We start from the raw sequence: 56,907 nt of genomic DNA, 5'->3' as shown, positions 1-56,907 counted from the left end.
GGCGATCAAGGAAGGACGAGGTCATGCCGGCCGCCTTGGCGTCGGCGACGTCCTCGGCATTGGCGGCGATGATGGCGTCGGCGCGGGCGCGGATCCGCCGCTCCATCGCCTCCAGCGCGCGGTTCTTCTGCTCGGCCGGCGCCAGCGACAGCACACGCGCCGCCGCACGGGCGCGCTTGGCGAGATCGTTCATCAGCTGGGGCAGATCGGCGCTGCCGTCGATAGCCTTGAGAGGCGCGGTCATGGGCGGTTCAACCTTGAATTAAGGCTCTCCAGTAGCACGGAAAGCGGCCATTTGCGAACGTCGGCGGCGGGGCTCTAGGCCGGCCCCACGCCCGCCGGGCCGATCACCAGATCGTCGCGATGGATCATCTCCGCTCGTCCCGACACGCCGAGAATGATTGCGACATCAGGCGAGGAGCGGCCCTTGATGCGCTCGGCGTCATCGGCGTCGTAGGCGATGAGGCCGCGGCCGATCTCGTGGGTGTCGGGCCCGCGCACCACCACCGCGTCGCCGCGGGCAAACTGTCCCTCGACCTTGATCACGCCGGCCGGCAGCAGGCTCTTGCCGGCGCGCAGGGCGTTGACCGCACCGGCGTCGATCGTCAGCGTGCCCTTCGGCTCCAGCGAGCCGGCGATCCAGCGTTTTCGCGAGGTGACCGGATTGGCCGGGGTCAGGAACCAGGTGCAGCGGCCGCCATTGGCGATCGCCGCCAGCGGATGCTCGATCTTGCCGGAGGCGATCAGCATGTGGGTGCCGCCGGTGGTCGCGATCTTCGCGGCCTCGATCTTGGTCTTCATGCCGCCGCGGGACAGTTCGGATGCCGCGCTGCCGGCCATCGCCTCGATGTCGGCGGTGATGCTCTCGACCACGGGGATCAGCCGGGCGTTGGGATCCTGCGCGGGCGGCGCGGTGTAGAGGCCGTCGATGTCCGACAGCAGCACCAGCAGGTCGGCGCTGGCCATGGTGGCGACGCGGGCGGCGAGACGGTCATTGTCCCCGTAGCGGATTTCGGCGGTGGCGACCGTATCGTTCTCGTTGATGACAGGCACCGCGCGCCATTCCAGCAGTTTGGCGATCGTCGAGCGCGCGTTGAGATAGCGGCGGCGCTCCTCGGTGTCCTGCAGGGTCACCAGGATCTGGCCGGCGCCGATGCCATGGGCGCCGAGCACCTCCGACCAGATCCGCGCCAGCGCGATCTGGCCGACCGCGGCCGCCGCCTGGCTCTCCTCCAGCTTCAATGGTCCCCGCGGCAGCTTCAGCCGGCTGCGGCCGAGCGCGATCGAGCCCGACGACACCACCAGCAGCTCGCAGCCGCGGCCATGCAGCCGGGCGATGTCGGCGGCCAGCGCCGTCAGCCAGGAGGCGCGGACTTCGCCGGCCTCGGAATCGACCAGCAGCGACGAGCCGACCTTGACGACGATGCGGCGGAAATTTTCGAGACGGGGTGCCATGGTGAATTCGGTCAAGTCAGCTGCCATGGGCGGACTCTCAAGATCGAGTGGAGCTGGCGCCACGAAAGGTGGTGCGCTCCCCTCCCTTTTGCGGGGAGGGGTCGGGGGTGGGGGTCCACACGGCAAGACCGCCGCCGGGGCACCCCCCTCCCCAACCCTCCCCCACAAGGGGGGAGGGAGTGCACCGATCTCTAGGCGATCGCTTGCAAACAACCTTGAGCGAATGCTGGTCGGCAGTCCTTCAGAGGTAAGATACGAATTTGGTGCTGCGACATATGCGCCGGGCTCAGTCCGCAGCGCAAGGTTCGGTTCGAGCCTCAGCCCTGCGGTGGCACCGGGGCCGCCCACGGCTCCTCGGTCGCAGCATTCTCGACCGCGTTCTTGGCCTTGTTGGAGACCGGCGACTCCCCAACGACGTCGGCGAGCTTGCGCAGGGCTTCCTTGACGCCTTCGCCCGTGGCGCCGGAGATCAGCAGCGGCGTCTTCTTGGCGGCGCGCTTCAGCCGGTCTCTCTGCTTCTTCAGCTCGTCCGGGTCGACCGCGTCGATCTTGTTCAGCGCGACGATCTCGATCTTGTCGGTCAGCTCGCCGCCATAGGCCTCGAGCTCGTGCCGCACGGTCTTGTAGGCCTTGCCGGCGTGCTCGCAGGTAGCATCGACCAGATGCAGCAGCACACGGCAGCGCTCGACATGGCCGAGGAAACGGTCGCCGAGGCCCGCGCCCTCATGCGCGCCCTCGATCAGGCCGGGAATGTCGGCCAGCACGAATTCGCGGCCGTCGGCGTTCACGACGCCGAGCTGCGGATGCAGGGTGGTGAACGGATAATCGGCGATCTTCGGCTTGGCGGCCGAGACCTTGGACAGGAAGGTCGACTTGCCGGCATTCGGCAGCCCGACCAGGCCGGCATCGGCGATCAGCTTCATGCGCAGCCAGATCCAGCGCTCCTCGCCGGGCTGGCCGGGATTGGCGTTGCGCGGCGCCCGGTTGGTCGGCGACTTGAAGTGCGCGTTGCCGAAGCCGCCATTGCCGCCCTCGGCCAGCACGAACCGTTCGCCGACCGCGGTAAAGTCGTGGATCAGCGTCTCGCGGTCCTCGTCGAAGATCTGGGTGCCGACGGGAACCTTGAGCACCACGGACTTGCCGCCGGCGCCATGGCGGTCCTTGCCCATGCCGTTCTCGCCCTTCTGGGCCTTGAAATGCTGCTGGTAGCGGTAGTCGATCAGGGTGTTGAGTCCATCGACAGCCTCGATGATCACGTCGCCGCCGCGGCCGCCATTGCCGCCGTTCGGCCCACCGAACTCGATGAACTTCTCGCGCCGGAACGCAACGCAACCGTTGCCGCCGTCGCCGGAGCGCACATAGACCTTGGCTTCATCGAGGAATTTCATGATGCGCCCTACGTAGGCGAGGCGGGTCCCCACGGCAACCGCGGAATGGGTTTAATTCGGCCCGAAGCCTTAATTTCGAGCGGTAAAGCCGCGCTGCGCACGACTTGGACAAGCGTTGCGCAGGGGTTGCGGCAGGGCTGCGTCACGCTTTCGGCGGAAGGGCTGGAGCCACCGCGGTCGGGCTGATAAGGCAGCCTCGTCATGAGCGTGCTGTCCCGAATCTCCACCGCCAACGATGAGCGCTCGGCGCGGCTCGCCGGCATCGGCCTGATGCTGCTGTCGATCGCGATGTTCTCGTTCGGCGATGCCTTGGGCAAGTTCCTGGTCTCGACCTATGCCGTCGGCCAGCTGCTGTGGCTGCGCGCCTGTGCGGCCCTACTCTTGCTCGCACCGTTCATCTGGCGCAACCGCGCCGCGTTCCTGCAGCTCGAGCGTCCCTGGCTGCAGCTGGTGCGCGTGATCCTGTCGACGTTGGAGGTGGCGGCGTTCTTCCTCGCCACCGTCTATCTGCCGCTCGCCGACGTCATCACCTACTATCTCGCGGGGCCGATCTTCGTCACCGCGCTGTCGGCGCTGGTGCTGCGCGAGCATGTCGGCTGGCGGCGCTGGACCGCGATCCTGATCGGCTTCTGCGGCGTGCTGATCGCGCTGCGGCCCTCGGCGCAGACCTTCAGCCTGCCGGCCTTGATCGCACTCGGCGGCAGTCTGTCGTTCGCGGTGCTGATGCTGATCACGCGTTCGCTGCGCGCGACGCCCGACATCGTGATGGCGTCGTCGCAGTTCGTCGGCACCTTCCTGCTCGGCGCCGCGATGTCCTCGTTCGGCTGGGTGACGCCGACACCCGGCAGCCTGGTGCTGTTCGCCGCCGCCGGTCTCATCTCGGTGACCGCTCTCTTCTGCGTCAACCGCTCGCTGAAGCTGGCCCCGGCTTCGGTCGTCGTGCCTTATCAGTACACGATGATCGTCTGGGCCGTGCTGTTCGGCTTCGTCGTGTTCGGCGATGTGCCCCATCCCGCGACCATCATCGGCGCCATCATCATCATCGGCGCGGGGCTGTACATCTACTTGCGCGAACGCAGCCTGGGGCAGGCACAGGGTGCGGTGAATCCCCCGGTGTAGCGGCGTTCACCGCCGTCGTCCCGGCCTCGAGCCGGGACCCAGACTCCGTGCGGCCTGTGGTGGAGAAGGCTGTGGCTCCAGCGTGATCCCACCACCGATTTCGGTGGCTATGGGTCCCGGCTCGAGGCCGGGACGACACGAGTGATGGAACGGTCGCCTCGGCTAAATCCGCCGCCCCGCATTGGCCCAGGCCTTCAGCGACGACCAGACCCCACGGGTCAGGCGGAAGGCGTCGATGGGCGCCGAGGAGCCGATCACCTCGAAGCGGTGCAGCTCGACGCCGGTCCATTGGAAGCCGCACTTTTCGAGGATGTTGCGCGAGGCTGGGTTGCTGACGCGGGCGTGCCCGATCAGCACATTGTCCTCGCTCGTCTCGAAGAAATGGTCGATCGCGGCGCGCGCGGCTTCGGTGCCGAAGCCGCGGCCCCGATGCGCAACGCCGAGCCAGTAGCCGAGCTCGGCGCGGCCTGTTGCTGGTCGATTGATCCCGACCATCCCGATCGGCGTGTCGAGGTGCTCGATCAGGAAGGCGGTCTCACCCGTCTGCTCCAGCCCGCGAACGAAGCGAGCGGCATCGACCTCCGAATAGGGATGCGGCAGGCGGCGGGTATTCTCGGCGATAACACGGTCGTCGGCGAGCCGGGCGATGGCTGTCACGTCCGCGAGCACCGGCGCCCGCAGCGTCAGCCGGGGGGTCTCGAGGACGCAAGGTCTCGCCTCGCGCAAGGTGGGGGTGGTGATGTCCTGCAGCATGTCGGGCTCCATCGACGCTTCGGGATCAGTTTCGGATCAGCGAAAATGAAAAGGGGAGGCCGGTTGTCCCGCCTCCCCTGGAGCCATCTGGCGCTCCGCCGGTTCATCAGGACCCGGCGGACGCGTATCGTTCCACCGTATTCTATTCAGCAGCCTCGGCGGCTACCGGACGCACCGAAATGAACGTGCGGTTGGCGCGGGCATGGAATTCGACGACGCCGTCGATTTTCGCGAAGATCGTGTGATCCGTGCCCATGCCGACGTTGAGGCCGGGATGCCAGGTGGTGCCGCGCTGACGCGCAATGATGTTGCCGGGAATCACGCGCTCGCCGCCGAACGCCTTGATGCCGAGGCGCTTGCCCTTGGAGTCGCGTCCGTTGCGGGATGAACCGCCTGCCTTTTTGTGAGCCATCGCTCGTCTCCGATCTCTTGCGATCACCTTTAGCGCGATTCCGCTAAGGGATCATTCACATTTGCAACCTGCGCGGACAAAAAATCCACGCGCGATGAGGTTCAAGCCGGTGCGGCGCGCGAGACGCGCGCCGGCACGCTTACTCCGCGGCGTCGGCCGCCGGGGCTTCCGCCTTGGCCTTCTTCGGGCGCGGGCCCTTGGTCGGCTTGGCGTTGTCGGTCAGGATCTCAGAGACGCGGATCAAGGTCAGCTCGTCACGGTAGCCGCGCTTGCGGCGGGAATTCTTGCGGCGGCGCTTCTTGAACGCGATGACCTTGGGGCCGCGCTTATGGTCCAGCACCTCGACGGCCACGGACGCGCCGGCCACCGCAGGGATGCCCAGCACCGGCGTATCGCCGCCGACCACCAGCACCTCGTTCAGCTGCACGATCGTCCCGGGCTCACCGTCGATCTTGCCAATCTCGAGCACATCATCCGGGGCGACGCGGTATTGCTTGCCGCCGGTTTTGATGACTGCGAACATCGTTCTCATCCTTCGTGTTCGATCCCGGCCTCAGAGCGCGATGGCCCCGGGTCGGCTTCTTGTTCAGTCGTTATGGTTCATGGAGTCCGGCCCGATCGGGGCCGGCAGTTACGCCCGAGGCTTTGACGCCTCCGAAAAGAGCGCAACGACAAACGGCGCAGGAACGCCCGCGCCGGTCGATCGGGCGCTTATAGCGGGGTGAGCCGGCGAGTCAAGGTGAATGGACGGTTGCCGGCCGGACGGATGCCCGGATCCCGCCGAGCCCCGGCCGCTATTCGCTCGACCCGTCGCACCGGACCCGCAACCAACTGTTCCCTCCGCCGTTGTTCGAGCCCAACGTACAACAGGGCAGGATCACATGGCCGACGACGTCATGACCACCACGGGCATCGCCCGCCACGGCGCCGCGCGGCTGCCGTCGGTCGAGATCGACAGCTTCAACATCGAGCTCAAGGACGAGGACGGCTTTCTCGGCGACCGTGCCTCCAAGGGCGCCTTCCGCAAGATCCTGGAGCGCTGGCGCAAGCCGTTGCGCAAGTCCGGCAAGGACCCGTTCGGCGACGAGGACAGCGAGACCATCAGCAAGAAGACTCTGGATGCGATCCTGGTCGGCGACGACACCGAGGCCTCGGCCGTGGTGCATTCGGCGATCGAGGAGTTCGCCCAGGAGCTTGCCCATGTCACCCGCCGCTTCCTGCGCACCAAGGCCTGGGCCAAGACCGAATGCATCGTGGTCGGCGGCGGTTTTCGCGATTCCCGGCTCGGCGAGCTGGCGATCGCGCGCACCGAGATCATCCTCAAGGACGAGGGCTTTGGCGTCGAGCTGGAGCCGATCCGCTATCATCCCGACGATGCCGGCCTGATCGGCGCACTGCATCTGGCGCCGTCGTGGATCTTCGAGGCCCATGACAGCATCCTCGCCGTCGACATCGGCGGCACCAACATCCGCTGCGGCGTCGTCGAGACCGCCTGGAAGGAGTCGCCGGATCTGTCGAAAGCGTCGGTGTGGAAGTCCGATCTCTGGCGCCATGCCGATGACGAGCCCACGCGGGAAGGTGCGGTCAAGCGGCTCGCCAAGATGCTGAAGGGGCTGATCGAGGAGGCTGACACCGAGGGCCTCAAGCTTGCGCCTTTCATCGGCATCGCCTGTCCCGGCGTCATCAACGAGGACGGCTCGATCGAAAAGGGCGCGCAGAACCTGCCGGGCAATTGGGAGAGCAGCAAGTTCAACCTGCCGGCCAGCCTGGTCGAGGCGATCCCGATGATCGGCGACCACGACACCGCGGTGCTGATGCACAATGACGGCGTCGTGCAGGGGCTCTCCGAGGTGCCGTTCATGCAGGAGTTCGAGCGCTGGGGCGTGCTGACCATCGGCACCGGCCTGGGCAATGCCCGCTTCACCAACCGCCGCAAGGAGAACGGCCGCAAGGACAAGGACGACAAGGCCAAGGAGGACAAGGCCGACGACAAGAAGGCGGCCAAGAAGAAGAAGGATTGAGCATTGACGCGGCCGCACCGTGTCTGCCAGGGCCTGACGGGAGGGCAATGTTGCGCTGCAGCAGGGGTGTCTCCCCGCGCCAGGACGTGCGGAAAACCGCCGTACAACCAGTCGGATGGGATGGAACCCGGTAACCTTGACTGGTTAGGTTAAGGAACGGTTCGCATTGCGATGCACGCGCAGATGGCCCAGGGTCGCCGGTGTCGCTCAGGCCGGCCGGATTGACCCCCGTCTCTTCCGTCGGTTTCCCCAAGATGTAGCGACACGGGACCGCCGGTATGTGTCAGCGTACGGCGGTCCCACCTTTGTCCCTGACCTCCCGTCGCCGGCCGCCGCGCCGACCGCAGGCACAAATCGCCGTCGGTATCACGCAGATCTATTTACAAGCCGACTAGACGGTTTATAAATCAACATCCCAAATGCGGTGGGATTTTGACGGCGCAATCTCGCGCCGGGTGGAGTGTGAGGACATGATGATCGGACGCGCGAGATACGGGATGGCCGCCATGGCGCTGGCGGCGCTGGGCTGCGGCGGGGCGGAGGCGGCGGACCTGGCGGCGACTTCCTACAGGGCGCCGGCCTATGCGGCCGCACCGGCGCCGTTCTCCTGGACCGGCTTCTATGCCGGCGCCAATGTCGGCGGCGCCTTCACCGGAAACGACTCCTTCACGAACGCCGCCGGCGGCAATGGCGGCAAGCTGTCCGGCGTGATCGGCGGCGTGCAGGCCGGCTACAACTACCAGATCTCGCCGATGTTCGTGGTCGGCATCGAGAACGATCTCGAATTCACCGGCCTCTCGCGCAAGGGCGATGTCGTCGATCCGGCCGTCAGCATGCCCTGGCTCACCTCCGGCCGCGCGCGCGCCGGCATCGCGGTGCTCGACCAGCGCCTGTGGCTGTATGGTACGGCGGGTCTTGCGGCGGGCGAGTTGAAGGACGGGCCGATCCACAAGATGAAGATGGGCTGGACCGCGGGCGCTGGCGCCGAATGGGCGTTCCAGCCGAAATGGTCGGCGAAGCTCGAATATCTCTACACAGATCTCAAGCACGACGACCTGCCGGACTGGCGGGCGGCCAAGATCCACTCCGTGCGGGTCGGCTTGAACTACCATTTCGACCTGTTCCGCTGACGGGCGCTGCGCAGACCATCGGGTTCGACGGCCCGCGTCAGTCTGGGGCCGCCGGAGCGCGGGGCGAGCGGTGCAGCCGTTCAGCCGCCGCGTGCGGTCCGCTTCCCCGAGCGGACCGCAATGGCGCGCCTGCGCGAGCCCCCGGAAAATTTCGACCGGCTGCCTTGTCACTCCCCGCATCGTGCCCTAGAACGGCGCCCGACCCGGGGGCTCGCCCCTGATTTGCGCCTGGAGAGGTGGCAGAGTGGTTGAATGCACCGCACTCGAAATGCGGCATAGGTGCAAGCCTATCGGGGGTTCGAATCCCTCCCTCTCCGCCAAACTGAAGAAAAACTCCTTTATATTCCAGTGCTTCAGGGTTCGGCCCTTCACGTGGCCCATACTTCAGCCCATACCCACGCGCGAAGTGCGAGGTTTAGGAATGCAGAGGAAGGCAGGCGGTTTTGGAAGCGTAGTCGGGTGGTTTCAGAACTTTGACGCTCAACGTTGGCATAGAATAGTTGCGGATCAAGACCTTGAGGAGCGGCCCGTCCAGGGCTGATCGACGGCGCCGAGGCATGGCCGCTGATAAAATGGGGGGTGAATGTTCAGCAAGCGTACATTCGGCGCTCGCAACTATGGGCCTAAGGGAGGTCTCCTCCCACGAGCCGCGAAGAAAAAAGCCACAAAAGCTAAGCAACTCAGTCCCGCAGCCAAGAAGGACCGGCGGGAGCGTCTAAGAAAGGCTCTCAGGAAAGAAAAGGAGGCGCGGGAAATGCGCTTCCTTCGGTGGAAGGCGAAAAAGAAGCAACCCTCACCGGCTTAGCGGCTCCCGGTCGTGGTGCTGGAAGCGTCGGTACGTCGGGCAATTATGAGAGATACGTTGTCTTTAGCGCCCGCGCTGAACGCCGCTGCAGCGAGACGACGTGCGCATCGAAGAGGGTCTTTGACCGTCCTCAACGTGTGGCTGATGGCCTGGTTGGAGACCATATCGCTGAGGCCGTCGCTGCATAGGAGCAGGGTCTCCCCGGGCGCAAGTGGCGAGTCGACGGAGATGTGGGGTTCGATCGCGACGGGAAACGAAGAGCCACCCAGCGCCTGAGTAAGGGCGTGGGATCGGGGGGCACCGAAGGCTTTGTTCTCACCTTCAAGCACGTCGTCATAGCTGAGTTGAACCAATTGGCCAGCGCTGAACAGATAACAGCCGCTATCCCCGACGTTGAAGGTGGTCAGTCGGTCGGCTGCTAGAATGGCTCCGACAAGGGTCGTGCCCATGCCAAGCGCTTCACGGTGTTCTCGCATGAGTTCAAAGAGCTGTTGATTGGCTTCCTCAATGACTTCGGCGCAGGAGGCAGGATCTGAAAGCCGATCCATTGCTGCAACCAGATAATCGAGGACGGCTCGACTGGCCATCGCGCCGTGCGCGTGGCCACCCATACCGTCCGCGATCATCAGGGGGCAGCAATCGTTCGGTGTCGTCAAGACGACCGGCGTGTTCATGTTGCCGGTCAGGATGCGGGTGCCGATGGCAATCGCGTCCTCATTCTCCGGGCGCACGCGACCGCGATGGGTAAAAGCGGCTATGGACAGGTGCGGCATGTCTACCCGCTCAGGTGCTATCGGAGGAAAAGGCCGCCCGGAATTGACATCAAGAATGAGACAATAAAGCAGGCGACCCACACGATCCCGTAGCTCGGAAACTGCCGCAGCCGTTTCGCACGTAGAAAGAGGTAGACGGGAGCAAGAAGAATACCAAAGAGCGTTAGCCATCTGTCGGCATAGCCCGCGCGCTTTAGTTGCCGTTCATCGAGAAGACAGAGCGCGGCGTTCAGTACCAATGGTACGCCCAAAGCGATGAACTGAGCGAAGGATTGATCGCTGAAGGGATTCTCCATCATTTCGACGTCGCGCCAGCCTGCGAGGAATGCATAGCCAATGGGAGCAATGGCCAGGGTCCAGACGAGACTGTTGTTCACATGCATCGGGGCAACGGGTGGAGGGGTGTCCTGAAGACATGCGCCTAGATCAGCGGTCCGTAGAGGCTGCCAATCGGCAAGGCCTTTGCGCCAAACAGGCGTGTCGCCGCTGATTTTCTCTGCTCGTAAGAGCTCCAATAGGTAGGCCCTAGTTAGAGGGCCCTTACGTTGGCCATTCTCGATAAAAAACCAATCACCGGTGCTTGTCCCGCTCGTTTCGTTCGTATTGCTCATTATTGCCCCCTCGTCTTGTTGGCTTCCAACGATTCCCGTTGAAAGGTTCATCCAAGGGGGGCCGATCTTTCGCTTCAGCCCGAAGCGAATGTCGAAATAGGGCGTCGTGTGCTCTCAAGCTGCTGACCGTGTTCATGCCCGCCAGCTCTCCGATGATCAGAAGGAATTCGGGCTGCGAGCCCTCGAAGCGGGTACAACCTATGCGGTTGTCAGATGAATAGACGGCGTGCAATCCTCAGATCTCTGATTCATGGGGCTAGGATTGCAGTGAAGGGCTTTTCAAAGGTCAAAACCGAACAGACGAAGAAACCATACGATCAGCGCACCGACCTCGAAAAGATCAATTCGCAGTGGCACAAGCTTTCTGGCTTCCACACCCGGGAGGAGTGGTCCGCTGCCGTCGTCCGCGCCGCCACCGCGGCCGAGATCGCGGCCAATTTCGCCTTGCGACAGGAGTTCGAAGTTCGTTTCAGGCTAAAGCCTGCAGTGGTCAATATCTTGCTCAAGAACGCCAATGGGCTGAACGGGAAGATGAACCAGCTCCTTATCCCTGTTCTCAAGACCGATGCGCCGAACTATGAGCTTTCCGTTCGCGAGCGGCGCACGCTCACCAAGGCCGAGCAGAAGCTTGCTGAACTGAAACGCCTGAACAAGATCGCCGGCGAGATAAACGACGATCGGAACGGCGTGGTCCACCAAGGCCAATTCCGTGGCGAGGAGCAGGCTCGGAAGACGATCGACAATGCTCGCAAATTTATCGAAGGCCTCGTGAGCCTATACGAGAAGAACTTTAAGCTGAAGGGTGAGAAGCGCGAGGAAGCGGACGAATGAAAGGCACCAAGATCTCCGCTCGGGACATGAAGGCTCGCTGGACTTGGGGCGAGCTCACCTCACCGCGGTTCGGAAAGAAGATTGCGGGACACGGCGGCGAAGCGGTGCGCCTCCAAAAATTGGCTGAGGGCGGCGCAAGATTTGAGGAGCTTCCTGACGCGGATAAGGACATCCTCGCTTCCATCGCCGAGAAGCGCCAGTCCGGCTTCTTACAGAATGTGACCGGCGTGAACGAGTTCGTTTGCGAGGAGTGGACGAGGGAAGACCTGCTCAAGACCGACGTAATCCCTGCGCTCAGTCCGAAAAAAGACCGCGTCATTCCGTACAGCGAGTTCATCACGAATCCATCGTTCACGGTCGGTGGCAAGCCGGAGTGGAGCGACCCACGGCACAGTGCCGATAGTTGGCCTAAGGACAAACCGTTCTCGCAGGACGAGCCTGCGCTTGCTGTGACGCGCGGGGGCAAGAAGATACTGCTAGATGGCTACGGGCGGAGCGTCATCTTCATGCGGCACGGAAAGGACACTGATCGCTTTCTCGTTTGGGTGCCCGCGCCATAAGCTCGGTGATGCCGGCAGGAGAATAGCTGTTGGCCTTGGTGTCATCGCAGTGGTGTTGGTTGACGGGACGCTATTCTCTAAGCTGGCAGGCCGACGCTTCAATGGAGTCGGGTTAGCGCCTACCAGCCCTGACGCATCCAGGCATCGAGATCACGCGAGGATAGGACCTGCTCCGTATATTCCCAGTCGAGTCCGTGATCGTCCATGTCCTGGTTGTAGCGTAGCTCCATTGGAGGCTTCGTCATCTCGACTCGCTGCGAGAAGTTAAGCACCGCAGAACGATCCTTCAGGATCGCCGCGATCCAATCGTCTTCAAAGGCGTCAGGGAGCTGGCCGAGAACCGAAAAGATATCACCGAATCGGTCAGATAGCGCGGTGTAGACATCATCCTCGACAGTGCCGGCATAGCGAAGGTTCAGGACGTGCACGTTGTCGCGGATTTGCCCGATCCGCTGCACGCGCCCCTTGCGCTGTTCGAGCCGCGATGGATTCCAAGGCATATCCACATTCACCTGGGCGCCAAGACGCTGGAGGTTTAAGCCTTCGCACGCGGCGTCGGTTGCGCAGACCAGCCGAATTTCTCCATCTTGAATGCGTTGTTTGATTTGCTCGCGTGTCGCCGTTCTGCGTTCTCCACCCCGCGCGACAAACGATGCCGCGCCGCCAGCATACAGCGCAACCGGCTCTTCAGGAAAAGCCTCACAGAGCGCTTCGAGCACCCACTCGGCAGTGGTCCGATACTGGCTGAATATGATCGCGCCGTTGTCTTCAAGCCATCGGCGCTCTTGAAGAAAATGCAAGATGACCTGGACTTTGGGATCCACATCAGACCCCGCGATCACAGCAGCGAGATTGCGCTCGACCTCACGCAGGTACTGGATTTCCTGGGAGTCAGGAGGTGCGCTCACGGCCGGCTCGCCCTCGTCACCAATCTCATCTTCTGACAGGAGCGATTCATCAATTCGACTAAGCAAGTGCCTAGCGGTCTCCAGCCCCGCTAGAGCGGACGAACCGATCCGCCTTAGCAGAATTGTCTTTAAGAACCCTGCGCCGGGACACCTTTGTGCGTAGAGCCGACTGAACGCCTCCGCCGCCTCGTAAGCTGCCCTGAAGGCGAGGCTCATCTCAAGCCCTTCGCCATTGAACAGCGTTGCCGGCAATCCATCACCGACTCGTGGGTGGACGATCACCCCAATGCGCTTTAGCAGGCCTTCAGCTTCCAACATAGGCCTGGTACGACGCACGACACGGCGGACAATCGGATTGTGCCGCTCGGCGAGGAGGCGGAAGTCACTCAAGAACTCCGTGCGAATATCGCCGCTTAGCGCGTCATAACGAGGGCCGAGCACCTCGCGCGAGGCTAGGCCCGCGTCGCTGCGGATATCGCGAAAGACCGGATGCTCGGCTGCAGGGGGTAACGGATTACGAAAGAGGCCCCAACGGTTCGTGTCGTTCATTGGCCAGGCGCGGTCGCCAGTGAGAAAGCCAATCGAATCTTCGCGCACCCATTCACCGCCATCGAAGGGCGTTCCGAGAACCTGGGGAGCTCCTTGCCCCAAGCCCATCAGCAAGTCCCAAAGTTCTACCGCATTGAGCTGGATCGGGGTCGCGGTGCCAAGAATTACGTTCGTCGCGTCACGCGCGATAGTCCGCAGGAACGTAAGTAGGTTGTTTGGCTTTGGCGCATCACGTCCATTCTGCCCCCGCGACGCGCGTGCCTTGTGTGCTTCGTCGAGGATGACAACGCCAAACCGTTTCCGCGCTAGGGCGCCGCGCTCGCCTTCGTCATCGCCGTTGACTATCAGACCGGTTGAAATAATACCGACACGCCACGGGCACTTCGCCGCAAAACTCGGATCGCCCTTCTGCGTCAATGGTCGCCGCTTGCCGTCGAGCCAGCACTTCTTTGTGGTCGACCAGACCGCAGCTGGCACACCGAGCTTATCTTCGAGTTCCTCTTGCCACTGCCAAATGAGCGTAGCTGGTGCGAGGATCAGCACGGGCTTGTCATCGAGGATCGAGAGCACCAGCGCGGCTGCCGCCATCGACAGGGTTTTGCCCAGGCCAACGTCGTCTGCGATCAAATAGCGCGCGCTGCCATGCAGACGCCAATCCTCGATGCAGGTCTGTACGAAGCGCTTCTGCCAGGGGCGCAATATCTGTCCGCCCTTATAAATCGGTCGTTCGGCCAGCACCGCTTCGACAGGTACGCTGCCGTCCACGGCGCGAGCGGCTTCGATCGAACGATACTCGATTCGGCTCGCCATTGCGGCGACGTGCTTCACCACCGCGTCAGGCAAGTCGACGCCCTGTCGCCAGAAGTGCTCGAATTCGTCGCGCACCCATTGAGCGGCGGCTGCGTCTTCATCGCCCCAGAGAATCTCGTAGGCATGGCGAAACCCGGAAGCGCTGTCGTTCACGCTTCCCACGAAAGAATAGACCCGCCCGTCACCGTGCTCGATCACTCCGGCTTTGCCATGAACGAAGACATTGTTTGCGTCGCGTGGTACGACGCGGACCTTCATGCGTCCGGAGGCGAGAAGGTCATGCAAGCGCCGGTAGCGCTCACGCGCAAGCAAGAGGTCGAGTCCATCCTCAGTCGATTGCCAGGATGAAACTAGCGTGCGCGCCAATGCCTCCTGCCCGTCGCGGGCAGCCTTGGCAACCTTCACGTCGTACGGATCAAGGTCGCCATTGCACACGACCCTGATCTCCGCGACAGTCTCAAGCGCTTCGCCGACTACTTCGAGCAGGGAGGAACGGAAGTATCCAGCTATGCGGAGGTAGCGAGAAGCGTCCGCGAGGCGCGCGGTCAGAACGGGCCCGAGCGCTTCACGCCGCGAAGAATAGCGATCGATCGCCATCCCTAGACCCTGTCGAGCTTCAACGCTTCGGAGAGCTCGTGCGCGGCAGAGCTCTCCTCTGGTCGAGTCCGACTGGTCTTGAGAGCGATATAACTGGCGAGTGCGATCAGCTTCTGACGGCGCTGCCAATAGTCGGCGGCATATTCGGTCTTGAGGATGGTGACGCCACGTTTGGGATCCAGTGTACCGCCCTCCATCGTCTTCCAAATTGCAAACAGCACTTGCCGAAGCTGGGAAGCTGCGAAGCCTTCGCTCGCGTCGGCGTGGTCCGCCAACATGCGGCCCTTGAGGTCCCCGGCGCCGGCTAGAGCGGCTGCGTTAGCGGTGGTGGAAGCCATCAGTTCAGCGTACCCGCTGAAAGCGAAGCTCCTGGCGAAGTTCTGGAAGTCGGCGACTTTGGCGGAGCCTTTCGCCTCCATGTCGAGCATCCGGACATAGTAACGCTCCGGCGTCCTCAGGTCGCGCCACATCTCATGTGGGAAACCGCCCGGGACGAGCAGGTTGTTGGCAACGCTTTCGGCGTAGCCGATGAGCTCGCGCAGCATCGTCGTCTCGCCCTTGCCGAGCTTGCGGTAGAGGTCGCGGTCGAGTGGTTGACGGTCGATAGTAGAGTAGGCCGTGACGACTCGGAGAGCAGCGGCGTAGGCAGCAAGCGTTAAGTCTCCATCGGTATAGAGCGTCTCTGCGTGGGCGCGTTCATGCCAGCTGTCGTCAAGCGCGGTGAGGCGAGCAAGCTGGTCGGCGACCGCCTCCTCGATCTCGGCTTCGATTTCCATGCGTCGAGCGTTTGCTTCGCCAAGGCGCTTTCGCAGCACGAGGCATACGGTGCCCTGGACATAGTTGCCCTCTTTCAATGCGCTTTCGGTCTCGGTGACGACGTTCCAGGCGGCGGTGACGGAAAGGCCGGCCGCCCAGAGGATGGCGCCCAGGTCGGCCCAAACGCCGGCATCCTGGTGAGTGAACATCACCACCTGCAGACCGTTGTCTGACATGTGGCGGGTCATGGCAGCGTAGGCGGCGACCATGTCGCGGCGAAAGTGCTCGTCCTTCCCCTTGATGGCGAGTTGCCGCCGCGAGTCCCAACTCCATTGATCGAAGGGCGCTGGCGGGTTCTTGCGCAGCCAAGCAATGAAAAATTCGGTGATCTCGTGATAATTTACGGCGTCGGCGTAAGGAGGGTCTGTTACATACAGATCTGAGGGCCACTTGGTCGCGGCGGCAGGAGCTGTCTCAACAATCCCAGTGCGCTCCAAGGGTTTAGACACCGGGTGAAAATCCTGCAAAGTTTCCAGAAACGTTCGCCCCGAACGCGAGGCGTAGTTGTAGAATGGATTGAGCGCTTGATTGTAAAATACATGATTTGAGAAGTCGCCCGCGCCCCCGGTTTGCTTTCCAGACCCGTCTTTTGCAGTTCGGATTCCGGAAGTAATCCATTGGCAAAGCTTGCTCCTATAATCGAGCAGCAGTGGTTCAACAGCATAGAGTTCCGGCGAAGTTGAATTGGCACGCAGCGTTGCGAGAACGTGAAGATCGCGAGCGTTGAATAGATGATGCCAATAGGTCCAGCCGCGGGTTCGGATTGGCTCGTCGGTCTTATCGCCCGGTTCAATCTCCATGTCCGGCACGAATCCCTGTTCCTGCCATCGTGAAATGTTCTCGCGTACAATGGCTTCAACCTGGCGCTCGCGGGCCAGGTCGTCATCCGTTACAGCCGAAAAAAAAGTATCCGGCCTGCTTTTGTCGATGCTTTCTCTAGCAATCCACTGAACGCAGTATAGTCGCTCCTGATAGATGTCGCCCGGTCGAGGCATAAAATCAAATTTTTCCCATAAGCGCAGGCGATTGAGAGTTTGACCATTTGCGTCGCGATAGTCGCCCCGGATTGTCTTGATCTCAACGCCCGACCGCTCCGGATTCATTGGATGCACAAGGCGCCCGTCACGTATCGTGCCAATCTCTGCTTCCGCCATCTCGGATGCTGAGACACCGGCGTGAATTTCAATTTCGTAGCGCTTCGCCGCATTGTCGGGAACGAGTTTCGCGATCACACGCCGGGACTTTGAGATGACCCAGCTCGGTGCCATGGGAACCATCCAGTCGGTGCGCGGACAGCGTGTCTCAAGGCAATAAAGGAAAGCTTTGGCTCGATTTCCCTCAGCATCTTGCTCGATGCCAAGCCTAGTAATTTCTGCGTTTACTGTCGCCACTACTTTGCGCTGCTCTTTTTCGATTTGAGAGCGTCGCTCCTGCGATGCGCCAATGATGTTGAAGCTGCCCCACGTGAGCAGGCAAGCAATAGGATTCAGGTCTGACGCGTAGGTTTCGCAGCCGAGTCGTGCGGCTTCAAATGGGATCGATCCGCCTCCGCAGAAAGTGTCGGTTATTTTCGGTCGCCGCCCGAAACGCGCCACGCCCAGTTCATCGATCAATTCGGACATGTTTCGCGCGTTAGTGCCGAGATGGCGATTCACCATTGGCCAGATCGGCTCTAGCAATTCCGCCTCGTCGCATTCTTCTGGCCGACGAACAGCCGTGAGTCGCTCCGCATACGGTAGCGTTGCAAAGGCCTCAGCTATCCGCGCGTCCCGCTGCTCTCTACGGAGATCCTCTCGCCAAACGCGCCGACGCCCGCGCTCCTCGGTGACGAGTTCGGCATAGGCTGGAAATAGCGAGGCGAATCTCTTCGGCCCTCCATCAAAACGCCGTGCGAAGGCGCCGTCATCCATCGCCATAAGCTTTAAAAAGATGTCGAGATCGGCTGCCGCGTCCTGACCGGCAGGCAGCAGAGACCCGAGCACGACCGCACGCACGAGGACGAGAGGCTTACGCCCTTTCCAATAGGATCCGAGAGCGGTGAGAGTCTGGCTCGCGCCAGCCTTTCGTTCCTTGTAAGCTTCAGCCGAAAGCCTACCGACTGGAAGTTGCCGCTCGATGAAGGCGGGTACATCCGCGAGGGAAAACGGCGCTAGGCCGGGCTTCGGCGAGGCAATAGCAGCAGCGACGTTCATGAAGACTCACTCGGCTGGAACGGGCGCGAACAGGAAGCCCGGCCCCTCGTTCTTCGGTTTCGACTTTTTCTTTGTCGGCACAAAGCCGTTATTGACCCGCGGTTCCAGCGTTCCCCGACCTGCGACTGCCCCAAGATGGAATGTATCGGTACGCGTGCCGAAGCACAGGGCCTGCCGCAGCGCGCCGCGCCAGCCCATGCCAATTTGATGGGCGAGGCCGGTAGACGCAGCCGTCATGGTGTAGAGCCACCACCGCTCTTCGGGTTTAAGCCCATGCCAGTTGCGAATGGCAACGGCAATCTCCTCAGGCTTTACATCTAACGCCTCGACAGCCCAGAGCAACACGAGCAGTTCCTTGCCAAATAGCCGCTGCACCGCGGTTTCGTCCGCGCCCCAGCGCCCGGCGGGTTTTCCTTCGACCTTCAGGCGTCGATTGAACTCGGTGCGCGCCTCCGGCGACACCACGTCCCACACCTCGCGCGCCGCCTCGCAACGCAGCACCGTCTCTGGTGCCCATTGCGGCTCGCGGTCGGTCGGGGGACGGCCGAACACCTCGAACACCTGCACTTTGGCCTCGCGTCCTTTGGTAAGGCGCACCAGATACCCGTGCTCCTGGTAGATATCAACGCAGTCGAAATTCGCAGCTGCAGTGGCCATGGAATCACTCCTGCTTCCATTCGACGCGGTCGAAATCAAGATCGAAAGCGTCGCAGAACGCCGTCAGATCGCGCCCTGACGGAAACACAATGCCGTCCAAGCGAAGCTTGACGGTCGGCGCAGGTGAGTTGAGCAGTGCGCTCAGCTCCTTGACCTTTTGGTCGAGCGCAGCCGCCGAAACTGCGACATCGCGCCCGAGCCGGAGTGTCAGGAAATCTCCTTCCGAGCGCGCGCCGCTAAGATCGAGAGAGCCGCCAAAAACCTTTGCGTCCGACATCTTTGCGAGCCGATCAAGTGCCGAGAACGCCGCTGCGGTTTCTTTGGGCTCGAAGCGCGAGGTCATGGTAGTAACGGCGTCCGGCTTCAACGCGGCCTTTGGTTGCGGAGAGCGGGGGCCACCGGGATCGTCCATACCAGAAGCAAGCGACGCGGTCTCTTCCTGGCTGAACTGGCCGCTGACCTCAGCGACGACACGAAATTGTTTCGCGCCCGGTGGCGCATCCATCTCGCCGTGCGGCACCTCGGGGCCAGTCTTCGGGTCGGACCCGTCGAAGGTCGCGCGAATGGTCGCCGCTCGCGGAATCGCGTTGAGTGATACTCGATAACCATTGGAAGTGCGTTTCACGTCCGGCTTGACACGGATCGGCGCGCGCCATTCGCAGGGCTCGCCTGTCTTGGCAACGCCCTTCGAATCGACGCCGAGGAACCATACTGCGGGCGCCGCCGTCTCGTACACGCGACCGTCGAGTTTCTGCGCTTTCGAAGGATCGGGCGGGCCGCTTTCAGAGACGTAAACGATATCGGCGTCCTCAGGCGCCACATTCACCTGAAAACGGCCCGTCACCATCGGGTCTTGCGCGAAGTCGTCCTGCCTGGCAGTGACTCGCGTGATGCGCTCCCACTTCTTCGCGACCAAGCCATCCTTCTCGCGCCAGAAGCCGCGCAGAACGGCTGCTCGTGTCAACTGTTCCAGGCCACCTTTCGGTAGCCAATACCACCCGGACCGGACGGCAGAGTTGCGCTTGAGTGAACCAGGTTGAACCGCGTCGGCATCAAACAAGATTTCTTCGGAATCGAGACGCAAAGTCTCAAACTCCGCGTCAAATTTGTCGCTAGAGATGAATTTGCCGCGCTTCGAAAGAGTGTCGATGATCTGCTGTTCGCCCGAATAGTCGTTGCGGTCGAATTCCATTCGAAAATTGTCAAACGAGCGCAGATAGCTCCCCTTGGCTCGATCACGCATCGGAAAGACAATGCTCTTGAACGTTTCACGAAGGGCGCTTGTGAAGGCCGCGGCCTCTCGCGCACGAACACCGTCAAGCTCGGCCATCTGCGGGGATCCCTGGCCGTGTTGCGCCTTAATCCGTTCCTCCACCTTGGCGATCGCCCGCTGGCGGCGAGCGCTGGTCCTGAGGGTCGCAATCGCATTGCGATCCGCCGTCAGCAGCAGGACCCGGTTCTGCAAATCCTGCCTGTTCCACCAGTCGATGAACTCCTGAGGAAGCTTGTCGGCCGGTTGCTCTAGGATGATCAAGGTCGGGCGCTCGTCATCCAACTTGATCTCGTCAAGGGCAGGCAGAATTGCAATGTTCTCGGAGTAAAGCGCACCGGTGCGAGGCTTGAATACCTCTTTGAGCTTATCACGAAGGGTCTGGTCGACCTGCTCGGCCGCGATGTTCCCGGCAATCTCGGTGATCTCGGCCGTTACGTTGGCGGTCTGGCCGAAGAAGACGCGGTTATCGACACCCTTGAAGAGATACCACGCCTGGCCTTCCAGGCGACTAAGGCTGCCTTTTATCTCGGACACGTCGAGCAGTGGATCGACGAGCGTCTCAATCAGCTCACCGTCGGTGAGGCCTCGCAACGGCGATTCTGCCGCCGAAAGGGACGACATCAGCAAGACCTTGGCCACCGCTGAAGCCGTTGGGTTGCCATCGGCCGCGTCAATCTTCTCAGCGAGCGCGTTACCCCGGTCGGCCACGTCCCGGGAGATGGCATTGGAGTAGCCTGGATTGATCTTCCGGATTTCCTCGATGCTCGCTTGGTCGTTGAAGTCGAGGTGTTGCAGCCCGATCAGGAATGCATTGCCGTTGCCGGCCAAGGCGCCTCGCACCGCGAGACGCATCAGGCGGATGAGCGCCCGAGTCTTCTGGTAGCCACGGTTCTCCGCGAAGCGTGCCACTATGTCTCGAATGGAGGGGTGGAAGGGATAGGTCTCGCGTATGCGCTCGATGAAGGTCTCGGGCGTCGTCGGAATCGTGTCAACTCGCTTTGCCTTCTGAAGCGCGGAGACATAGGCCTGTGCGACCTCATCGATCTTATCGGCCGAGGGCAAGGCGTCGAACAGCCGCTTGCGAACGATAGCGAAAACCTCGCCCGTGTTCTGTTGTACCGGGGTGATCGCCTGCGCGTTGCGATCGTAGTGTTTCGTCAGGCTTTCGATAAGCGTGCGCAATTGTCCGGAGCCATCGAGGTAAACGTCGTCCTTCAGGTTTGTGACGACGACACAGGCGCGAGGGCACCGCGGCAGCGCATTGAACAGGCGTTCCAGCGCTCCGATCGTGAGATCGCCGAGAGTGGTGTTTCCGACCGTCTCGCCTTGCGCCATCTGGAGGTAGCTTGGCAGCTCGTCGAGCAGAATCAGGACGGGCTCATCGCCCAGGGCTGAAACCCATTCGTCGACGCCTGGGGTCCTCGCTCCATTGCGCCAGAACGGCGCCATCACATCGCCGCGGCCAAGTTGCTCGGCGATATAGCCCCACAGCAGAGTGTTCGGATTCTGGTGGCCGTTGAAGATCACGACCTTCGCCGTGGCAAACTCGTTGCCAGTGGAAATCTTCGGAACCACCTCGCGGCGAAGCCCTGGATCGGCAGCTAGAAGGCCGAGTGCAATCAGGCTGTGCGTCTTGCCTCCGCCCATAGCCTGGGTCAGATAGAAGGCCCCATCTTCCGACTTGCCAGCCAGACGATCGAAGCTGCGCTTGACCAATACGTCAAGACCGGCCGTAAAATGGTTCCGTCTAAAGAACTCCCGTCCGTCGATCTTGCCGGCAGCGAGGTCCTCGATCTGAGCAACTTGCTCGACCAGGCTGTCGCTGGTGACTACTGCGTTTGGAACGCAAAGCTGTTTTACTGTTGCAATCGGCATGGCCCCGCCCACTGGATCGGGCCGACTGGCTTTTCGAACCGTCACCGAGTGATGCGCGGCAGCTGCCGAAAGGTCCGAAGCTCTTTTGCCCGAGATGTCCTCCCATAGCGTATTCGAGGAGGGTTGTCCGGGTAAACTTCCGACCAATTTGGACCGATCCGCATTGTTAACAGGAAGCCACATGGCCTCGGACCGCCCACCGGTGCCCAAAGTTGTTCCCAGCTGGTCGCGCGGCGTTATGGCTGCGGAAAAACCCATGCGGTTGGCTCATGAAGTCACGATCCGGCCTTCTGCCCGCGCTTTCTCGAAGTAGGCGGACAAAGGCTTGTCTCCGATGAAGTCGGCGTCGCGTTCGACTGTGAGGCCGAGCGGCCCCTTCGCGATTGCGCGGTTGAAGCAATGGGGTCGTCGGCAATCAACTCTTGCAGACACAGCTGGTAGACCCGCTCAAAGTCGCAGTAGCGGCGCCAGAGCGATTGAGCGAAGTCTAAGGCTCCCGCCGCGGCGATTGCTTCGATGACCGTCTCAAGCGTCAATGGCACGAAGGGGACTCGGTCAGCGCCTTGTTGATTAGGTTCGATGAGCTCACCTTGATAAACACGAAATGCGCCCCAGACCTGCGTATTGAGCTGGGGCGCGACGGCGAGGAAGACTGCGCGCGGCGTATTACCGTTATCCACGGCCAGCTGACTCAAAAGGTGCAGGCGCCAGAGTTGCTCGATCGCATCCGAGCGCAGCACGGCGCTGTCTGCGTCGCGATAGAGGAGAACCTGTCGCGATACTTCACTATACCTGTCCCTCATGCGGGCTGCGGGACCCATCGATTCACTCAGCTTGACTTCGATGAAGATGGTCGCGGGCTGGCCGTCCAATGTAGTGATTTGAACTGCAAGATCGGCCGCGGTTCGATCCGAAAGCCAAATGTCGCGCCCAGGCAAGTGGCTGCGCCGGCCGGGCGAGTGCTCGAACATGATGCGCTCCACTTTGTGTACGATGCCCGGCAGCAAGCTCCGGAAGACGGCGGTCGCAAGTTTCAGATCCAGTGCGAGAAGCCCGAATAAATTGAAAACGAGCGGTGCGGAACTGAGCGCGTGTCCGAAAAGCCGATCGGGCGCGATTAGCGCATCTTCCTCGCACATGAGATATTCGTGAAGAGCCAGGCGATGGATGTCGGCGCTGAGGAAGTTCTTGCCGGCGCGTGCGGCCTCGGCGCTGAGGATTGAGCCGAGAAAAGAACGAGTATCCGTCGTGCAGCGATCATCGGCTGCGGTTGGGATGCCCTGAGCCTTTAGCCAGAGAGCTTGCTTAAGCCTGGCGGCGGCTCTGAAGCGGGAGTCTAATGCGCAGTAAGCGCCGTGCCGTTTGAGCACGGCTTCCGGGACCAACGGCGTTCGGGGCAGCTGCTTGAATACTGAAGCAACCGTAAAGTCGCGCGCCATTCCGCTATCGCTCGAGTTGTTCGACGATGCGGTTTCCGGGGCGACTTCGAAGCGATCTGAGGGGGTGGCCATTCGAATGTCCTGCTGTGATCCGTGCAGGGGATTCGAGAACGGCAACGCGATGTTTAGCCTAACTTTTTGGAAGCGGAATGGAGCACGTTTAGAAACTAAGCGCATTGGTTCAAGAAAATATCTCGGCCTATCAATGGTTTACAGCCCGTCAGCGTTGGTCGCGCCGGACTGGCGGGCCTAGGCCAGCCGGTTCGCCCAGGGTGGTTGTGCGAATCGACAGCGGCCGTAGAAAGGCGCCTCGAAGCCTTCGAATGTGCCCGCAGGTGAACCAAGGCCGGTTCCGGGCGCGCTTGGGGAATGGAATGGCCGACAGCGATAATGAACTGCTGAAATATCTGAAATCCTTCAGGGACCGGAATGAGCTCGCGAGGACTTTGATCGCGGAGTCATTATGGGATCGCCCGGAGAAGGAACTGGAGGCTTTGACAGCCTGGGCCGCTACGGGTGAGGGGGAATTTTCAGCGCGATTGCGCGGGCTCGTTTCGCCCACGAAGCCGAAATCGTCGCGAACCGACGCAGCGCGAAAGCGCCAGTTCGACCGAATCCGAAAGCATCACCCTGCGTTGGAAAAGTATGGCGCTGTTGCACGAAACGTGGGGCGCGAACATTGGCTGGAGGAGGATCAGCCCGCCGATGACCAAGCTACCGAGCAGACCAAATTTACGCCAGAACAGCTGAAAGACATTCAAAGGTCGTTGGAGAAGCAGGCAGCAGAAGACCTCCGAAGAATTGAGAAAGCCTACACCGACTGGGACCGCTCTTTCATGAAGGGCTGGCGCGCGTACTTAGACGCGGGCGAGAATCCGAACCACTCCCCAGTACCACTCGATCCACTCGCAAACCCGTTTCGCCCGGCACCGCCACAGATGCAGCCGTCAATGTTGACGGCTCGTGACGCGATCAAGCTTTTCAATGGCATCTCTTTCGCGATGTGGAAGCATGGAAGAGTGATGAACACACACATCATCATCATTTGGTCCATGATCCCACGAGTGGATGAGCAGAAAGGAATGAAGGTATTGGGCCTTTACCTGAACGAGGCCCGGAAGTGGTTGGGTGTTGGGAGTGGCCCTCGCCGCAGAATCATTAGTGATGCGCGGCATGGCGAGGAGATGCACTATGTGTGGGTCCACGAAAACGCCGTTCAGCGCGGCTTTCACAGTCACATCTTGACCTATGTTCCGGATGAGCGCCGGGCGCAGTTCGAGGCGTGGTCGCGGGTTCGCCTAGAGAAGTTGTGCAGGGCCCATTTCCCTCGGAAGGCACTTCGCCTCGTTCGCAGCTACGCAAAATCCAATGAAGAAAAGGTACGCGGCGTCTGGCGCTGGTATCGATATTTGATGAAACAGCTCGATCCTACGGCGGGATTGCGCGTTGATGACAGCTCAGAAGGCGTCTCGGCCGTGGTATTGCGGGACATCCTGAAGCCTTGGCCGGCGCGGAAGAGCCCGCCAATACCTCGCATGAAGCTGACAGGCGTTTCGCACTCGATCGGCGAGGGTGCCCAGGATGCGGCGGGGTTTTTCTCGATGCTTGGTCAGGCGCGGTTTGATGAACTGTATAGCGGCCTTGAGTTTGAGGATCGTAGGTTGGCCGAGTTATTCGGAGGACTCCCCGAGTGGCGTAGTCAATTCCGAAAGTGGGACACAATAAACTATCACGGATTGTTCTGAGCCAACAAATGCAAATGCAGAAGGCTCCAACCCGGAGGGTTGGAGCCTAATGCAGATGCAGTGCAGGTCTCGTGTTAGCTAGGATAGATTTGAGGAATGAATTACACCCGTGTCAAGCACCTTGCAATTCCATTGAAGGCCTACCCCCGGAGCGTTGTGTGCGTTGATCCGGTCGGTCACCAGGGAAGATCGTCTGCGTCGTGGCGTTGCTCGCCTTCGCGTCCGCCAGGATTGACTCTCTCATCATCCAGGTCGATCTCGAAGATCGGGGGAGATGTGGGAGGCGGCGATGTCGGCCCCGGCGGTGTGCTTCCGCACGGTCTGCGACGCTTTGGGTAACGCTGCTCAAGCAGCGAAAGGAATGCCTCTGGCCCCCTTTCGGGATAGCTGCCCTCGCCGTCAATGGTGATGACCCCTCTCGTCGGATAGTAGTTCAGAGCGCGGTGCTTGATGTGAAACTGTGTGGGACGGTCGACGAAGCGGCCGCTTTCGCGCATTTTGTTGATGAGCTCTCGCGTGTCATCTTCATCATTGCGATAAAACAGTGGTCCGTCCTTGGACGGGATCTTGCGTTGCATAGCTGTTATCCGTGATTGGGGTTGGCGGACGGCTGCGCATTTGGCACGGGAAGCTGGGGCCGTGTGGCGAGCCAGTTCTCGGCGTCTGCGAGGCGGATGATGGTTCGGGTGCAGACTTTGACTGCGCGAAGGTGACCGTCGCGGATTTCCTTCCATGCGGTGGTGCGGCCAATACCGGCCCAGATCGCGAAGTCGTTGACCGACATCGCGCCTCTCGGCTTTTCAGGCTGATGGGACATGTATCTATTGCTCCATGTTTGTCCGGAAGTTCTCGACTTCCGAGTGGATATGGATGCGATACGGACGGGAGCGGAGCGCTGCGTACTGTCCTGGTGCGTCGAAGGCAGAGCGTTTTGCGCGCGAGCGATCAGGACTTGTAGGGGATGCCGGCGCAGAACGCAGCCCATGCTTCTGCGAGCTGCCGTCGCTTGTCGAATAGGTCGCCACGGCGATAAGCGGCTTCGACCTTATTGCTGATGGTATGTGCAAGCGCCATCTCAACGACTTCGTTCGGGAAGTCGGTTCGTTCCGCCGCCCAGTCGCGGAAGGTCGAGCGGAAGCCATGGGCAGTGATGTCGTCTCGTTTGAGACGACGCAGCAGCATCAGGAAGGCCATAGAGCTGAGCGGGCGTTCCTGCTTGCCTCCGGGAAACACGAAGTCGCTGGTGCGGATTTCCTGCATCTCGGCAAGAATGAGTTGGGCTCGCTTGGCGAGCGGGATGCGATGATCGCGGCTGGCTTTCATACGGGCGGCGGGCACGGTCCAGAGCTGCGCCTTTTCGTCATACTCGCTCCAGCGCATGCCCATCGTTTCATTGGTGCGGGTGGCGTTGAGGATGCAGAACTCAAACGCGCGGGCGACGACCGTTTCTTCCTGGCGCAAAATCTGGATGAAGTCGGGCGTCTCGTCGATCGGAAGGGCGGCATGATGGACTATGGCCCGGACTCGTGAACGTTTGGGTAGAAGATGATCCAGATGACCGCGCCACCGCGCCGGGTTATCACCCGTGCGGTACTTCATCGCCTTAGCCCAATCGAGAATGCGTTCGATCCGGCCACGAATGCGGGAGGCCGTTTCGGTCTTTTCTTTCCAGATCGGTTGCAGAACTCTCAGAACCAGATCGCCGTCGATGGCGGCAACTGGTTTGTCCTTGAAGGTCGAATAAACGTATGCCTCAAGCGTAGTCGTCCACAGCTCGGCGTGCTTGCCGTTCTTCCAGCCGTCCTTATGGGCGGCGATATAGCTCTCGGCGCATTTCTCGAAAGTGATGGCCTCGGCCGCTTCGATCACCTTGGCTTGCTGCTCCCTGTGGCGCTCTTCCAGCGGATCAAGGCCCTTGAGGCGCATGGCCCGGCAGACCTCTGCCTTCTCCCGTGCCTCGGCAAGCGAGACCGTATGAAACGGACCAAGGCCCATGTCCCGCAGCTTGCCGCCAGTGCGATACCGGAAAATCCAGCTCTTGGAATTGCCGTCACGGACCTTCAGGTAGAGACCAAGCCCATCGGCATACATCCCCGGTTTGAGATTCTGTTTGATCTTGAGCGCAGTGAGCACCCGTATCCGAGCCATTGCGAAGCTTCCGCGTCGTGTCCGAGCCCATATAGAGGGAGGGGTTCAGTCGACAGGCGGAGGTGTTTACAGGGGGCACCGATACAGCCCGTGCCGCTTCATCGGTCAGCACTGCGAACGCGGACGCGGCGACGACATAGATGAACCCCGCTCGCTACCCGCGTTTTCGTCTCATTGTTATAGATAACGGGTAAGCGTCATCGTATTTCCCCTCTGGGCCTTGAACGTAGCGGCAGATTTTCGCTATCTGTCGGCAGGAAGCGCACTTATCTGCGGGCCCGCAGACGTACTGCCGTGCGTATGTCCTGCATATCGACGCGGCCCGCGAGCAGTGTCTGGCGGAAGGTCTGGAAGATCGGCGCGCTGCGTTCTTCGTCTTCGATGGTCAGGATCAACGAAAACGGTATGCCCTCGGCCGGGAAGGTCGCTTCCGCCCGCACCACGCTTTCCACTTCAAGCCGCCATTCCGCCGAGTTGCCAACCCCGCCGGTGAAATCCGCCGCGTAGCGCTTGGTCGGCCACCATTTCAGGCCATAATCGATGAGGCTGCGCTCGGGGATGGTGAGCTTGCCGGTGCGCGGCAGGAACGCCTGGGAAATCTGGTCGTGATAGCTCGGCTTGCCGTCGCTTCGGTCAACCGGCTGGCGCTGCCGAAGATGGGCGCTGAGATTCACCCGCACGAACTCGGACCCGAAAGCCTGGTTGATCGGCGCATCGTAGACGAGAGTCATTCGGACGAGACCCCGGCAGGCGCGCGTGGCGGCATCCACCAGCGCAGCGGGCCACTGGAAATCAAACCTGAGGATTGCGGGTTTCTGCTCGCCGGCGGTGAGCCGGCTTTCGAATACCATGGTGATAGCATGATCTTCCGTTTCCAGCATGGCCGTCGCCGATGAAGGCCGGCCAAACCCGGCGAATTGGCGCGCAACATCCCGCAGGCGGGGCGAGGCGAGGGGGGAGGGAAGCGTCGCGTTATGGATGAGAAAGGCCCGCAACGTGCGGGGCGCTAGCCGCTCCCCAGTCGCGACATCAAGCACCGCGAGCGTCTTCGCGGCAAGCGGGGCCGCAAAGCTGGTGCCGCAGGTTTGCGCCTGATTGCCTTGCGGGTCGCACGAAACCAGATGCGTTGTGCCTGGCTGGGATGCGTCGCCGGTCCCGCCGAAATGAGCGACATCGGGTTTGACGCCGACGCGCAGGCCCGGCCCGCGACGGGTGTAGGTGGTCGGCGCATCCTCTATCTGATTGGAGCCCGGAGGGTTCAGGGCGCCCACCGCAATCGCGCGCACGCTCTCGCACGGCATGAAGATCGTGTCGGGATTGGTTCTTGCCGCTAACATCGCCTGCACCTGGTTCAATTTTGCAGGCCACGGGTTGCGCCATTCGGCGCCCGAGAGATTGCCGGCGGAGTTGACGATCAGAATGCCGAGCCGATCCTGAATATCGTCAAGCCGAGCCGCGTAAAGACTGTAGGTGTCGGCATCGACCGGCGCCACGACATTCAGCGACATGTTGAATATCCGAACACCATGGCTGTCCCGGGCCTCAGTAAGTGCCGCTTCCAACTCCTCCAGAAATGCCTCGAAGCCTCGCTGGCCATAAACGACGCCAAAAGGCGCTCGTGGCATCAGTGGCACATCGACGATGTCGCAGCCGTCGGATTCGACGGCCAATTGCGGCGAATTCGCCGCCTGAGCGCCGATCAGCACGCCAGCAACAAGCGTGCCGTGGCCCGGATCGCAGTCAGCCTCATCAAGGAAATCATGGCGGTCCAGCACCCAAGCCCTTAGCGGACCGTCGACGCCGGTGTCGATCACGCCGACGCGGGGATAGCGGCCATCGGAGACGCGCGAAATCGTAGGGAAGGGTGAAGGCCCGGCGGCCGCTTGGGCTTCGGTCGGCTGGATCAGGATCGGAAATCTGATCCGGCGGACTAGCGGATGGTCGGCCAGCCGCCGGAGGATATATTCGTGACGGTTCACATCGCGATCAAGGTGAGCCGGCGTGATCACGCGTTCGTCTTCGCCGCGCACAATCCGTCGGTCTTCGATCCGTGCCGGTTCGGACGCGTCGGTCAGAAGCATCTCAATCGCGGGCGTGCCGCCAGGGCTCGGCAGCAAGGTCGCAAGCAAGCCGCGCCCGCCCTCGCGGAATATCGCTTGCAGCGTCGCTAGCGAGCGCCGGAAACCCAAGGCATCGTGATCGCCGCCATCGATCAAGGGCTGCGTCTCGAACAGCTCGACGATGTAGCCGCTTGCCGCGCGCGGATCTGAAAGCGCCGCAACGGCGGCATCCGCCGCAAAGGATCGTTTCAGATTGGACGGAGCAAGCTCAATTGATTCAATGGCTCCGACCTCACAGCGATTGCGGGTGACGCAATGGTAAGGACGTCCGGTTTCTCTTGAGATACGCGTCTCGCCCTGGTCTTCCGCAAGAGCTATGTGACGCCGCAACCGCGCGAAATGGATCAGCGGCGCCCGGAAATACAGCTCACCCGGCGCGCCGGCCCCGACGCAGGGGAACTGATCGGCCAGGAAGACAGCGCGATTGGGCCGGTACGATTTTGCGATCGCTTCGATGCGCATCCGGACCCGCAGATAGCACAGCGGCCCGTACGGCCATCGGGCGACGTCGTTCTCGATCGTTTGCAGAGCGGCGAGAAGGCTATCGCGATGCTTTACGAAAGCCGCATCGCGTCCTTCGAAGAAGTCCTTGTCGTTGCCGCCGCGCTTCGGGTCAGGGGCCCGCAGAAACGCATCGTCGTTGAGTACGATCTGAACGGGGTTATTGGGCATTGGCTACGCCCTCCCTCGACGCTTCGCGCGCCACGTAATCCTGCGCGTAACGCGAAATCGTGCTTTGGCTGACGCCCAGCATTTTCGCGACGCTCGCCTGCCGGATCGGTAGACCGGAGTTGAGAAGCGCGCCGACAAAACCTGCTTCGTCGCCGACAAACAGAGACGCGGGCGAAGATCGGTTTTCATCGATCGCAAGCCTCGGCACCAGAGCCTTTGCCGCCGCCAAAATCGTCATCGCCGACACGTCCGAGCGGCTGAGCGCCAGCACCCGTTTCAAGGCATCGGCAAAATTCTTGAGAAACGACCCCGACCGCTCGCCGACAATAAAAACGAGCGTTCGCACAACGTCCTCGTCTGCGTCCAGCGGATGAAGGAACGCATTGAGCATGGTAAAGCGGGTGCGCTCGTCCGGCAGATCGATCCGAATATGATTTTCAAAACGCCGCCATACGGCGGGGTCAAGCAGCGCATCATGGTTCGTGATGGCGACCGTTAGCCCGGTTCCCGCCCGCGCGTCCAGGTTCTGAAGCAGCGTGTTGACGACGCGCTTGATTTCACCCACTTCGTGGGGGTCGTCGCGCATCTTGGCCAAAGCGTCGAATTCGTCGAGCACCAGCATACAGCGATAGCGATTGGCGAAAGTGAACAGATTCGCGATGTTGCGCGCCGTCGTGCCCAGGAACGAACTGACGAGGCCATCGATCCGGGCATTGATGATCGGCAAGCGCAGTTGCGCCGCCAGCCAGAATGCGGTCAGAGTCTTGCCGGTGCCGGGCGGGCCGTAGATCAGGCAGGACCGCGACGGTTCGACTCCCATCTCGCGCAGGGCCTTGACCTGCTTCCATTCGCCGAGCAGCGCGTCCAGCGCCAGCGTGAGCGTTTCGCTGTAGATCGGCGCGGGGCGTCCGGCGCCCGGATTAAGGATCACTTCGGCCAGCGGCACGCTGGTTTCGCGATCAGCCGGGGGATGGACATTGGCCGTAAGTTCGTCGCCCGTGACCAATAGGCGCGACACCTCCACTGCGCTCGGGCTGAGGCTATGCTCACTCGAAACGCCCGCAAGCAGCCGATCCACCGCCGTCGCGGCTTTCTCGTCACCGTCCGTCCTTAGCCGGTCGCGCAGGCGCTCGACCTGCTTACGGAAACGCGGATCGGTCCCTTCGAGGCCGATCCGGCAGAGGGTCTGTATGACGGAGAAGTGCTCCATGGGTCCTGACGAATCGCTTTTCAGAGTGAAATATGCACTAGTAAGATGGTTTATGCATCAGGTACACTAGTTTATGCAAGGACAAAAGACTTGCCTTCGGCTGGGGCGGCCGCGCGGGGGCGGAACTCCTGCTTTTCGCAAGGATTGGCGGGGCTTTACCCGATATCTGCCCGCTCGCCTCCAAGCGCGGCCCGGAACCTCCCCGCACCACAGCCACACGGATCGCGGCATATTGACCGCGTCAGGGGCTGCTCGTGGCCGTGGTGCCGGGACTGCGCGGAACCGCGGCTTCCGCCAAAAGGCCGCGCCGTTCGGAGCCGGGTCGGACACAGCAGTTCGATGATTGACGGTATGCGCGTTGTTTCCTCCATCGCCTTACGGCGCGCGCCAATCGCGGTTTTCTGCGGGACGCCGCTGCAATGAAGGAGGACGAAGCACGTATGCGCGAACGTGGCGCCCGACAGGGTCTATAGTGCCGACATGAAGCCCATCTCACCACTCCGCTGGGACGCCTTGGCCGGTTATGCCCGCGATCCGAAGACGCTGTTCATGGCCGAGGAGGTCGGCTGGTACGAACATGCGGGGGAGCGGGTCCTCGGGTTGCTGATCCGCGATTACGAAGACAATGATTTTGCCGGCGTCGTCTTTGGGCGAGACAAAAAGCTGCGCTTTCGCTGCGTCTCCATCAATGACTTTGATTCACGGCGACGCCATGCCGAGGTGGCGCTCCGTCGCGAGATGGAACGCGTTGCGGCCGAAGACGATGCCGAATATCACCAAGGCGACGAGACCGGCAAGCCGGTGGATTTTTTTACCGCAGTCGTGCCTGAAGCGCGCTTGAACCCGACCTTCGTTAGGCTGCGCGACGAGGAAGCGTACTCGGCCGCGCGCGGCATCATCGAGCCGATGATGCGCTGGTATGAAGATGTCGACGGCAATTTCGTGGAGCAGTTCCAGACCACCGGCTTCGATGCGAGGATCTGGGAGCTGTATCTGTTTGCCGCGTTCCGGGAGATGAATTACGGCATCGAGCGCGTGCATGCCGTACCCGATTTCGAATGCGTGAACCCGCTCGCGCGGTTTGCCGTCGAAGCGACAACTGTCAATCCTTCGCAAAGCGCAACGGGAGAGGCCCTGCGCGAACCGCCGCTCGATACGGCTGAAGCTATGAAGGCCTACCTCGACGGCTATATGCCGATCAAGTTCGGCAGTGCCCTCAAATCCAAGCTGGACAAGAAATATTGGGAAAAACCGCATCTAGCCGGCATGTCGCTGATGTTCGCCATTCAGGATTTTTCGGCGCCGCCCTCCATGATTTACACGCGGTCCGCGTTTGAGCATTACATCGCCGGCTATAAGCACGATTGGGATCGCGACGAGAACGGCCGGTTGAGAATCCATCCGCGAAAGATCGGTACGCACCGTTGGGGAGCCAAGGAGATTCCCTCAGGCTTTTTTAGTCAGCCTGGAACGGAAAATATTTCAGCGGTCGCGTTTTCGAACAGCGGCACGATCTCGAAATTCAACCGGATGGGATTGCTGGCGGGATTTGGATCGAAACGCCTCAGGCTTGTCCGTCAAGGCACGGCCGTCAATCATGACCCGAACGCCGCCGAGCCGTTAACGTTCAAGCATTTCGTTAACGACCCCGGCTATTCCGAGACATGGGTGGAAGGCCTCGACTTTTGGCACAACCCGAAGGCCCTGTATCCAATCGACCCGCGCGTGCTACCTGGCGCAGCCCATCACTTGCCTCACGAAAATGGGGAGATACAGCATCGGGTGCCCGACTGGCATCCGCTGGGATCGATTACTTTGCACTGGCTTGACCGGCCAGGCCAGCAAGCCGAAGCGAAGGCATGAGCCTCGTGCGGCGCTCGGCGGTGCCGGCCAGGGCTCTACTCGCGGCGCTCACCAAGTCCCGAAGATCCCGCAATTGGGATGGCGGTTGGGCGACGATCCCTCGCGGACGCTCGCGGCAGTCACATATTCCTGTTTGACCAGTGCATCGAGGGTGCCATTATAGTCTGATATGAATTGACGCGGCCTATCTGAGCCGCAGCTACTGGCTGGACCGCGTGAAGCGCGGTTAAGTGTCTCTTCTTTCGGAAAAGCTTATGATGGTCCGCCCGTCGCTCCCTTAAGGTGTGAAGCAATAGAATACAATTATAAGTTCGGATAGCCTAGCTGCGATCCGCGATATCCGGCCTGTCCAAGCGACCTTACCTTCCGTCGAACGCTTCCGCCCATACTCCGGACCATACTCGCGAGAGGAGTTGATGCGAATTGGGATGAATGCGCCCAACTTCCAACGAACAGCTTGTCCCTGAGCTGCAATGGCTTCTGATTTCGGCGAACCTGTGCGAATGAGGGCGGACAAACGGTTTTGGACTCCCTCTCCGCCAGCAAAACGTTCGCAGATGTCCGTTGCAGTCTTCCGGCTGGCGTTCGAGCGCCTATAACGCCAGAAGCTTCGGGACGGCGTGTCGGCGTCAACTCATCCGGATCCACGCGCCCTTGGCGGCCGATGATCTGACGGCTGCATCGATGAACTTCACGCCGGCCAGGCCGTCCTCGATGGTCGGGAAGAGCACGTCGCGATCCGGCTTCTCGCCGACCCTGGCCGCGCGGATGGCGTGGGCGGCCTCGGCGTAGATGGTGGCAAAGCCTTCGAGATAGCCCTCGGGGTGGCCGGAGGGCAGTCGGGTGACACGCGCGGCCGCGCCGAGCGTGCCCGCCCCGCCGCGGGTCAGAAGCTGCTTGGGGCGTCCATAGGGCGTGAACCAGAGCTGGTTCGGATTCTCCTGCGCCCATTCGAGGCCGCCCTTGCTGCCGGAGACGCGCAAGGTCAGGCCGTTCTCATGACCGACCGCCACCTGGCTCGCCCACAGCATGCCCCTCGCGCCGCCTTTCCATCTGAGGAGGATCTGGACGTCGTCGTCGAGACGACGCCCCGGGACGAAGGTCGACAGCTGCGCGAGCAGCTCATCGAGCTCGAGCCCGCTGACGAAGCAGGCGAGGTTGTAGGCGTGCGTCCCGATGTCGCCGATGCAGCCGCCCGGGCCGGAGCGGGCGGGGTCGGTGCGCCACGCCGCCTGCTTGTGATCGCTCTGCTCCAGCCGCTCGGTCAGCCAGTCCTGGAGATATTCGGCGTGCACCAGCCTGATGTCGCCGAGCTCGCCGCTCGCGACCATCGCCCGCGCCTGCCGCACCATCGGATAGCCGGTGTAGTTGTGCGTCACCACGAACACCTTGCCCGTCGATCGGACCAGGGCCACCAGCTCTTCGGCCTCGGCCAAGGTCGTCGTCAGCGGCTTGTCGCAGATCACATGGATGCCGGCCTGAAGGAAGGCTTTCGCGACCGGGGCGTGCACGTGGTTCGGCGTGACGATCGCGACCGCCTCGATGCCGTCAGTGCGCGCCGCTTCGGCCCTGGCCATCTCTTCGAACGAGCCATAGGCGCGATCGTCGGCAAGCCCGATCTCCTTGGCCGAGGCCTTGGCGCGGGTGGAATCGGATGCGAGCGCGCCGGCCACCAGCTCGAACTGGTCGTCGATGCGCGCGGCGATGCGGTGGACGGCGCCGATGAAGGCCCCTTGTCCGCCGCCGACCATTCCCAGCCGGATGCGCGCCTGTCGACCGGCTTCATGGCTTGCGTCGATGGCCATCTGTTCCTCCCTCAGGACAGGCCCAGCATCTTGCGGTTCGCCATGTCGTCGGTGCCGGAGCCGGCGAAATCATCAAAAGCCTTCTCTGTGACCTCGATGATATGGCTCCTGATGAACTCGGCGCCCTCGCGCGCACCCTGTTCGGGATGCTTGATGGCGCACTCCCATTCCAGCACGGCCCAGCTGCCATAGCCGTATTGCGTCAGCTTCGAGAAGATCGCGCCGAAATCGACCTGGCCGTCCCCGAGCGAGCGGAAGCGGCCGGCCCGATCGGCCCAGCTCTGGAATCCGCCATAGACGCCCTGGCGCCCGGTCGGATTGAACTCGGCGTCCTTGACGTGAAACGCCTTGATGCGCTCGTGATAGATATCGATGTAGGCGAGATAATCGAGCTGCTGCAGAACGAAGTGCGAGGGATCGTAGAGCAGGTTGGCGCGCTTGTGATTGCCCACCCGCTGCAGGAACATCTCGTAGGAGACGCCGTCGTGCAGGTCCTCGCCAGGATGGATCTCATAGGCGAGATCGACCCCATGTTCCTCCGCATGGTCGAGGATGGGGCGCCAGCGCCGCGCGAGTTCGTCGAACGCAGCTTCGACGAGTCCAGGTGGACGCTGCGGCCATGGATAGATGTAGGGCCACGCCAAGGCGCCGGAAAACGTCGCATGCGCGGTGAGCCCGAGCCGCCGTGAAGCCTGGATCGCCCGCTTGACCTGATCTATGGCCCAATCGGTCCGCGCTTGCGGATTGCCGCGAACCTCGGGCGCCGCGAACCCGTCGAAGGCCGCATCATAGGCCGGGTGAACGGCAACGAGCTGGCCTTGGAGATGCGTCGAGAGCTCGGTGATCGCCAATCCGTGGCGCGCCGCAATGCCCTTCACCTCGTCGGCATAGTCCTGCGACTCGGACGCCCTACGGAGGTCGAAGAGCCGGCCGTCCCAACTGGGGATCTGAACCCCCTCATAGCCGAGCGAGGCCGCCCATCCGCAAATCGAATCCAGCGAATTGAAAGGCGCAGTATCTCCGGCGAACTGGGCGAGAAAGATGGCGGGACCCTTGATCTGCTTCATCGCATGCTCCCTTCTCCCGTGGATGCGCGCGTGCTCGCTGACCAATAGTGCCATCGGGCCGGCGCGTCCGCCACGCCGGAACCACCCCGCGTTTCACCACCAGTCTCAATTTGCTGCGTCGGACGCTCGCGCTGCGCGCACTGCAATCCCGGCCGTAACGCCGGTCCTCGGCATCCCCCCGCCAGGCTTTTCAAGGCGCGAGGCCCGTGAGATACAGTTGATGAGTGCTGTCTGCGAATGTCCCCGGTTGCTCCATCTGCCAATGACGAGCCAAGTCGATTGCGGTCCTCCAACGGCTCACCAGCACCATGAATGACGCCTGCGATGTCACTGGCCTGGGACGCACGACGCTTTGCGCATTGATGAGAACGAGGGATCACACGACGTCGATCGTCGGCGTCTGTTGGTGGGTGCTCGTGTCTACGGCGCAATCCTGCCGCGCCTTCTTTGGAGCCTGACCGGTGAGCCAGACATTCGATCGTCCCGCCGCTGATCCTGTCGCCCTCGACAGGCTCAAGGCCCGCATCCAGGCGTTGCGCGCGAAAACCATCGCCAATGGCTGCACCGAGGACGAGGCACTATCCGCGGCCGCCAAGGTCGCCGAACTGCTCGATCGCCACGACTTGTCGCTGTCCGACCTCGAGCTGCGGGCGTCGGCGTGCGAGCGCAAGGTCTACGAGACCCATCGCAAGAAGCGCATTCCGCTGGACGACTGCATCGGCGCGATCGCGCATTTCTGCGATTGCCGGGTCTGGCGCGAGAAGAACCCGGCCGGCGAGGCGAGCTATGTGTTCTTCGGCCTCCCCGCAGATGTCGAGGTTGCGCATTATCTGGCGGAATTGATCGACAACGCCGTGCGCGCCGAGCTCGGCCGCTACAAGACCTCGGCCGACTACCGCCGGTTCCGGCATCAGGACCGGCATCTCGCCAATGCCTCCTTCGCCCTCGGCATGGTGGTGTCGATCGCCGACCGCCTCGTGGCAATGAAGGCGAGCCGCGATCAGGCCAACGAAACCACCGGCCGCGGCCTGGTCGTGCTCAAGACCTCGGTGGTCGATGCCGAGTTCGACAAGCTCGACCTGAAGCTGCGGTCGGCGCGCAGCACGAGCCGGATGGTGTCGACGGCCGCCTATGAGGCCGGAGGTGCCGCCGGCACCACGCTCGCGATCAGTCCGGGCGTGAGCGGCGCCCCGCAACGGAATCGACCGAACGGGAACTGAACTCAGTCCCCAACGGTCGTTGCCTTGTCGCTGTCGCGGGCTTGCCCTCAGCTCTTCGCGCCCGGCCCCTTCAACGCATTCCAGGCCGCCTGATTGGCCTGATCGAACGCCTTGCGGGATTCGCTCAGGGCGGCGCTGAGCACCGACCAGGACTCGCTGCCCGTCTGTTTCAGCTTCTCGAGATGGGCGCCGGCCGCCGACGCATCGGATTTGAGCTGCTTCAGCACGGCGTCGAGGTCGGTGGTGCCGGCCGTCGTCACCTTGGTCGCGGCCTCGCGAAACCTGTCGGCCGACTCGCGCCAAGCCTTGGCCTGGGCGGCGGCAATGTCCTTGAAGGTCGCCTGCTGCTGCGCGGCCTGCCTGCCGGCCGCTTCGAAATAGGCACTCATCTGCGCCTCGAATCCGGCCCAGTGCGCGTCCAGTTCCGTCTTCGCGCTGGCCAGCGCGGCTTCGCCGGCCTCGGCTTGCGTCTTGAGCAGGGCCTCGAGATCGCTGCGGCGCTTCTTCAGGTCCGCCATGATCTCGCCGGTCGTCACTTTGGATGCTGCTTCGGCCTCGGCTGCCTTGACGCCGAGCGACTCCAGCGCTGCATCCATCTCATGGAGGCGCTCCCTGGCCCAGTTCAAGTAAACCTGCATCGTGCTCTGTGCCGCCATGTCTTGCTCTCCTTTGATCGCATCCTGCGACAAGCCATATAGAAACGATGGCGTTTAGTTTTGACGTGCATCAAGGGCTTGGGGTGGCGGTCTTCACGTTCGCGTGCAGGGCGGCGGGGACACCGCATGGCGGACCGCGCTGGCCGGTGCTAGTCATATCCTTCGAATACGATCGCAAGGGGCGCGTCGAGATGACCGGTGACGAATTTCGCAGCCTCGCTCTGTCGTTCGCCGGAGCGACCGAGGCGCCTCACTTCGATCGCACCGCGTTCAAGCTGCACCGGACCTTCGCGACCCTCGCCGCTGATGGCGCATCCGCCAATGTCCTGCTCTCGCCCGACGAGCAGGAGCACCATGCCGGCCTGCAGCCCGGCGTGTTTCGCCGGGTCCCCAACAAATGGGGTGATCAGGGCTGGACCACCGTGTCGCTCGCCGACGTCGATGCCGCTCGCCTGCGCAGCGTGCTCGAGAGCGCGTGGCGCGCCGCGCATCGTCCGCCGCGTTCACGCGGCCGCAGCAGGCGCTGAGCCGACCCCGGCGAAACAATCGCCGGCGGCGACAAGAACTCTCACACCCTTCGCCCGACCATCAGCAGGATGCCGCCGATCTGCGGTAGGAGCGCCAGCAGGATCAGGCGGAGCATGACGAAGTCGTCGGCGGAGGGCTTCACCACGCCGCGCGACACCCACGCCACCAGCTTGATCGCGGCCTCGGTCTGCGGATCGGCGGTCTGGCTGACCGTGGACATCGCCGCGTCCAGCGCCAGCCGGCGCTCGGCAACGGCGGCCTCGCGCTCGCGGCAGAACTTGCCGACGCCGCCCTTGCACTCGCGGTCGCGCGCGGTCATGGCGTCGGCGAGCGCGGTCTGCGCCGCCTGCACCGCGGGCGTCACGCGCGAGGCGCGCGCCAAGGTGACGTCGCTGATGTTGGTGGAGGCGAAGCCGATGCCGGCGGTGACCGCGAACACGAAGGTCATCAGCCACACCGCCCAGCCGGTCAGTGCCGAGGCGCGGTGGCGCGCCTGCCACAGCCGAGCGGCGCAGGTCGGCATCACCAGCGCGACGAGGTCGGCGGTGACGCCGACCGCCAGAAACATGTAGCCCGCGGTGCTGTTCGAGCCGAGCGAATGCGCGAACCAGCCGTTCATGGCCATGCCGACCGCGGCGAGCGCCAGTGCGGCCAGTTGCAGCAGGACCGAGGAGGCGGTGATGCCAGCGCGCGCGGGCTTTGCCGGCGTGATCGGCGCGGCGGCCGGCACGACCTCGCCCTCGGTCGCGGCCGCCGCTTCGTGCGGCGGTATCATCGCCGGCGGCGCTGCGGCCGGGATCGCCGCGGCCGCCGCGCTGGCAGCCGCTCCCGTGCGGGACGCCTCGGCAACGGCCGGCGCTTTCGCCGGTTCGTTCACGTAGTCCAGGAAATCCGGCATGATCAGCGTCTCGGACGCGAGCATCTCGTCGTCGAGCGCCGTTATCTTGGCCTTCTCGGCCTTGTCGGTCCGGGGCCGCGGGCGTGGCTTGACGACCTTGGCGCGCTTCGGACGCGGCTTGGCCGTCTTCGGCTGCTGCCAGGGAATGATGGATGCGACTACGGACTCATCAGCCATCGGGGCTGCTCCAATCGGTGGTGATGGGCGCGACTCTGCGTTTGCACGCAGCGCTGACCGCGCCGGCATCGGGTGCACGTCTGATCGGGAATCGGGCAGCGGCCCGCCTCGAAGCGGGCCTTCGTTCTTGCGGCCGGGCTGGCGTCGCGCGAAGAAATCGTTGGCATCTCCCGCGCCCTGATCCGCCGATGATGCGGAGGGCTTGCGGTCACAAGCGCCACGTAATGAGGCGGCGCCCGGAAGGTTCTGGTCCGCGCGGGGCCGGGCCGGTCAGCCGTGCGCCCAACACCCTTGTTCTTAACCAATGGTTAACACGGATTCGCCGGTTTCGAAACCGCGCCGCGCGTGTAGCGGCAGTGGCAGTGGTGAACGATGGCGACCTGCGTCTTTGGAGTCACAACCGCCGCGTGAGCGGCGTTGGGAGATCAGGCTGACGCGCAAGTCGCCGAGCAGGACGTGCGATAGTCGAACGTCGCTCGTCGAAGCGAGACCGATCGCGGCGTGCCAGGGCGAGGAGGACTGACTAGCGCGGTACCAGCATCGGCGTGCTGCTGCTTACCGAGAAGCGCCGATTGGCGGTGGTCAGCACCAGCACCAGGCCGGGAATGTCGAAGCTCACCGCGACGCCATCCACATCCTTGAAGTGCGGCAACGGGATTTGCCGAACCGTATCGCCCCGGCTGATCTGGTACAGGCCGTCATGCCCCATCGCGAGCAGATCTTCGCCCGTCTGCTGCAACCCGAAGAAGGCTGTCGTGGTCGTCCACATGCTCCCGTCCGGTCCGCCGGGAGTCGTGGCGGGACGCGCCTGGATCTCGTGGGTGTAGAGCGGGCGGACGGCGTTGTCGCACACTTCCACCATGCGCCCATGCGAACTCATGTGGATCAAGCCGATCGCGACGGCGATGCAGTCCGGTCTCCATGGAATGATCGCTATGCCGTTGACCGGATCGCACGCCGGATTCAGGTTGCCGCCGCACAGGTCGCCGTCGACATCCTCGATCTCGGATAGGATGCCGGTCAGCCGATCGATCCGCTTCAGCCCGCCGCCCCACTCGCCCACGCTATAACCGACGAAGATGTGTTTCGAGGTGGCGAGGACGGCGCCGACCGGCCAGGCCTTCAACGGCGTCGTTGGCCCTGATTCGGGCCGATACAGATAGGTGAGCGGAAACGGGAATGGTGCCTTGGGCTGCTGCCGGTCTAACGGCTGCGATGGATCGAACATGTGAGAGGACGTGACGGAGGACGGCCAGCTCAGCGCCGTCTCGGTCTGGACGCCGCCCGCTAGATTGATCATCCGCTTTACCGTCACCAGCGTGGTCGTATCGCCGGTGGCAATTGCGGTGACGAAGTTCTCGCCGTGCGTTACGATCTCACCGGTCGTTTCCCAATCGTTGCCTCGCCATCCGCGCAAAGTCCATCGCGCGTTCGGTGTCCATTGCGTGCAGGAGTCTCTTGGGCAGGTCACGATCGCCGCATGTCCGTGCTGTACGAACAGCTCGATCACGCGGTCCGGCGTCGCCACGTCGATCCCTTCACCGGCTTCCGTCATGCTCCAGAGCTGCCCGTCACTGCTGAGCAGCCACAGCCGGTCCTCGGCAAAGACAGCCCGCAGGATGCGCGAGTCCAGAACGGTGCCGCCACCGTACTTGAAGTCGCCGGCAGATGCGGACTGCGTTGGCACGGCGGCAACGGCGAGCAGCGCAAGAAGTGCCGCGGTGACAGCGGCAAGCCGGGCGATGATGACGATCAAGGCGCGACACCTCGGGTGTTCGGGTCTACGTGCGCCGATCGATACGATCAATTCACGGCGGTGAAAAGCCGCGAGGCCATGCTGCAAACCCGGCGGGGCCACATCGGTGCGGCGTACGCCAAGCCGTCCGCCGTTTTCATGGCTCGGCATCGATGCTAAGCGTCACCTCATGCCATGTCCCTGCGGATCACAGCTTCCCTTCGACCGCTGTTGCGGTCCCTATCTGCTTGGCGACGCGATGCCGCCCACCGCCGAGGCGCTGATGCGCTCGCGCTACACGGCCTATACGCGCGGCGACATCGGCTACATCGAAGCGACGCTCGCGTCCGACAGGCGTGCTGCGTTCGACCCTGTCGCGGCGAAGAATTGGGCGACGCGCGCGACCTGGCTCGGCCTGCGCATCGTCTCGTCGGTCCGCGGCCAGCCCGGCGACGCCGATGGCGTCGTCAGCTTCGTCGCCAGCTATCGCGAAGACGGCAAGATCATCGAGCACCACGAGGTCTCACAGTTTCGCCGCGACGACGACGGCGCCTGGCGCTTCGTCGAGGGTGACGCGCGCGCCGCCGTCACGGAGCCGAAGCGGGCGGCTGCCACCGCGAAGGTCGGCCGCAATGATCCATGCCCGTGCGGTAGCGGCAAGAAATACAAGTTCTGCTGCGGGCGGTGAGCGCGGCGGCATGTCTCGATCGCGGTGCATCGCTGTGTTGATAGGAGGGGGGAGCCGCGACTGCGGACTCGTCAGGTGCTTCCGTGCCCCCGCGCAGGCCGGCGCGCCGGCGCTCCAGCCGCTGGCGCCGGCGCCAATCTCGCGACGACGGTCCCGCGTCGCCGGTCTTCCCGCGCCCGCTTAGTTGCGAGCGCGAATGAGAAGCAAAGATCGGACGCATGTGGCGCGAACGATCGCGCGGGCCTCATTGTGGCCGGCGGATGTCTGCTCGTTTCCGTCGCGCGTCAGAGCCGGGGCGTCACGATGCCAACAGAGCGGAGGACTTCTCTGCCACCGCCTTGACTCCGCCCAACCGGGCTGGCCTAGAAGGACGTAGTTCCTAGCGGGGGTGGTATCAGGTGGCGGAGTTGGACGAGGCGGTCCGGCAGGACGAACGCGAGCGGCCGCAGGTTGCCGCAACCCTGTCGCCGGCAACGAAGGCGCTGTCGCCGCGCAAGGCGGCCATCCTCGACCATGCGAACCATTTCGCCGATGCGCGCGCCGGCTGGCGCGACAAGGCGGCGTTCTTTCACGGCGAGGATGCGTGCTATCTGCGCTTCCTGATCGCGCCGGGCAGCCGCGTGCTGGAGATCGGCTGCGGCCTCGGCGATACGCTGGCCTCGCTCGCGCCGTCCTACGGCGTCGGCATCGACTTCAGCGAAAAGCAGATCGCGATCGCTCGCAGCCGGCATCCCGAGCTGACCTTCATTCTGGGCGACGCGGAGGATCCGGCCACGCTCGCCGCCGCCACCGGCCCGTTCGATGTCATCCTGGTGCTCGACACCATCGGCTCGCTCGACGACTGCCAGCAGTTCATCGCGCAGTTGCACCCGTTGTGCACGCGCGAGACGCGACTCGTCATCGGCTACTTCTCGCACCTCTGGTATCCGCTGCTGAAGGCTGCGGAAGCACTGAGCCTGCGGATGCCGCAGCCGGAGCAGAACGTGCTGTCGCCGGCCGACCTGCGCAGCCTGGCGCACCTGGCCGATTTCGATCCCGTCAAATCGGAGCAGCGCGTGCTGTCGCCGCTCCGGCTCTACGGCCTCGGCCGCTTCGCCAATCGCTTCCTCAGCGTGCTGCCGGGCCTGCGCGCGCTGGCGCTGCGACATTATCTGGTATCGCGATCGATGCGCTGCGTCAGCGACGACGTCCGCTCGGCGACGGTGGTGATCCCGGCGCGCAACGAGCGCGGCAACATCGAGCCGGCGGTCCGGCGCATCGCCACGTTCTGCAACGACATCGAGATCATCTTCATCGAGGGCCACAGCCAGGACGGCACCTATGAGGAGATGGAGCGGGTGCGCGCGGCGTTCCCCGATCACGACATCAAGCTGATGCGCCAGCCCGGCAAGGGCAAGGCCGACGCGGTGTTCACCGCGTTCGACGCCGCGCGCGGCGACGTGCTGATGATCCTCGATGCCGACCTCACCATGCCGCCGGAGCAATTGCCGAAATTCTTCGAGGCGCTGCGTTCCGGCAAGGGCGAGTTCATCAACGGCTCGCGCCTGGTCTATCCGATGGACGAGGGCGCGATGCGCTTTCTCAACCTCATCGCCAACAAGACCTTCTCCTACCTGTTCTCGTGGCTCCTGAATCAGCGCTACACCGATACGCTCTGCGGCACCAAGGTGCTCCGCCGCAGCGACTATGTCAGGCTCAAGGCCGGCAAGGCCTATTTCGGCGATTTCGATCCGTTCGGCGATTTCGACCTGATCTTCGGCGCCTCGAAGCTGAACCTGAAATCGATCGACCTGCCGATCCGCTACGCCGCGCGCAGCTATGGCGAAACCCAGATCTCCCGCTTTCGCCACGGCTGGATGCTGCTGAAGATGGTCGTGTTCGCGTTCTTCAAGATCAAGGCGATCTGAGGATGGCGTGCGCGCGCGGACCACGCCTGCGAGGTGGCGCCGATGCGCTTCATTGGAGTTCCCGCCGGAGCTGCTTGTGATCCGCGGTGACGGCCCTTCCCAAGATGCCGGCCAGAACTGTGCGACAAAGGACATGCCGCGCCGCGACGCGCTCGACCGCCTCACCCCGTTCGGCTGGCGCGGCGGCGTTGCGATCGCGCTGCTGCTCTCGCTCGTGTCGTTCCTGACCGCCGGCTATTTCACCGTCTATTGGCGCAATGCCGACATGGACTTCATGGTGATCTACAACGCGCTCGCCATGAACGACGGCGGCGCGCAGGTGTTCTTCGACCACCCGGCCTATCTCACCATCCTCTCGGTCGAGACCTGGTTCGCGCTGCTGCACCGGCTCGGCCTGCTCGACGCCTGGACGTTGTCGGCGATCCCCGCCGACCGCGCCGCTTTCGACGCGGCGATGACCAGCGCCGTCCATGCCGGACGCGTCGCCGCGCTGCTGACGGCCGCCGGCATCATCCTCGCCTTTGCCTGGGCCGCGCGCCGGCTGGTGTCCGATTGGCGCATCGCCATGCTCGCCGTCACCGCCTTCGCCTTCTCCGGCGGCGTGCAGATGCATCTGCGCATCCTGCGCAGCGAGATGATCGCGGCGTCGTTCTGCATCCTCGCGCTGATGATCCTGATCGCTGTGGCGCGCCGCGCCAGCCTGGCGCGGCCGCTCGCCGTCGGACTCGCCGCGCTGCTCTGCATGCTCGGCCTGGAGAACAAGGTGCATGCGATCCTGCTGATCGCCGCCATTCCTGTGCTGGTGTTGCCGTTCGGGACGGCGGCGAGCGCAAGCGTGGCGTTCTGGCAAAGCTCGCGCGCGTGGGCGGCCGTCATGGTTGCAGCCGTGGCGGCAATCGTCGCCGCGATCGCCGCCTGGCCGCTGATCGCCGCCGGCTTCGATCCTGTCAATGCAACGGCTGCCGGGCTCAAGCCGATACTGTTCGGCCGCTTCGGCATCTATCAGTTCGCGCTGCTCGGCGTGGTCGCGGCCTGCATGGTCGGCTTCGCGTGGCGGTGGCGGGTGAGCGCGGCCGAGACTGTCGCGGCACTGCTGGCGGCGGTGGCCGGCACAAGCCTCGGCGTGCTGGCACTGAAGCTGAGCTACGACATCAACGATGTCGTGGTCGTGCTCAATCCTCTCGAGAAGATGATCACCTATATCGACGCGCCCGAGGCCGCCGGCAGCCTCGCCGGGGCAGTCGGCCTGCTGCTATCGGGGGTGCTGGGGGTCATCCGGCGCTACACCTTCGTGCTCCAATCGTCGGCCCGCCCCGCGGTGTTCCTGACCTGGCTGGTCATCCCCGGCATCGTCATCGCCTGGCGCCGCGGTGAGCGGCAGGCGGCCATCCAGGCCGTCCTCCTGATGCTGGCGGCCATCGGCATCGACACGCTCGGCGTCCGCCGCGGGCTGAAGGTCGAGTACTTCGTCTTCACCGATCCCCTGATCATCATCGCCGGCATGGTCCTGCTCGATCGTCTGTCGGACCTGCGCTTCTCCCGCTTCGCCTATCCGATCGGCGCGGCGCTGCTCGCGCTCCATGTCGGCATCAGCCAGGCCGAGCCGGTCAAGATGGCGCTCAAGCGCAGGGGGCCCGAGGAGGTCTGCGAGTGGCGCGGCTACTACATGCCACGGCTGGCGCTGCCCTGGTGCGCGCCGCCGAACAGCCCGCCGAGAACGTGATCGAGCGAGATCTTTCCGCCGCCATGGGCGATGAGGCCCAGCGCCATCGCCGCCCAGGTCAGATGGATCGGCCAGCCGTCGGGCACTGTGAGCTCGACGATGCACGTCATGAACAGCAGGCCGAGCGCCGCGAAGCGGGTGCCGAGGCCGAGAATGAGCAGGACGGGGAAGCCGACCTCGCCGCAGCCCGACAGGAACGCCATCACCGTCGGCATGGGAAAGTGATATGGCCCGCCGGGTAGATGCAGCATGAACTCGTCGCTGAACAGGGTCACGGCGGTGTCGCTCAGCCTGAGAAAGCCGTCCCATTTGAGAATGCCCGAGCGCCAGAACGGCACGGCGAGCGCAATGCGAGTGACGAGCTGGACCAGGGTGAGCGGGGTCGCGCTCTGCAGCAGCCGCACGGCCTGGCCGACGAGGGAAGGCAGCGACAGCGTCGGGGTCGGCGCCATGGAGTGGTCCGTCGTCATCATGCGTCCTCGAAAGTGATGTCCGTGAAGGCGCCGGCCTCGATCAGGCCGGCTACGTTGGCGGCGAGATCGAACTCCGGCGCGGCCTCGAACGCGGCTTCCGCAGCGACGTCGAGCGGCTGCCGCGCGACCAGCAGGCTCGCGAAGATCGCGCCGCCTCGTGGCAGGTGACGCACGACGACGTCGAGCGCGGGCCGCGTGATCAGCGCGTCCTCCGGAACCGAGCCATCAATGCGCGGCACCGGGGCATCGCCGCGGTTGGCCGAGAAGATCGTGACCGCCGCGAAATCCGAGCGCACGATGCGGGTGGCGGGATGAGCGGCGAAGCGCAGCATGGGCAGCCGCTCGGGCGGCACCGTCGCCAGCGTGGCGCCGTCGAGCGGCGCGGCGTCTGCCGCGTGATAGGCGTCGAGCCAGGCCCGCTCGATCTGTGCGACGTCCGTCAGGAACGGCATCGTTCGGGCGTGCTCGTACGCTGCAATGAAGGCGGGGAAGTCGCGTCCATAGTCAAAGAGCAGCGGCGACGTCGGCGGCGTTTCGCGCACATGCGCCCGCGCCATCGCGCGGAAGAAATCGGGGCCGGTGATGCGCTGCACCGCCGGATAGATCGCGATGAGCGACTCGATCAGGCTGACCGTGACGTTGTTGCGGTAGACGTTGAACCGACGCCCGGCCGCCTTGGCCAGCGGACCCCCGACGGCGACAGGCGTCGCGCGATCCGGCGTCAGCAGCGCCGCGGCGAACTGGATGGCGTAGTCGGAAACCTGCTCAGGCTGCGGCATCACGCACCTCCTGCGAGCAGCCGGAAGCGTGGTCATCGAGAATCGTCTGCGCGGCCGCGGCCTCTGCCTTCAGCACCGGCCAGTCCGGAATGTTGCTGTCCCATTCGATCAGCGTCGGCATCGGACCGTTGCGCGCGATCACGCTGGCGAACAGGGCCCACACATCGTAGGCGACGGGGCCGTCATGGCTGTCGATCAGCAGCGGCTCGCCTTCATCGTCGGCCTGCACGGCGTGACCGGCGAGATGGATCTCGCCGACAGCGGCGAGCGGAAAGTCGGCCAGATAATCCTGTGGCGAGAAGCCATGATTGATCGCGGAGACGAACACGTTGTTGAGGTCGAGCAGGAGCCCGCAGCCGGTGCGGCGGACGATGGCGCGGATGAAGTCGGTCTCGCTCATCGTCGAGTCGTGAAAGGCGACGTAGGTCGACGGATTTTCCAGCAGGATCGGCCGGCGGATCGCGCTCTGCACCTCGTCGATATGGTCGCAGACCCGTGCCAGCGTGGCGGTCGTGTAGGGCAACGGCAGCAGGTCGTTGAAGAACGTCGTATCGTGCGTCGACCATGCCAGATGCTCGGAGACCAGGCTTGGCTGATAGCGGGCGACGAGCTTGCGGAAGCGCGCGAGGTGGTCGCGATCGAGCGGCTGCGGGCCGCCGATCGACATGCAGACGCCGTGGATCGACAGCGGATGATCCCTGCGGATCGCCTCGAGCTGACGATGCGGCGGCCCGCCGGCGCCCATGTAGTTCTCGGCATGGACCTCGAAGAAGCCGCGCTGCGGCGCCTCGGCCAGGATGGCGGCCAGGTGCGACGGCTTGAAGCTGGTCCCGGCGACGCCGCCGAGAGGTGGCGGAAAGCGAAGCGGCATGGTGGGGCCCGGTGCAGGGGGGGCATCGGTGCGCATGCTGCGTCTCCGCTTTCCGCTTGGGGTGAACGAGAGCGATCAGATCGGCTTCAGCGAGCCCTTGCGGCCGCCGGGCACGTCGATGCTGGTGCAGGTGCCGCCCTGGACGAATTTCCACGCGTTGCCCTGGAAGTCGATCGTGGAGGTGCCCTGGCAGGTCGTGCCGGGACCGGCGGCGCAATCGTTCTGGCCCTTCAGGGCAACGCCGAAGCATTTCTCCTTCTTGGCGGCCATTGCGGCTTCCGCTTCGGCCTTCGTCAGTGGCCCGGCCATTGCGAGGCTTGCGAGCGCGGTGCTGACGGCGCCGGCGAGCGCCAGCGTGGTGACGGTTCTCTTGGCGGGCATGACGATTCCTCTCGTGTTCTGCATCGCTCGCTTGGCGATGCGCATCTCTCCTTCGCCCGCAGCCACGAGAATGTTACGCGGCGATTCCGCTCACGACCCTGTGAGCGGTATTGCGTGCTTCGGAGCTGCGTCCAATCGAACGCAGGCGGGTTCGAAGTGCCAATGCTTTGCAGGCATCATCGACTTAGCCAGCCGGCATTGGTGGCGCACGTCATGAGAGCGCAGTCTGGCGGCTCCCCGTCGGGCGCAGCCCCGCGCGCCGATCGGTCCGATCGGAGATCGACCTGCGATGATGGCGAGCGAAAACAGCCGAGTGCCGCGCCGAGACGCCGCCGGCGAGCGGTTGACCGTCAGCATCCGCTTCGCCGTGTCGGCGCTGGTGCTGACCGCGATCCTGCTGACGGCGCTGGCCTCGAGCCTGTTGTGGTGGCGCACCTCGGAGGCGATCAGCCGTCAGCTCGCCAGCACCATCAATGCGCAGATCGCGAGCGCCGTGCGCAAGGAGGTGAGCGCGATCGTCAGCGAGGCGCGCGCGGCGCACACCGCCATCCGCACGCTGTTCCTGCAGAACGTGCTCGACACCCGCGAGGCGGACAAGCGCGAATTCGTGTTCCTGTCGCAGCTGCAGTCGCAGGCGACGATCTCATCGGCGGCGTTCGGCTGGCCCGACGGCTCGTTCTTCGCCGCCCACAAGCTCGGCGACCGGCGCCTGGAGATGATGGAGATCTCACTGACCGATCATCCCGGCCAGCGCCGCGTCGATGAATACGATGTCGTGCCCGGCGATATCGAGTTCGCGGCGCGCCGCTTCGAGCCGACCCGTTTCAAGGTCGCCGACCAGCCCTGGTTCAAGGAGAGCCTCGCCGCGGACGAGCCGCGCTGGTTCAGCGTCGACGTGCATCCCGGCGGTGACCGTCCCGCGATCGCGCTGGCGGGGCCTATCGATGTCTATCAGGAGCGGCAGGGCGTGCTCGCCATCATCATCGAGCACGCGCGCATCTCGCGCTTTCTCGCCCAGCTCCAGGTCGGCCGCACTGGCAGCGCCTTCATCCTGGCGCATGACGGCGGCGTGGTCGCGGCGCCCGACGAGACCGCCGACGAGGTCAATGCCGGGCAGGGCCGCCAGCCGCTGCTGCCGGTCGCGCAGCAGGCGATGCGGTCCTCGCCCGCAGGCGACGAGGCCTGGCGCGGCCGCGTGCAATCGGGCGGCGGCGCCTTCGAGGTCGCGCGCACGGCGCTGCCGTTTCCCGGCTGGTCGCTGGTCACGGTGATTCCGGAAGCGGAATTTCTCGGTCCGGTCGACGCGGCGCTGCGGCGCGTGATCGTCGGTCTCGGCATCGGCGCCGTGCTCGCGGCGCTGGTTTCCGCCGCGCTGGCGCGTGCCGTGATCGCCGCGCCGCTCGGGCGCGTGGTGGCCGAACTGCGTCACGTCGAGGCCTTCGCGCTCGAGCAGGTGCGCCGCCATCCGTCGCGGCTGCGCGAGATCGCGAGTCTGTCCGGCGCCATCGCCGAGATGGCCGGCGGCCTGTCGTCGTTCCGCAAGTTCATTCCCGCCGATCTCGTCCGGCAATTGCTGCGACAGGGCGTCGATGCCAGGCCGGGCGGCCATGTCCAGGAGCTCAGCGTCATGTTCATCGACATCGCCGGCTTCACCGGCCTGTCGGAGCGCATGGGCGACCGTGTCGTGCCGCTGCTGTCGCGCTATCTCGACCTGATCTCGGCCGTCATCGTCGATCACGGCGGCACCATCGACAAGTTCATCGGCGATGCGGTGATGGCGTTCTGGGGCGCACCGGCCGCGCAGCCGGATCATGCGGGTCTGTGCTGCCGCGCCGCGCTGGCGTGCCGGGATGCGGTTGCAGCCAGCCGCTTGTGCGACGATGACGGCCGGCCGCTCGCGATCCGCATCGGCATCAACTCCGGTCCCATGCTGGTCGGCAACATCGGCTCCGAGCTGCGGCTCAACTATACGGTGATCGGCGATGCCGTGAACGTCGCGAGCCGGCTGGAGGGCGCCAACAAGATCTACGGCACCGATATCCTGATCGGCGAGGGCACCGCGCGGCTGGCGGGCGAGGCGTTTCTCACCCGCGAGATCGACCGTATCGCCGTCTATGGCCGCGAGGAGGGCCTGCGCGTCCACGAGCTGGTCGGGCTCGCGGGGAATGACGCAACGCATGACATGCACTGGATCGCGCACTATGCGCGCGGTCTTCGGAACTATCGCGCGCAGGACTTCGCAGCGGCGATCGCGGCTTTCGAAGCCGTCCTCGCGCTCAAGCCGGGCGATCGCGCCGCCGAGGTCATGATCGCGCGCTGCAGGCCCCTGGCAGGCACGTGGCCGGATCGTCATTGGCACCCGGTGACGGCGCTGCCGACGAAGTAGCGGTTGCCGGGGCCCGGCTAGGCCGAGCGCCTCTTGCCACGCAGCGGCCGTCGTCCGGCAAACACCGCGGCGAGGTCCTGGGTCGGCGTCGCCGCGTCCTGGTCGAGCCGCAGCCGGCCTTCGACATGCAGGAAGTGCTCGCGCGACACCGCGATCGCGCGCATCAGGTCGCGGTCGCGCAGCGCCGCGACGATCGCGCCGTGCTCGTCGACCGCGCAGATCGACTGCGCCGCCGGCTCGTACACCGACACCATCACCGAGGAGCGGCTGAGCAGATCGCCGAGCATGCGCGACAGCTCGGGATTGCCGATGGAGTCGACGAGATGGACGTGGAAGGCGCCGGACAGCCGCACCGAGGTCGCGCGATCGCCGCGCTGTGCCGCCGCGCGCTCCTCCGCCAGATGCGCATCGAGCCGGGCGAGCAGGAGATCATCGACCCGCAGCACCAGCTGGCTGAGCACGCCGGCCTCGAGGACGCGATGCGCCTCATAGACTCGCCTGACATCATCGAGCGTCGGCCGCGGCACCCGTGCGCCGCGGTTCGGGATCATCTCCAGCCGCCGCTCGGCGCCGAGCCGGTGCAGAACTTTTCGGATGCGCTCGCGCGACACGCCGAAGATGTCAGCCAGCGGCGTCTCGGCGAGCTTGGTACCGGCCTTGAGCTTGCCTTCCAGCAGCGCACGCAGGATGGCCTGATACACCGCCTCGTCCTCGGCGGGATTGGCCTTTCCGATTCGCTGCGCTCGCATCGCCATGGCGAACTGCTAGGCCCAAAGGCGCGGCACGTCACCTCCAAAAAATGTGCACATTCTGCTCGCAGCCGGGCAAGGCTCGGATCGAGAGATAGCCCAGAACGCTGATCTCATTACCGAATCAAGAAATGTGCACATTTGGCACGGCGCTTGCTGATCCTGGGTGACACGCCACGCGACAGCTCACACGGGATCCTCTCATGCACCCCTTCTCCCGCCGCAGCCTCCTCAAGACCGGTGCGGCCTTCGCCGCCACCTTCGCCGCGCCCGCTTTGGTGCGCGCCGCCCCGAAAGAGATCGTGATCGGCGGTCCCGCCGGCGCCGCCAAATATTTCAACTCCGACCTGTTTCCGGTGCTGGAGAAGAAGCTCGACTGCAAGGTGCTGTACGAGGGCACCAACTCGCTGACCAACCTGCAGAAGATGCAGGCCGACAAGGCCAGCCCGAAGATCTCGGTTGTGATCATGGACGACCCGGTGATGCTGCCGGCCGCGGCCGAAGGTCTGATCACCAAGATGTCGTCGTCGGCGATTCCCAATCTCGGCAAGCTTGTCGGCGATGCCGTGCACCAGGACGGCATGTGGGCCAACTATCAGAAGCCGTGGGCCGGCATCGCCTATTCCACCAGGCGCATGAAGACGGCACCTGGCAGCTGGGCCGAGCTGTGGGACGCGAAATACGACTCCAAGATCGTCGTGCCGTCGCTGTCCAACACCGAAGGGTTCTGGACCTTGCTCGCCGCCGCGCATCTCGAGACCGGCAAGCCCTACAAGGAGGCGCAGTACGAGATCGACGCCGGCTTCAGGAAAATCAAGACTCTGAAGGCCAACCTGCTGAACGTCTATACCAACGCGCCGCAGGCCATCAATCTGCTCGAGCAGGGCGAGGCCTGGATGATCGGCGGCCAGTTCTCGGCCTACACCTTGATCCGCAAGGCCGACGGCTCGCCGGTCGACCTCGCGATCCCGAAGGATGGCGGCTTCTCGATGCCGTCGGGCATCGCCAAGGTGAGCGGCGCGCCGGCCGGCGATCTCGCCGACGCCGTGATCGACTTCTACCTCAGCCCAGAGGCGCAGAGCATCCTCGCCAAGACGGCCTTCATCGCGCCGACCAACCAGGCCACGCCGCTGCCTTCAGGCTATCCCGATCCCGCGACATTGTTCGCGCCCGACTGGGCCTTCATCGCCAAGAACCGCGCCGGCTGGGTCGATCGCTGGAGCAAGGAGATGACATGACCGGCGCGCCGCATCTCGTCATCAGCGGGGTCTCCAAGCGGTTTGGCGCCGCGACAGTGCTCGATCGCGTCGATCTCACGATCCGCCGCGGCGAGCTGGTGACCCTGCTCGGCCCGTCCGGCTGCGGCAAGACCACCTTGCTGCGCGCGATCGCCGGCCTTGCACCGCCCGACGCCGGGACGATCGCGCTCGCGGGGCGCGACGTCACCCATGTGCCGCCGCACCGGCGCAATGTCGGCGTCGTGTTCCAGAGCTATGCGCTGTTTCCGCATCTCACCGTTGCCGGCAATGTCGCCTTCGGCCTGAAGGTGCGCGGCACGCCCAAGGCCGAGATCGATCGTGCGGTGGAGCGCGCGCTGTCGCTGGTCAAGCTCGGCCATCTCGGCAGCCGCCGCATCTCGGCGCTGTCGGGCGGCCAGCAGCAGCGCGTCGCGCTGGCGCGCGCCATCGCGGTCGAGCCGGACGTGCTGCTGTTCGACGAAGCGCTGTCGGCGCTCGACCGCAAGCTGCGCGAGGAGATGCAGGTCGAGCTGCGCCGGCTGCTGCAGGAGGTCAAGGCAACCGCGATCTTCGTCACCCACGACCAGGACGAGGCGCTGACCATGTCGGACCGCGTCGCGGTCATGAACAAGGGCCGCATCGAGCAGCTCGCCGAGCCGCGCGAGCTGTATGCCCGGCCGGCCAGCCTGTTCGCGCTCAACTTCGTCGGGCTGTCGACGCGCATCGCCGGCCAAGTGGTCGGCGCGCAGGACGGCACGGTGGAAGTCGTCACGCCGGTCGGCCGTCTGTCGGCGCGCGGTGCGTTCCAGCCCGGGGCCTCGGTGATCGTGGTGACGCGGCCGGAGCAGCTGCGGCTCGGCGTTGGAGAGGGCGCCAACTCCGCGGCCGGCCGCGTTCGGTCGGTCGTGTTCCAGGGCTCGCGGACCCTCGTGGACGTCGATGCCGGCGCAGGCGCGAGCCTGCTCGCCGAACTGTCGGGGCGTGAGGCCGAGGTGCCCCGCGTGCACGACGAGGTCCGTTTCGCCTGGCCCGTCGCCGAAACCTTCGCCTTTGCCGCCGAGACCTGACCATGACCGACGCCGTGCTGCCAGCGCCCATCGTCAAGACCACGCCGGATCGCGAGCGGCTCGCGGCGTTCGGCTTCGTCGCGCCATCGCTGCTGATAACTGCACTGGTGTTCGTGCTGCCGCTGGCGCTGCTGCTCGGCGTCAGCGTGCTCGATGCCAACGGCGGCATCACGCCGGCGAACTACACGAGGCTGCTCGGTACGCCCTATTATCTCGGAATCATCTGGAATTCACTGCGGCTCGGCCTGCTGACGACGCTGATCGCATTTTTCATCTCCTATCCCGCGGCCTTCGCGCTGGCCCGCGCACGTGGGCCGCTGCGCTCGATCCTGCTGGCCACGCTGTTCCTGCCACTCGCCGCCTCGGTCATCGTCAAGGCCTTCGCCTGGACCATCCTGTTGCGCAGCGACGGCCTCATCAACACGGTGCTGATCGCAATGGGGATCATCGAGGATCCGATCCGCATGATCTTCACCCAGACCGCGCTGATCGTCGGTGCCGTCAACATCTTCCTGCCGTTCATGGTGCTGCCGATCTACGCCGTCGTGGCGCAGCTCGACGGCCGCTACGCGGAAGCCGCGGCCACGCTCGGCGCCTCGCCGCTGGTCGTGTTCTTTCGCGTCATCCTGCCGCTGACCCTGCCCGGCATCATCGCCGGGGTCGCGCTGGTGTTCTCGCTGTCGGTGTCGGCCTATGTCGTGCCGACGCTGCTCATCGGCGAGAAATATCCGACGCTCGCCACCACCATCGCCAAGGCGTATCTGCTGGCGCGCGAGCCCGGCTTCGGCGCGGCCGCCGGCGTCGTGCTGTTGGCGATCGCAATCATCGTCGTCGCGCTCAGCACGCTGCTGTCACGGGAGCCGAAATGATGTCGCGCCTCGCCATCGTCGTCTGCTGGGTGCTCGCGATCGGGCTGGCGCTGTTCCTGCTGCTGCCGCTGGTCGTGATCGCCGCCGCCTCGTTCTCGCCGACACCGGTGTTCGATCTGCCGCTGTCGGGCGCGTCGCTGCGCTGGTATGGCCGGATCGGCCGGCTCGACGGCTTCTGGCCGTCGCTGGTCCTGTCGCTGCAGATCGCCGTGCTGTCGACCGCGCTGTCGATGGTCGCCGGCACGCTCGCCGCCATCGCCATCGCGCGCGGCAGGCTGCCCGGCGCGACCGCGCTGGGCACGCTGCTGGTGTCGCCGCTGATGATGCCCGGCCTCGTGCTCGGCATCGCGCTGCTGCAATATTTCCGCATGGTCGGCTTCACCGCGACCTGGAGCGCGCTGCTGGTGGCCCATCTCGTGGTGACGCTTCCTTACGTGGCGCGCACCATGATTGCCGGCTTGTCGCGGTTCGACTTCACCCTGATCGAGGCGGCGCGCACGCTCGGCTGCACCTATGCCGGCAGCGTTCTGCGCGTGATGGTGCCGGCGCTGGCGCCGTCGTTCCTGATCGCAGGGCTGTTCAGCCTGCTCGCCTCGTTCGACAACTATCCGGTCTCGATCTTCCTCACCGACGTGCGTTCGAAAACCCTGCCGATCCGCATGCTGCAATATATCGAGGAGGCGCCCGATCCGACCTTGGCTGCGCTCTCCACCCTCATTCTCGCCGGCACGCTCGTGCTGCTGCTGATCAGCGATCGCCTGGTCGGCCTGCACCGCTTGGCCGGAACCGCGGATTGACATGATGACCTCACAGCCTGCCTTTCGCCGCGATCTCACCGGCTATGCCGGCAGGCCGCCGCATCCGCGTTGGCCCCACGACGCCCGCGTCGCGGTGTCGCTGGTGGTGAATTTCGAGGAGGGCTCTGAATTCTCGGTGTGCGACGGCGATACGAGCAACGAGGCGATCTACGAGGTCGTGCACCGGCTCGACGGCCCCGATCCCTGCATCGACAGTCATTTCGAATACGGCACGCGCGTGGGTTGGTGGCGCCTCATGGGTCTGTTCGACGCGCACGGCGTCAAGGTCACCGTCAGCGCCTGCGGCCGCGCCGTGGAGCGCTCGCCGCAGCTCGCCCGCGATGCCGTGGCGCGCGGCCATGAGGTCTCGGCGCATGGCTGGCGCTGGCAGAGCCACGCCGGCATGGGCGAGACCGAGGAGCGCCGCGTGATCGCGCGCACGGTGGAGACGATCCGGCGCGTCACCGGCCAGCCGCCGCTGGGCTGGCACACGCGCTCGGCGAGCTCGCCGAACACGCGGCGGCTGCTGGTCGAGCAGGGCGGCTTCCTCTACGACAGCGACGCCTACAACGACGACCTGCCATATTATGTCGCCGTCGCCGGCCGCCCGCATCTGGTGCTGCCCTATTCCTTCGACAGCAACGACATGCAGTTCTTCAACGGCTCGCGCTTCCGCGGCGCTGATTTCGCCGACTACGTCATCGACGCCTTCGACTGGCTGGTGCGCGAGGGCGCGACCGCGCCGAAGATGCTGTCGATCGGGCTGCATCTGCGCATGATCGGCCGTCCCGGCCGGATCGGCGCGCTCGACCGCATCCTCGCGCACATCGCCGGCAGCGGCGCGGCGTGGATCGCGCCGCGCGCCGACATCGCCCGTCACTGGCTGGCGACGGTGCCGCCGCCCGCCTGAGCGGCGTCAATCGTCGTTTGCGATGTCGTCGTCGGTCAGCGGTACCTCGATCGTGCCGCCCTCGCCGGTGGCGAGGTCGCGCTCGTCGTCCATGTCAGCGTCGTCGGCCGGCCCGTCGAGCGGCCGGAGTCCGCGATCATGCCCGTTGCGTGGTGTCATGGCAGGTCCTCCCACGGGATAAGGCCGGGATCGAGCAATGGTTCAGACCGAGAGCGCCGCGTCGCGGCGCTCTGGCGCAGGCCGCCATGGCCACCTACATCTGCGAGGTCATGGTCGATCCCGCCGCGCTGAAATCCTTCCTCGACAGCCACCGCCGCATCGTCGTGCTGACCGGCGCCGGCTGCAGCACCAATTCCGGCATTCCCGATTACCGCGACAGCGACGGGCAGTGGAAGCGCACGCCGCCGGTGACCTACCAGGCCTTCGTCGGCAGCGACGAGACGCGCCGCCGCTATTGGGCGCGCAGCATGGTCGGCTGGCGCCGCTTCGGCCGCGCCCAGCCGAACGGCGCGCATCATGCGCTGGCGCGGCTGGAGGCGCAGGGCCGCTGCGCGCTGCTGGTGACGCAGAATGTCGACCGCCTGCACCAGGCCGCCGGAACCAGCAACGTCATCGACCTGCACGGCCGGCTGGACCGCGTCCGTTGCATGGGATGCGGCGCCATGCTGTCGCGGACGGACTTTCAGGACGAACTGGCCCGCGCCAATCCGCACTGGCTGGCGCACGACGCCGCCGATGCGCCCGACGGCGATGCCGATCTCGACGGCGTCGATTTCGCCACGTTCACGGTGCCCGTGTGCCGGGCCTGCGGCGGCATCCTCAAGCCCGACGTCGTGTTCTTCGGCGAAACCGTCCCGCGCGAGGTCGTCGCCACCGCGCGCGAGCATGTCGAGCAGGCGGACGCCATGCTCGTCGTCGGCACCTCGCTGATGGTCTATTCCGGCTTCCGCTTCGTTCGCGCCGCCGCCGACCGCAACATCCCCATTGCCGCCGTCAATCTCGGCCGTACCCGCGCGGATGATCTGCTGTCGCTGAAGGTGGAGGCGCCGTGCGACGAAGCGCTGGCGTTTCTGCTGCAGGACTAGGGTGGGCCACCCTCTCTCCGCCGTCATGGCCGGGCCTGACCCGGCCATCCATCTCTTCGGTGCTTCAGAATGTGGATGCCCGGGTCAAGCCCACGGCTGTCCGGTTCAGGCAGGCTGGACAAGGCGCATGGCGTGGATTCTTCTGCGGTCTTGAGCATCGCCAAAT

The 56,907-nt window shown here is 64.1% G+C and carries 48 protein-coding genes, 1 tRNA gene and 1 pseudogene (1 of these 50 only partly in view); 20 read left to right on the top strand and 30 right to left on the bottom strand.

All coding sequences use genetic code 11. From position 1 onward, the window contains the following. The 3 genes from ACQR1X_RS28135 to obgE all read right to left on the bottom strand — a co-directional run. Positions 1-244: the start of a glutamate-5-semialdehyde dehydrogenase gene (locus ACQR1X_RS28135; protein ID WP_316180345.1), read on the bottom strand. The gene continues 1,046 nt to the left of window position 1, outside the view; 244 of the gene's 1,290 nt are visible here — the first part of the coding sequence; the start codon lies at positions 242-244; the stop codon falls past the left edge of the window. Between the two features lie 74 nt (positions 245-318). Further along, positions 319-1,455, bottom strand: coding sequence for a glutamate 5-kinase (gene proB, locus ACQR1X_RS28130; RefSeq protein ID WP_315800923.1), 1,137 nt, complete (start codon positions 1,453-1,455; stop codon positions 319-321). Positions 1,456-1,772: 317 nt separating this feature from the next. Beyond that, positions 1,773-2,843, bottom strand: coding sequence for a GTPase ObgE (gene obgE / locus ACQR1X_RS28125; RefSeq protein ID WP_434900066.1), 1,071 nt, complete (start codon positions 2,841-2,843; stop codon positions 1,773-1,775). Between the two features lie 201 nt (positions 2,844-3,044). Here obgE and ACQR1X_RS28120 point away from each other — a divergent pair, with 201 nt between their 5' ends. Next, positions 3,045-3,962 carry a DMT family transporter gene (locus ACQR1X_RS28120; RefSeq protein WP_434900065.1) on the top strand — a complete coding sequence of 306 codons (918 nt, stop codon included), beginning with the start codon at positions 3,045-3,047 and terminating at the stop codon, positions 3,960-3,962. A gap of 162 nt (positions 3,963-4,124) precedes the next feature. Here ACQR1X_RS28120 and ACQR1X_RS28115 read toward each other — a convergent pair whose 3' ends face one another. The 3 genes from ACQR1X_RS28115 to rplU all read right to left on the bottom strand — a co-directional run bounded on the left by ACQR1X_RS28115 (position 4,125) and on the right by rplU (position 5,650). Further along, positions 4,125-4,715: a GNAT family N-acetyltransferase gene (locus ACQR1X_RS28115; protein WP_316215531.1), complete on the bottom strand. Its 591-nt coding sequence runs from the start codon at positions 4,713-4,715 to the stop codon at positions 4,125-4,127. 142 nt (positions 4,716-4,857) lie between these two features. After that, positions 4,858-5,127, bottom strand: a complete 270-nt coding sequence (rpmA, locus tag ACQR1X_RS28110) for a 50S ribosomal protein L27 (protein ID WP_315715952.1) — start codon at positions 5,125-5,127, stop codon at positions 4,858-4,860. Positions 5,128-5,266: 139 nt separating this feature from the next. Continuing rightward, positions 5,267-5,650, bottom strand: coding sequence for a 50S ribosomal protein L21 (gene rplU / locus ACQR1X_RS28105; protein WP_035648644.1), 384 nt, complete (start codon positions 5,648-5,650; stop codon positions 5,267-5,269). Between the two features lie 358 nt (positions 5,651-6,008). On the opposite strand from rplU, the gene ACQR1X_RS28100 reads away from it, so the two are divergent. The 3 genes from ACQR1X_RS28100 to ACQR1X_RS28090 all read left to right on the top strand — a co-directional run bounded on the left by ACQR1X_RS28100 (position 6,009) and on the right by ACQR1X_RS28090 (position 8,598). Beyond that, positions 6,009-7,148: an ROK family protein gene (locus ACQR1X_RS28100; RefSeq protein ID WP_434900064.1), complete on the top strand. Its 1,140-nt coding sequence runs from the start codon at positions 6,009-6,011 to the stop codon at positions 7,146-7,148. Positions 7,149-7,621: 473 nt separating this feature from the next. Beyond that, positions 7,622-8,278: an outer membrane protein gene (locus ACQR1X_RS28095; protein ID WP_434900087.1), complete on the top strand. Its 657-nt coding sequence runs from the start codon at positions 7,622-7,624 to the stop codon at positions 8,276-8,278. A 230-nt stretch (positions 8,279-8,508) separates the two neighbouring features. Beyond that, a tRNA-Ser gene (locus ACQR1X_RS28090) sits at positions 8,509-8,598 on the top strand. A 481-nt stretch (positions 8,599-9,079) separates the two neighbouring features. Here the strand turns inward: ACQR1X_RS28090 and ACQR1X_RS28085 are convergent. Beyond that, entirely contained in the window at positions 9,080-9,856 is a 777-nt protein-coding gene (locus ACQR1X_RS28085) for a PP2C family protein-serine/threonine phosphatase (RefSeq protein ID WP_434900063.1), read from the bottom strand. A gap of 17 nt (positions 9,857-9,873) precedes the next feature. After that, positions 9,874-10,467, bottom strand: a complete 594-nt coding sequence (locus tag ACQR1X_RS28080; protein ID WP_434900062.1) for a DUF4339 domain-containing protein — start codon at positions 10,465-10,467, stop codon at positions 9,874-9,876. Positions 10,468-10,734: 267 nt separating this feature from the next. On the opposite strand from ACQR1X_RS28080, the gene ACQR1X_RS28075 reads away from it, so the two are divergent. Continuing rightward, positions 10,735-11,298, top strand: a complete 564-nt coding sequence (locus ACQR1X_RS28075) for a hypothetical protein (protein ID WP_434900061.1) — start codon at positions 10,735-10,737, stop codon at positions 11,296-11,298. Further along, positions 11,295-11,858, top strand: coding sequence for a hypothetical protein (locus ACQR1X_RS28070; RefSeq protein WP_434900060.1), 564 nt, complete (start codon positions 11,295-11,297; stop codon positions 11,856-11,858). Before ACQR1X_RS28075 ends, ACQR1X_RS28070 begins: the two co-directional genes overlap by 4 nt. A 119-nt stretch (positions 11,859-11,977) precedes the next feature. Here ACQR1X_RS28070 and ACQR1X_RS28065 read toward each other — a convergent pair whose 3' ends face one another. The 6 genes and pseudogenes from ACQR1X_RS28065 to ACQR1X_RS28040 form a co-directional block, all read right to left on the bottom strand. Beyond that, positions 11,978-14,722: a helicase-related protein gene (locus tag ACQR1X_RS28065; RefSeq protein ID WP_434900059.1), complete on the bottom strand. Its 2,745-nt coding sequence runs from the start codon at positions 14,720-14,722 to the stop codon at positions 11,978-11,980. Between the two features lie 2 nt (positions 14,723-14,724). Continuing rightward, positions 14,725-17,730 (bottom strand): anti-phage-associated DUF1156 domain-containing protein, encoded by a 3,006-nt coding sequence (locus ACQR1X_RS28060; RefSeq protein ID WP_434900058.1) that lies wholly within the window; start codon positions 17,728-17,730, stop codon positions 14,725-14,727. A 6-nt stretch (positions 17,731-17,736) separates the two neighbouring features. Then, a complete protein-coding gene (locus ACQR1X_RS28055; protein WP_434900057.1) occupies positions 17,737-18,387 on the bottom strand; it encodes a DUF3780 domain-containing protein in 651 nt (216 codons plus the stop codon). Between the two features lie 4 nt (positions 18,388-18,391). Then, positions 18,392-21,793 (bottom strand): DUF499 domain-containing protein, encoded by a 3,402-nt coding sequence (locus ACQR1X_RS28050; RefSeq protein ID WP_434900056.1) that lies wholly within the window; start codon positions 21,791-21,793, stop codon positions 18,392-18,394. Positions 21,794-21,802: 9 nt separating this feature from the next. Beyond that, positions 21,803-21,967, bottom strand: a complete 165-nt coding sequence (locus tag ACQR1X_RS28045) for a DUF2958 domain-containing protein (RefSeq protein ID WP_434900055.1) — start codon at positions 21,965-21,967, stop codon at positions 21,803-21,805. 32 nt (positions 21,968-21,999) lie between these two features. Then, positions 22,000-22,974, bottom strand: a pseudogene (locus tag ACQR1X_RS28040) (PGN_0703 family putative restriction endonuclease); the annotation flags it as partial. 374 nt (positions 22,975-23,348) lie between these two features. Between ACQR1X_RS28040 and ACQR1X_RS28035 the strand changes: the two are divergent. Continuing rightward, on the top strand, positions 23,349-24,719 hold the full coding sequence (locus ACQR1X_RS28035) for a hypothetical protein (RefSeq protein ID WP_434900054.1): 1,371 nt from the start codon (positions 23,349-23,351) through the stop codon (positions 24,717-24,719). A gap of 176 nt (positions 24,720-24,895) precedes the next feature. On the opposite strand, the gene ACQR1X_RS28030 is transcribed toward ACQR1X_RS28035, so the two are convergent. From ACQR1X_RS28030 to ACQR1X_RS28010, 5 genes are all read right to left on the bottom strand, one after another. Continuing rightward, a complete protein-coding gene (locus tag ACQR1X_RS28030; RefSeq protein WP_434900053.1) occupies positions 24,896-25,297 on the bottom strand; it encodes a hypothetical protein in 402 nt (133 codons plus the stop codon). Positions 25,298-25,302: 5 nt separating this feature from the next. Continuing rightward, positions 25,303-25,503: a helix-turn-helix domain-containing protein gene (locus ACQR1X_RS28025; protein ID WP_434900052.1), complete on the bottom strand. Its 201-nt coding sequence runs from the start codon at positions 25,501-25,503 to the stop codon at positions 25,303-25,305. A gap of 161 nt (positions 25,504-25,664) precedes the next feature. Further along, complete coding sequence (locus ACQR1X_RS28020; protein ID WP_434900051.1) at positions 25,665-26,867, bottom strand: tyrosine-type recombinase/integrase; 1,203 nt, start codon at positions 26,865-26,867, stop codon at positions 25,665-25,667. A gap of 266 nt (positions 26,868-27,133) precedes the next feature. Next, positions 27,134-29,659 (bottom strand): S8 family peptidase, encoded by a 2,526-nt coding sequence (locus ACQR1X_RS28015; protein WP_434900050.1) that lies wholly within the window; start codon positions 29,657-29,659, stop codon positions 27,134-27,136. Next, positions 29,649-30,869: an AAA family ATPase gene (locus tag ACQR1X_RS28010; RefSeq protein ID WP_434900049.1), complete on the bottom strand. Its 1,221-nt coding sequence runs from the start codon at positions 30,867-30,869 to the stop codon at positions 29,649-29,651. Before ACQR1X_RS28010 ends, ACQR1X_RS28015 begins: the two co-directional genes overlap by 11 nt. Positions 30,870-31,349: 480 nt before the next feature. On the opposite strand from ACQR1X_RS28010, the gene ACQR1X_RS28005 reads away from it, so the two are divergent. Then, positions 31,350-32,732, top strand: a complete 1,383-nt coding sequence (locus ACQR1X_RS28005) for a hypothetical protein (protein WP_434900048.1) — start codon at positions 31,350-31,352, stop codon at positions 32,730-32,732. Between the two features lie 629 nt (positions 32,733-33,361). Here the strand turns inward: ACQR1X_RS28005 and ACQR1X_RS28000 are convergent. Both ACQR1X_RS28000 and ACQR1X_RS27995 read right to left on the bottom strand, forming a co-directional pair. Beyond that, positions 33,362-34,537, bottom strand: a complete 1,176-nt coding sequence (locus ACQR1X_RS28000; protein WP_434900047.1) for a Gfo/Idh/MocA family protein — start codon at positions 34,535-34,537, stop codon at positions 33,362-33,364. Positions 34,538-34,548: 11 nt separating this feature from the next. Then, positions 34,549-35,604, bottom strand: a complete 1,056-nt coding sequence (locus tag ACQR1X_RS27995; RefSeq protein WP_434900046.1) for a sugar phosphate isomerase/epimerase family protein — start codon at positions 35,602-35,604, stop codon at positions 34,549-34,551. A gap of 461 nt (positions 35,605-36,065) precedes the next feature. Here ACQR1X_RS27995 and ACQR1X_RS27990 point away from each other — a divergent pair, with 461 nt between their 5' ends. After that, positions 36,066-36,824 carry a DUF7168 domain-containing protein gene (locus ACQR1X_RS27990; RefSeq protein ID WP_316215536.1) on the top strand — a complete coding sequence of 253 codons (759 nt, stop codon included), beginning with the start codon at positions 36,066-36,068 and terminating at the stop codon, positions 36,822-36,824. 47 nt (positions 36,825-36,871) lie between these two features. Here ACQR1X_RS27990 and ACQR1X_RS27985 read toward each other — a convergent pair whose 3' ends face one another. Continuing rightward, a complete protein-coding gene (locus ACQR1X_RS27985) occupies positions 36,872-37,480 on the bottom strand; it encodes a hypothetical protein (RefSeq protein ID WP_434838896.1) in 609 nt (202 codons plus the stop codon). 191 nt (positions 37,481-37,671) lie between these two features. On the opposite strand from ACQR1X_RS27985, the gene ACQR1X_RS27980 reads away from it, so the two are divergent. Next, positions 37,672-38,007 (top strand): MmcQ/YjbR family DNA-binding protein, encoded by a 336-nt coding sequence (locus ACQR1X_RS27980; protein ID WP_316180365.1) that lies wholly within the window; start codon positions 37,672-37,674, stop codon positions 38,005-38,007. Between the two features lie 41 nt (positions 38,008-38,048). Here the strand turns inward: ACQR1X_RS27980 and ACQR1X_RS27975 are convergent, their stop codons facing one another. Continuing rightward, complete coding sequence (locus ACQR1X_RS27975) at positions 38,049-39,083, bottom strand: hypothetical protein (protein ID WP_434895379.1); 1,035 nt, start codon at positions 39,081-39,083, stop codon at positions 38,049-38,051. Positions 39,084-39,606: 523 nt separating this feature from the next. Continuing rightward, the gene (locus tag ACQR1X_RS27970) at positions 39,607-40,839 is read right to left on the bottom strand and encodes a hypothetical protein (protein WP_434838858.1); all 1,233 of its coding nucleotides are present in this window, start codon (positions 40,837-40,839) and stop codon (positions 39,607-39,609) included. 169 nt (positions 40,840-41,008) lie between these two features. Here ACQR1X_RS27970 and ACQR1X_RS27965 point away from each other — a divergent pair, with 169 nt between their 5' ends. The 3 genes from ACQR1X_RS27965 to ACQR1X_RS27955 all read left to right on the top strand — a co-directional run bounded on the left by ACQR1X_RS27965 (position 41,009) and on the right by ACQR1X_RS27955 (position 45,136). Continuing rightward, positions 41,009-41,506: a YchJ family protein gene (locus tag ACQR1X_RS27965; protein ID WP_434874227.1), complete on the top strand. Its 498-nt coding sequence runs from the start codon at positions 41,009-41,011 to the stop codon at positions 41,504-41,506. Between the two features lie 398 nt (positions 41,507-41,904). Beyond that, a complete protein-coding gene (locus tag ACQR1X_RS27960) occupies positions 41,905-43,413 on the top strand; it encodes a glycosyltransferase (protein ID WP_434900045.1) in 1,509 nt (502 codons plus the stop codon). Positions 43,414-43,546: 133 nt separating this feature from the next. Next, positions 43,547-45,136, top strand: coding sequence for a hypothetical protein (locus ACQR1X_RS27955; RefSeq protein WP_434895377.1), 1,590 nt, complete (start codon positions 43,547-43,549; stop codon positions 45,134-45,136). Here ACQR1X_RS27955 and ACQR1X_RS27950 read toward each other — a convergent pair. The 4 genes from ACQR1X_RS27950 to ACQR1X_RS27935 are packed head-to-tail and all read right to left on the bottom strand — an operon-like array spanning position 45,076 to position 47,640. Beyond that, a complete protein-coding gene (locus tag ACQR1X_RS27950; RefSeq protein WP_409997873.1) occupies positions 45,076-45,606 on the bottom strand; it encodes a DoxX family protein in 531 nt (176 codons plus the stop codon). The genes ACQR1X_RS27955 and ACQR1X_RS27950 overlap by 61 nt on opposite strands. Next, positions 45,606-46,388, bottom strand: a complete 783-nt coding sequence (locus ACQR1X_RS27945) for a DNA-binding domain-containing protein (RefSeq protein WP_315800667.1) — start codon at positions 46,386-46,388, stop codon at positions 45,606-45,608. The genes ACQR1X_RS27950 and ACQR1X_RS27945 overlap by 1 nt, the downstream gene beginning before the upstream one ends. Beyond that, on the bottom strand, positions 46,375-47,295 hold the full coding sequence (gene bufB / locus ACQR1X_RS27940) for an MNIO family bufferin maturase (RefSeq protein ID WP_434895376.1): 921 nt from the start codon (positions 47,293-47,295) through the stop codon (positions 46,375-46,377). Before bufB ends, ACQR1X_RS27945 begins: the two co-directional genes overlap by 14 nt. Before the next feature lie 39 nt (positions 47,296-47,334). Beyond that, positions 47,335-47,640: a BufA1 family periplasmic bufferin-type metallophore gene (locus ACQR1X_RS27935; RefSeq protein ID WP_315800665.1), complete on the bottom strand. Its 306-nt coding sequence runs from the start codon at positions 47,638-47,640 to the stop codon at positions 47,335-47,337. Between the two features lie 292 nt (positions 47,641-47,932). Between ACQR1X_RS27935 and ACQR1X_RS27930 the strand changes: the two genes are divergently transcribed. Continuing rightward, the gene (locus tag ACQR1X_RS27930) at positions 47,933-50,026 is read left to right on the top strand and encodes an adenylate/guanylate cyclase domain-containing protein (RefSeq protein WP_434900086.1); all 2,094 of its coding nucleotides are present in this window, start codon (positions 47,933-47,935) and stop codon (positions 50,024-50,026) included. A 17-nt stretch (positions 50,027-50,043) separates the two neighbouring features. Here the strand turns inward: ACQR1X_RS27930 and ACQR1X_RS27925 are convergent, their stop codons facing one another. Continuing rightward, positions 50,044-50,781: a GntR family transcriptional regulator gene (locus tag ACQR1X_RS27925; protein ID WP_315800664.1), complete on the bottom strand. Its 738-nt coding sequence runs from the start codon at positions 50,779-50,781 to the stop codon at positions 50,044-50,046. A 197-nt stretch (positions 50,782-50,978) separates the two neighbouring features. Between ACQR1X_RS27925 and ACQR1X_RS27920 the strand changes: the two genes are divergently transcribed. From ACQR1X_RS27920 to ACQR1X_RS27900, 5 genes are read left to right on the top strand one after another with little or no spacing between them, the layout of a single operon-like run. Beyond that, complete coding sequence (locus ACQR1X_RS27920) at positions 50,979-52,013, top strand: extracellular solute-binding protein (RefSeq protein WP_434900044.1); 1,035 nt, start codon at positions 50,979-50,981, stop codon at positions 52,011-52,013. Further along, the gene (locus ACQR1X_RS27915) at positions 52,010-53,080 is read left to right on the top strand and encodes an ABC transporter ATP-binding protein (protein ID WP_315800662.1); all 1,071 of its coding nucleotides are present in this window, start codon (positions 52,010-52,012) and stop codon (positions 53,078-53,080) included. The genes ACQR1X_RS27920 and ACQR1X_RS27915 overlap by 4 nt, the downstream gene beginning before the upstream one ends. 2 nt (positions 53,081-53,082) lie before the next feature. Continuing rightward, positions 53,083-53,949 carry an ABC transporter permease gene (locus tag ACQR1X_RS27910; protein WP_434900043.1) on the top strand — a complete coding sequence of 289 codons (867 nt, stop codon included), beginning with the start codon at positions 53,083-53,085 and terminating at the stop codon, positions 53,947-53,949. Further along, positions 53,949-54,746 (top strand): ABC transporter permease, encoded by a 798-nt coding sequence (locus ACQR1X_RS27905; protein WP_434900042.1) that lies wholly within the window; start codon positions 53,949-53,951, stop codon positions 54,744-54,746. The genes ACQR1X_RS27910 and ACQR1X_RS27905 overlap by 1 nt, the downstream gene beginning before the upstream one ends. Before the next feature lie 4 nt (positions 54,747-54,750). Beyond that, complete coding sequence (locus ACQR1X_RS27900) at positions 54,751-55,656, top strand: polysaccharide deacetylase family protein (protein ID WP_315800659.1); 906 nt, start codon at positions 54,751-54,753, stop codon at positions 55,654-55,656. Positions 55,657-55,662: 6 nt separating this feature from the next. Here the strand turns inward: ACQR1X_RS27900 and ACQR1X_RS27895 are convergent, their stop codons facing one another. After that, a complete protein-coding gene (locus ACQR1X_RS27895) occupies positions 55,663-55,815 on the bottom strand; it encodes a hypothetical protein (RefSeq protein ID WP_434890090.1) in 153 nt (50 codons plus the stop codon). An 86-nt stretch (positions 55,816-55,901) separates the two neighbouring features. On the opposite strand from ACQR1X_RS27895, the gene ACQR1X_RS27890 reads away from it, so the two are divergent. Continuing rightward, positions 55,902-56,741 carry an NAD-dependent protein deacetylase gene (locus tag ACQR1X_RS27890; RefSeq protein ID WP_434900041.1) on the top strand — a complete coding sequence of 280 codons (840 nt, stop codon included), beginning with the start codon at positions 55,902-55,904 and terminating at the stop codon, positions 56,739-56,741. Positions 56,742-56,907 lie beyond the last annotated feature (166 nt).

This window comes from Bradyrhizobium sp. HKCCYLRH3073 (assembly GCF_051167995.1).
Classification (GTDB): domain Bacteria; phylum Pseudomonadota; class Alphaproteobacteria; order Rhizobiales; family Xanthobacteraceae; genus Bradyrhizobium.
This window is presented reverse-complemented; position numbering and strand designations above follow the sequence as displayed.

Bases quoted from the DNA above. Each gene is read 5' to 3' on its own strand.
- proB (WP_315800923.1), bottom strand. From the start codon at position 1,455: ATGGCACCCCGTCTCGAAAATTTCCGCCGCATCGTCGTCAAGGTCGGC.
- obgE (WP_434900066.1), bottom strand. From the start codon at position 2,843: ATGAAATTCCTCGATGAAGCCAAGGTCTATGTGCGCTCCGGCGACGGC.
- ACQR1X_RS28120 (WP_434900065.1), top strand. From the start codon at position 3,045: ATGAGCGTGCTGTCCCGAATCTCCACCGCCAACGATGAGCGCTCGGCG.
- ACQR1X_RS28115 (WP_316215531.1), bottom strand. From the start codon at position 4,715: ATGCTGCAGGACATCACCACCCCCACCTTGCGCGAGGCGAGACCTTGC.
- rpmA (WP_315715952.1), bottom strand. From the start codon at position 5,127: ATGGCTCACAAAAAGGCAGGCGGTTCATCCCGCAACGGACGCGACTCC.
- rplU (WP_035648644.1), bottom strand. From the start codon at position 5,650: ATGTTCGCAGTCATCAAAACCGGCGGCAAGCAATACCGCGTCGCCCCG.
- ACQR1X_RS28100 (WP_434900064.1), top strand. From the start codon at position 6,009: ATGGCCGACGACGTCATGACCACCACGGGCATCGCCCGCCACGGCGCC.
- ACQR1X_RS28095 (WP_434900087.1), top strand. From the start codon at position 7,622: ATGATCGGACGCGCGAGATACGGGATGGCCGCCATGGCGCTGGCGGCG.
- ACQR1X_RS28085 (WP_434900063.1), bottom strand. From the start codon at position 9,856: ATGCCGCACCTGTCCATAGCCGCTTTTACCCATCGCGGTCGCGTGCGC.
- ACQR1X_RS28080 (WP_434900062.1), bottom strand. From the start codon at position 10,467: ATGAGCAATACGAACGAAACGAGCGGGACAAGCACCGGTGATTGGTTT.
- ACQR1X_RS28070 (WP_434900060.1), top strand. From the start codon at position 11,295: ATGAAAGGCACCAAGATCTCCGCTCGGGACATGAAGGCTCGCTGGACT.
- ACQR1X_RS28065 (WP_434900059.1), bottom strand. From the start codon at position 14,722: ATGGCGATCGATCGCTATTCTTCGCGGCGTGAAGCGCTCGGGCCCGTT.
- ACQR1X_RS28060 (WP_434900058.1), bottom strand. From the start codon at position 17,730: ATGAACGTCGCTGCTGCTATTGCCTCGCCGAAGCCCGGCCTAGCGCCG.
- ACQR1X_RS28055 (WP_434900057.1), bottom strand. From the start codon at position 18,387: ATGGCCACTGCAGCTGCGAATTTCGACTGCGTTGATATCTACCAGGAG.
- ACQR1X_RS28050 (WP_434900056.1), bottom strand. From the start codon at position 21,793: ATGGGTTTTTCCGCAGCCATAACGCCGCGCGACCAGCTGGGAACAACT.
- ACQR1X_RS28035 (WP_434900054.1), top strand. From the start codon at position 23,349: ATGGCCGACAGCGATAATGAACTGCTGAAATATCTGAAATCCTTCAGG.
- ACQR1X_RS28030 (WP_434900053.1), bottom strand. From the start codon at position 25,297: ATGCAACGCAAGATCCCGTCCAAGGACGGACCACTGTTTTATCGCAAT.
- ACQR1X_RS28025 (WP_434900052.1), bottom strand. From the start codon at position 25,503: ATGTCGGTCAACGACTTCGCGATCTGGGCCGGTATTGGCCGCACCACC.
- ACQR1X_RS28020 (WP_434900051.1), bottom strand. From the start codon at position 26,867: ATGGCTCGGATACGGGTGCTCACTGCGCTCAAGATCAAACAGAATCTC.
- ACQR1X_RS28015 (WP_434900050.1), bottom strand. From the start codon at position 29,659: ATGCCCAATAACCCCGTTCAGATCGTACTCAACGACGATGCGTTTCTG.
- ACQR1X_RS28010 (WP_434900049.1), bottom strand. From the start codon at position 30,869: ATGGAGCACTTCTCCGTCATACAGACCCTCTGCCGGATCGGCCTCGAA.
- ACQR1X_RS28005 (WP_434900048.1), top strand. From the start codon at position 31,350: ATGAAGCCCATCTCACCACTCCGCTGGGACGCCTTGGCCGGTTATGCC.
- ACQR1X_RS28000 (WP_434900047.1), bottom strand. From the start codon at position 34,537: ATGGCCATCGACGCAAGCCATGAAGCCGGTCGACAGGCGCGCATCCGG.
- ACQR1X_RS27995 (WP_434900046.1), bottom strand. From the start codon at position 35,604: ATGAAGCAGATCAAGGGTCCCGCCATCTTTCTCGCCCAGTTCGCCGGA.
- ACQR1X_RS27985 (WP_434838896.1), bottom strand. From the start codon at position 37,480: ATGGCGGCACAGAGCACGATGCAGGTTTACTTGAACTGGGCCAGGGAG.
- ACQR1X_RS27980 (WP_316180365.1), top strand. From the start codon at position 37,672: ATGACCGGTGACGAATTTCGCAGCCTCGCTCTGTCGTTCGCCGGAGCG.
- ACQR1X_RS27975 (WP_434895379.1), bottom strand. From the start codon at position 39,083: ATGGCTGATGAGTCCGTAGTCGCATCCATCATTCCCTGGCAGCAGCCG.
- ACQR1X_RS27965 (WP_434874227.1), top strand. From the start codon at position 41,009: ATGCCATGTCCCTGCGGATCACAGCTTCCCTTCGACCGCTGTTGCGGT.
- ACQR1X_RS27955 (WP_434895377.1), top strand. From the start codon at position 43,547: ATGCCGCGCCGCGACGCGCTCGACCGCCTCACCCCGTTCGGCTGGCGC.
- ACQR1X_RS27950 (WP_409997873.1), bottom strand. From the start codon at position 45,606: ATGACGACGGACCACTCCATGGCGCCGACCCCGACGCTGTCGCTGCCT.
- ACQR1X_RS27945 (WP_315800667.1), bottom strand. From the start codon at position 46,388: ATGCCGCAGCCTGAGCAGGTTTCCGACTACGCCATCCAGTTCGCCGCG.
- bufB (WP_434895376.1), bottom strand. From the start codon at position 47,295: ATGCGCACCGATGCCCCCCCTGCACCGGGCCCCACCATGCCGCTTCGC.
- ACQR1X_RS27935 (WP_315800665.1), bottom strand. From the start codon at position 47,640: ATGCCCGCCAAGAGAACCGTCACCACGCTGGCGCTCGCCGGCGCCGTC.
- ACQR1X_RS27930 (WP_434900086.1), top strand. From the start codon at position 47,933: ATGGCGAGCGAAAACAGCCGAGTGCCGCGCCGAGACGCCGCCGGCGAG.
- ACQR1X_RS27925 (WP_315800664.1), bottom strand. From the start codon at position 50,781: ATGGCGATGCGAGCGCAGCGAATCGGAAAGGCCAATCCCGCCGAGGAC.
- ACQR1X_RS27920 (WP_434900044.1), top strand. From the start codon at position 50,979: ATGCACCCCTTCTCCCGCCGCAGCCTCCTCAAGACCGGTGCGGCCTTC.
- ACQR1X_RS27915 (WP_315800662.1), top strand. From the start codon at position 52,010: ATGACCGGCGCGCCGCATCTCGTCATCAGCGGGGTCTCCAAGCGGTTT.
- ACQR1X_RS27910 (WP_434900043.1), top strand. From the start codon at position 53,083: ATGACCGACGCCGTGCTGCCAGCGCCCATCGTCAAGACCACGCCGGAT.
- ACQR1X_RS27905 (WP_434900042.1), top strand. From the start codon at position 53,949: ATGTCGCGCCTCGCCATCGTCGTCTGCTGGGTGCTCGCGATCGGGCTG.
- ACQR1X_RS27900 (WP_315800659.1), top strand. From the start codon at position 54,751: ATGACCTCACAGCCTGCCTTTCGCCGCGATCTCACCGGCTATGCCGGC.
- ACQR1X_RS27895 (WP_434890090.1), bottom strand. From the start codon at position 55,815: ATGACACCACGCAACGGGCATGATCGCGGACTCCGGCCGCTCGACGGG.
- ACQR1X_RS27890 (WP_434900041.1), top strand. From the start codon at position 55,902: ATGGCCACCTACATCTGCGAGGTCATGGTCGATCCCGCCGCGCTGAAA.